General features: G+C 72.3%; 47 protein-coding genes, 1 tRNA gene and 3 pseudogenes (1 of these 51 cut by a window edge). 30 read left to right on the forward strand and 21 right to left on the reverse strand.

What is annotated here, in order from left to right; all coding sequences use genetic code 11:
- From Ade02nite_RS05685 to Ade02nite_RS05695, 3 genes and pseudogenes are all read right to left on the reverse strand, one after another.
- A pseudogene (locus Ade02nite_RS05685) lies at positions 1 to 1,227 on the reverse strand (hypothetical protein); the annotation flags it as partial.
- A gap of 207 nt (positions 1,228 to 1,434) precedes the next feature.
- Entirely contained in the window at positions 1,435 to 2,163 is a 729-nt protein-coding gene (locus Ade02nite_RS05690) for a hypothetical protein (RefSeq protein WP_203760450.1), read from the reverse strand.
- Positions 2,160 to 2,681 carry a SigE family RNA polymerase sigma factor gene (locus Ade02nite_RS05695; RefSeq protein ID WP_203760451.1) on the reverse strand — a complete coding sequence of 174 codons (522 nt, stop codon included), beginning with the start codon at positions 2,679 to 2,681 and terminating at the stop codon, positions 2,160 to 2,162. The genes Ade02nite_RS05690 and Ade02nite_RS05695 overlap by 4 nt, the downstream gene beginning before the upstream one ends.
- 138 nt (positions 2,682 to 2,819) lie before the next feature.
- Between Ade02nite_RS05695 and Ade02nite_RS05700 the strand changes: the two genes are divergently transcribed.
- Positions 2,820 to 3,839: an aldo/keto reductase gene (locus tag Ade02nite_RS05700; protein ID WP_239168557.1), complete on the forward strand. Its 1,020-nt coding sequence runs from the start codon at positions 2,820 to 2,822 to the stop codon at positions 3,837 to 3,839.
- Positions 3,840 to 3,904: 65 nt separating this feature from the next.
- On the opposite strand, the gene Ade02nite_RS05705 is transcribed toward Ade02nite_RS05700, so the two are convergent.
- Positions 3,905 to 5,080 (reverse strand): zinc-dependent alcohol dehydrogenase, encoded by a 1,176-nt coding sequence (locus Ade02nite_RS05705; RefSeq protein ID WP_203760452.1) that lies wholly within the window; start codon positions 5,078 to 5,080, stop codon positions 3,905 to 3,907.
- Positions 5,077 to 6,075 (reverse strand): SRPBCC family protein, encoded by a 999-nt coding sequence (locus Ade02nite_RS49075; protein ID WP_239168558.1) that lies wholly within the window; start codon positions 6,073 to 6,075, stop codon positions 5,077 to 5,079. The genes Ade02nite_RS05705 and Ade02nite_RS49075 overlap by 4 nt, the downstream gene beginning before the upstream one ends.
- Before the next feature lie 216 nt (positions 6,076 to 6,291).
- Here Ade02nite_RS49075 and Ade02nite_RS05715 point away from each other — a divergent pair, with 216 nt between their 5' ends.
- Positions 6,292 to 7,401, forward strand: coding sequence for a DUF2267 domain-containing protein (locus Ade02nite_RS05715; RefSeq protein ID WP_203760453.1), 1,110 nt, complete (start codon positions 6,292 to 6,294; stop codon positions 7,399 to 7,401).
- A gap of 29 nt (positions 7,402 to 7,430) precedes the next feature.
- On the opposite strand, the gene Ade02nite_RS05720 is transcribed toward Ade02nite_RS05715, so the two are convergent.
- A complete protein-coding gene (locus Ade02nite_RS05720) occupies positions 7,431 to 8,585 on the reverse strand; it encodes a glutathione-independent formaldehyde dehydrogenase (protein WP_203760454.1) in 1,155 nt (384 codons plus the stop codon).
- A gap of 184 nt (positions 8,586 to 8,769) precedes the next feature.
- Between Ade02nite_RS05720 and Ade02nite_RS05725 the strand changes: the two genes are divergently transcribed.
- Entirely contained in the window at positions 8,770 to 10,089 is a 1,320-nt protein-coding gene (locus Ade02nite_RS05725; protein ID WP_203760455.1) for a TIGR04013 family B12-binding domain/radical SAM domain-containing protein, read from the forward strand.
- Here Ade02nite_RS05725 and Ade02nite_RS05730 read toward each other — a convergent pair.
- Positions 10,086 to 10,319, reverse strand: coding sequence for a hypothetical protein (locus Ade02nite_RS05730; protein ID WP_203760456.1), 234 nt, complete (start codon positions 10,317 to 10,319; stop codon positions 10,086 to 10,088). The genes Ade02nite_RS05725 and Ade02nite_RS05730 overlap by 4 nt on opposite strands.
- A gap of 68 nt (positions 10,320 to 10,387) precedes the next feature.
- On the opposite strand from Ade02nite_RS05730, the pseudogene fdh reads away from it, so the two are divergent.
- The 3 genes and pseudogenes from fdh to nrfD all read left to right on the forward strand — a co-directional run.
- Positions 10,388 to 13,588: pseudogene (fdh, locus tag Ade02nite_RS05740) on the forward strand (formate dehydrogenase); the annotation flags it as partial.
- A 10-nt stretch (positions 13,589 to 13,598) separates the two neighbouring features.
- The gene (locus tag Ade02nite_RS05745; protein ID WP_203760459.1) at positions 13,599 to 14,513 is read left to right on the forward strand and encodes a 4Fe-4S dicluster domain-containing protein; all 915 of its coding nucleotides are present in this window, start codon (positions 13,599 to 13,601) and stop codon (positions 14,511 to 14,513) included.
- Positions 14,510 to 15,466, forward strand: coding sequence for an NrfD/PsrC family molybdoenzyme membrane anchor subunit (gene nrfD, locus Ade02nite_RS05750; protein WP_203760460.1), 957 nt, complete (start codon positions 14,510 to 14,512; stop codon positions 15,464 to 15,466). The genes Ade02nite_RS05745 and nrfD overlap by 4 nt, the downstream gene beginning before the upstream one ends.
- Here nrfD and Ade02nite_RS05755 read toward each other — a convergent pair.
- Together Ade02nite_RS05755 and selD are read right to left on the reverse strand one after the other, a co-directional pair.
- Entirely contained in the window at positions 15,450 to 15,842 is a 393-nt protein-coding gene (locus tag Ade02nite_RS05755; protein WP_203760461.1) for a MerR family transcriptional regulator, read from the reverse strand. The two genes, nrfD and Ade02nite_RS05755, sit on opposite strands and share 17 nt — an antisense overlap.
- A gap of 34 nt (positions 15,843 to 15,876) precedes the next feature.
- Positions 15,877 to 16,872 carry a selenide, water dikinase SelD gene (gene selD / locus Ade02nite_RS05760; RefSeq protein WP_203760462.1) on the reverse strand — a complete coding sequence of 332 codons (996 nt, stop codon included), beginning with the start codon at positions 16,870 to 16,872 and terminating at the stop codon, positions 15,877 to 15,879.
- A gap of 58 nt (positions 16,873 to 16,930) precedes the next feature.
- Here selD and Ade02nite_RS05765 point away from each other — a divergent pair.
- Both Ade02nite_RS05765 and Ade02nite_RS05770 read left to right on the forward strand, forming a co-directional pair.
- Positions 16,931 to 17,023: transfer RNA gene (locus Ade02nite_RS05765), tRNA-Sec, on the forward strand.
- A 133-nt stretch (positions 17,024 to 17,156) separates the two neighbouring features.
- Positions 17,157 to 18,743: a methyl-accepting chemotaxis protein gene (locus Ade02nite_RS05770; protein ID WP_203760463.1), complete on the forward strand. Its 1,587-nt coding sequence runs from the start codon at positions 17,157 to 17,159 to the stop codon at positions 18,741 to 18,743.
- Positions 18,744 to 18,816: 73 nt separating this feature from the next.
- On the opposite strand, the gene Ade02nite_RS05775 is transcribed toward Ade02nite_RS05770, so the two are convergent.
- From Ade02nite_RS05775 to Ade02nite_RS05795, 5 genes are read right to left on the reverse strand one after another with little or no spacing between them, the layout of a single operon-like run.
- Positions 18,817 to 19,266 carry a hypothetical protein gene (locus tag Ade02nite_RS05775; protein ID WP_203760464.1) on the reverse strand — a complete coding sequence of 150 codons (450 nt, stop codon included), beginning with the start codon at positions 19,264 to 19,266 and terminating at the stop codon, positions 18,817 to 18,819.
- 18 nt (positions 19,267 to 19,284) lie between these two features.
- Positions 19,285 to 19,953 carry a phosphoribosyltransferase gene (locus Ade02nite_RS05780; protein ID WP_239168559.1) on the reverse strand — a complete coding sequence of 223 codons (669 nt, stop codon included), beginning with the start codon at positions 19,951 to 19,953 and terminating at the stop codon, positions 19,285 to 19,287.
- On the reverse strand, positions 19,950 to 20,600 hold the full coding sequence (locus Ade02nite_RS05785) for a dienelactone hydrolase family protein (protein WP_203760465.1): 651 nt from the start codon (positions 20,598 to 20,600) through the stop codon (positions 19,950 to 19,952). The genes Ade02nite_RS05780 and Ade02nite_RS05785 overlap by 4 nt, the downstream gene beginning before the upstream one ends.
- Positions 20,601 to 20,649: 49 nt before the next feature.
- Entirely contained in the window at positions 20,650 to 21,714 is a 1,065-nt protein-coding gene (locus Ade02nite_RS05790; protein WP_203760466.1) for a class I SAM-dependent methyltransferase, read from the reverse strand.
- On the reverse strand, positions 21,711 to 24,713 hold the full coding sequence (locus Ade02nite_RS05795; RefSeq protein WP_203760467.1) for an AfsR/SARP family transcriptional regulator: 3,003 nt from the start codon (positions 24,711 to 24,713) through the stop codon (positions 21,711 to 21,713). The genes Ade02nite_RS05790 and Ade02nite_RS05795 overlap by 4 nt, the downstream gene beginning before the upstream one ends.
- 251 nt (positions 24,714 to 24,964) lie before the next feature.
- Between Ade02nite_RS05795 and selA the strand changes: the two genes are divergently transcribed.
- Positions 24,965 to 26,323 (forward strand): L-seryl-tRNA(Sec) selenium transferase, encoded by a 1,359-nt coding sequence (gene selA, locus Ade02nite_RS05800; RefSeq protein ID WP_203760468.1) that lies wholly within the window; start codon positions 24,965 to 24,967, stop codon positions 26,321 to 26,323.
- A gap of 2 nt (positions 26,324 to 26,325) precedes the next feature.
- A complete protein-coding gene (selB, locus tag Ade02nite_RS05805; protein ID WP_203760469.1) occupies positions 26,326 to 28,428 on the forward strand; it encodes a selenocysteine-specific translation elongation factor in 2,103 nt (700 codons plus the stop codon).
- Positions 28,429 to 28,888: 460 nt separating this feature from the next.
- Here the strand turns inward: selB and Ade02nite_RS05810 are convergent, their stop codons facing one another.
- The gene (locus tag Ade02nite_RS05810; protein ID WP_203760470.1) at positions 28,889 to 29,299 is read right to left on the reverse strand and encodes a RidA family protein; all 411 of its coding nucleotides are present in this window, start codon (positions 29,297 to 29,299) and stop codon (positions 28,889 to 28,891) included.
- A gap of 81 nt (positions 29,300 to 29,380) precedes the next feature.
- On the opposite strand from Ade02nite_RS05810, the gene Ade02nite_RS05815 reads away from it, so the two are divergent.
- Entirely contained in the window at positions 29,381 to 30,274 is an 894-nt protein-coding gene (locus Ade02nite_RS05815; RefSeq protein ID WP_203760471.1) for a LysR family transcriptional regulator, read from the forward strand.
- 1 nt (position 30,275) lies between these two features.
- On the opposite strand, the gene Ade02nite_RS05820 is transcribed toward Ade02nite_RS05815, so the two are convergent.
- Positions 30,276 to 31,847, reverse strand: coding sequence for a D-alanyl-D-alanine carboxypeptidase family protein (locus Ade02nite_RS05820; RefSeq protein WP_239168560.1), 1,572 nt, complete (start codon positions 31,845 to 31,847; stop codon positions 30,276 to 30,278).
- 61 nt (positions 31,848 to 31,908) lie between these two features.
- Here Ade02nite_RS05820 and Ade02nite_RS05825 point away from each other — a divergent pair, with 61 nt between their 5' ends.
- The 5 genes and pseudogenes from Ade02nite_RS05825 (at position 31,909) to Ade02nite_RS51065 (ending at position 35,895) form a co-directional block, all read left to right on the forward strand.
- Positions 31,909 to 32,289: a hypothetical protein gene (locus tag Ade02nite_RS05825; RefSeq protein WP_203760472.1), complete on the forward strand. Its 381-nt coding sequence runs from the start codon at positions 31,909 to 31,911 to the stop codon at positions 32,287 to 32,289.
- A 285-nt stretch (positions 32,290 to 32,574) separates the two neighbouring features.
- Positions 32,575 to 32,919: a hypothetical protein gene (locus Ade02nite_RS05830; RefSeq protein WP_203760473.1), complete on the forward strand. Its 345-nt coding sequence runs from the start codon at positions 32,575 to 32,577 to the stop codon at positions 32,917 to 32,919.
- Positions 32,920 to 33,337: 418 nt separating this feature from the next.
- On the forward strand, positions 33,338 to 34,639 hold the full coding sequence (locus Ade02nite_RS05835; RefSeq protein WP_239168561.1) for a ferredoxin reductase family protein: 1,302 nt from the start codon (positions 33,338 to 33,340) through the stop codon (positions 34,637 to 34,639).
- A gap of 19 nt (positions 34,640 to 34,658) precedes the next feature.
- Positions 34,659 to 35,063, forward strand: a complete 405-nt coding sequence (locus tag Ade02nite_RS05840) for an SRPBCC family protein (protein WP_203760475.1) — start codon at positions 34,659 to 34,661, stop codon at positions 35,061 to 35,063.
- A 329-nt stretch (positions 35,064 to 35,392) separates the two neighbouring features.
- A pseudogene (locus tag Ade02nite_RS51065) lies at positions 35,393 to 35,895 on the forward strand (DUF6082 family protein).
- Here Ade02nite_RS51065 and Ade02nite_RS05850 read toward each other — a convergent pair.
- Both Ade02nite_RS05850 and Ade02nite_RS05855 read right to left on the reverse strand, forming a co-directional pair.
- Positions 35,852 to 36,001 (reverse strand): hypothetical protein, encoded by a 150-nt coding sequence (locus Ade02nite_RS05850; RefSeq protein ID WP_203760477.1) that lies wholly within the window; start codon positions 35,999 to 36,001, stop codon positions 35,852 to 35,854. The pseudogene Ade02nite_RS51065 and the gene Ade02nite_RS05850 sit on opposite strands and share 44 nt — an antisense overlap.
- A gap of 76 nt (positions 36,002 to 36,077) precedes the next feature.
- The gene (locus tag Ade02nite_RS05855) at positions 36,078 to 38,147 is read right to left on the reverse strand and encodes a glycoside hydrolase family 15 protein (RefSeq protein ID WP_239168562.1); all 2,070 of its coding nucleotides are present in this window, start codon (positions 38,145 to 38,147) and stop codon (positions 36,078 to 36,080) included.
- 125 nt (positions 38,148 to 38,272) lie between these two features.
- Between Ade02nite_RS05855 and Ade02nite_RS05860 the strand changes: the two genes are divergently transcribed.
- Entirely contained in the window at positions 38,273 to 39,322 is a 1,050-nt protein-coding gene (locus tag Ade02nite_RS05860; RefSeq protein ID WP_203760479.1) for an aldo/keto reductase, read from the forward strand.
- A gap of 389 nt (positions 39,323 to 39,711) precedes the next feature.
- On the opposite strand, the gene ald is transcribed toward Ade02nite_RS05860, so the two are convergent.
- Complete coding sequence (gene ald, locus Ade02nite_RS05865; RefSeq protein WP_203760480.1) at positions 39,712 to 40,827, reverse strand: alanine dehydrogenase; 1,116 nt, start codon at positions 40,825 to 40,827, stop codon at positions 39,712 to 39,714.
- Between the two features lie 132 nt (positions 40,828 to 40,959).
- Between ald and Ade02nite_RS05870 the strand changes: the two genes are divergently transcribed.
- The 11 genes from Ade02nite_RS05870 to Ade02nite_RS05920 all read left to right on the forward strand — a co-directional run bounded on the left by Ade02nite_RS05870 (position 40,960) and on the right by Ade02nite_RS05920 (position 51,984).
- On the forward strand, positions 40,960 to 41,430 hold the full coding sequence (locus Ade02nite_RS05870; protein WP_203760481.1) for an Lrp/AsnC family transcriptional regulator: 471 nt from the start codon (positions 40,960 to 40,962) through the stop codon (positions 41,428 to 41,430).
- A gap of 249 nt (positions 41,431 to 41,679) precedes the next feature.
- Positions 41,680 to 42,894, forward strand: coding sequence for a GAF domain-containing sensor histidine kinase (locus Ade02nite_RS05875; RefSeq protein ID WP_203760482.1), 1,215 nt, complete (start codon positions 41,680 to 41,682; stop codon positions 42,892 to 42,894).
- Positions 42,895 to 42,942: 48 nt separating this feature from the next.
- On the forward strand, positions 42,943 to 43,605 hold the full coding sequence (locus Ade02nite_RS05880) for a GntR family transcriptional regulator (RefSeq protein ID WP_203760483.1): 663 nt from the start codon (positions 42,943 to 42,945) through the stop codon (positions 43,603 to 43,605).
- An 85-nt stretch (positions 43,606 to 43,690) separates the two neighbouring features.
- Complete coding sequence (locus Ade02nite_RS05885) at positions 43,691 to 44,917, forward strand: ABC transporter substrate-binding protein (protein WP_203760484.1); 1,227 nt, start codon at positions 43,691 to 43,693, stop codon at positions 44,915 to 44,917.
- 11 nt (positions 44,918 to 44,928) lie between these two features.
- Positions 44,929 to 46,158 (forward strand): branched-chain amino acid ABC transporter permease, encoded by a 1,230-nt coding sequence (locus Ade02nite_RS05890; RefSeq protein ID WP_203760485.1) that lies wholly within the window; start codon positions 44,929 to 44,931, stop codon positions 46,156 to 46,158.
- A gap of 9 nt (positions 46,159 to 46,167) precedes the next feature.
- The gene (locus Ade02nite_RS05895) at positions 46,168 to 47,139 is read left to right on the forward strand and encodes a branched-chain amino acid ABC transporter permease (protein ID WP_203760486.1); all 972 of its coding nucleotides are present in this window, start codon (positions 46,168 to 46,170) and stop codon (positions 47,137 to 47,139) included.
- Positions 47,129 to 47,932, forward strand: a complete 804-nt coding sequence (locus Ade02nite_RS05900; protein ID WP_203760487.1) for an ABC transporter ATP-binding protein — start codon at positions 47,129 to 47,131, stop codon at positions 47,930 to 47,932. Before Ade02nite_RS05895 ends, Ade02nite_RS05900 begins: the two co-directional genes overlap by 11 nt.
- Positions 47,929 to 48,651, forward strand: coding sequence for an ABC transporter ATP-binding protein (locus tag Ade02nite_RS05905; protein ID WP_203760552.1), 723 nt, complete (start codon positions 47,929 to 47,931; stop codon positions 48,649 to 48,651). Before Ade02nite_RS05900 ends, Ade02nite_RS05905 begins: the two co-directional genes overlap by 4 nt.
- Positions 48,652 to 50,274, forward strand: a complete 1,623-nt coding sequence (gene pruA / locus Ade02nite_RS05910; RefSeq protein WP_203760488.1) for an L-glutamate gamma-semialdehyde dehydrogenase — start codon at positions 48,652 to 48,654, stop codon at positions 50,272 to 50,274.
- Between the two features lie 28 nt (positions 50,275 to 50,302).
- Positions 50,303 to 50,767, forward strand: coding sequence for a MarR family winged helix-turn-helix transcriptional regulator (locus Ade02nite_RS05915; protein ID WP_239168563.1), 465 nt, complete (start codon positions 50,303 to 50,305; stop codon positions 50,765 to 50,767).
- Positions 50,764 to 51,984 carry an MFS transporter gene (locus tag Ade02nite_RS05920; RefSeq protein WP_203760489.1) on the forward strand — a complete coding sequence of 407 codons (1,221 nt, stop codon included), beginning with the start codon at positions 50,764 to 50,766 and terminating at the stop codon, positions 51,982 to 51,984. Before Ade02nite_RS05915 ends, Ade02nite_RS05920 begins: the two co-directional genes overlap by 4 nt.
- Positions 51,985 to 52,024: 40 nt before the next feature.
- On the opposite strand, the gene Ade02nite_RS05925 is transcribed toward Ade02nite_RS05920, so the two are convergent.
- Positions 52,025 to 52,390 (reverse strand): hypothetical protein, encoded by a 366-nt coding sequence (locus Ade02nite_RS05925; protein ID WP_203760490.1) that lies wholly within the window; start codon positions 52,388 to 52,390, stop codon positions 52,025 to 52,027.
- 204 nt (positions 52,391 to 52,594) lie between these two features.
- Between Ade02nite_RS05925 and Ade02nite_RS05930 the strand changes: the two genes are divergently transcribed.
- Positions 52,595 to 55,027 carry an ATP-binding protein gene (locus Ade02nite_RS05930; protein ID WP_203760491.1) on the forward strand — a complete coding sequence of 811 codons (2,433 nt, stop codon included), beginning with the start codon at positions 52,595 to 52,597 and terminating at the stop codon, positions 55,025 to 55,027.
- Between the two features lie 779 nt (positions 55,028 to 55,806).
- Here the strand turns inward: Ade02nite_RS05930 and Ade02nite_RS05935 are convergent.
- Positions 55,807 to 56,298 (reverse strand): GNAT family N-acetyltransferase, encoded by a 492-nt coding sequence (locus Ade02nite_RS05935; RefSeq protein ID WP_203760492.1) that lies wholly within the window; start codon positions 56,296 to 56,298, stop codon positions 55,807 to 55,809.
- Positions 56,299 to 56,413: 115 nt separating this feature from the next.
- On the opposite strand from Ade02nite_RS05935, the gene Ade02nite_RS05940 reads away from it, so the two are divergent.
- On the forward strand, positions 56,414 to 56,854 hold the 5' portion of the coding sequence (locus Ade02nite_RS05940) for a LacI family DNA-binding transcriptional regulator (RefSeq protein WP_203760493.1). Its footprint extends 570 nt past the window's final position; the window shows 441 of its 1,011 coding nt (coding positions 1-441); its start codon is at positions 56,414 to 56,416; its stop codon lies beyond the right edge, outside the window.

Below are 56,854 nucleotides of genomic sequence, written 5' to 3' on the forward strand. Positions count from 1 at the left end.
CGCCCGCCACACCCCGTCCGGCAGCGGCTCGGCCCGCCGGCGGCGGCGGGCGTGCTGGTGCAGGTAGTCGGCGGTCCGATAACCGCAGACGGAGGCCATGTCCGCGCTCACCGGCGTGAGGCAGGCGGCGGCACCGTGCAGGCGGGTGGTGGCGTAGTCGAGAGCGCGGTCGAGCCAGTCGCGCGGTGCGGCCGCTCGCTGGGCCGGGGTCAGATAGCTGGGCGCGGCGGCGGCCAGGAAATCGCGGGTCGCCGGGGTGCGCGCGCCGGCCCGGCGGGCGTCCAGCGCGGCCGTGATGACCGCCCGGCCGGTGCACTGCCGCGGATCGGTGGTGTCGGCGCCGGACCAGCGCCGGATCAGCTCGGGGCCGGCGGCGAGCACCTGGGTGACGCCCGCGTCGGTGCTGCTCAGGGCGAGCCGCAGCCGGTCGTCGCCGGCGGCCACGTGCTCGGCCCGTCCCCGCTCGGCGGCGCTGAACGCCTCGGGCACGTCGATGACGTGCGCCAGCGCGAGAAGGGTGCGCTCGTCGGCGTACACGTCGGGTTGTCCGGGGTTTCTCGGCGCGGCTCGGCAGTTGTACTCCTCCGGCCACAGCGTGCCGACCGCGATCGCCCCTGCCGCCAGCGCGGAACGCATCCGGTCGGCGGGCAGCGGGCAGCGCTGCCACTCGTCGAGCCACAGCACGGTCCGCGGCCCCGGCGTGCCGCCGCTGTCCGGGAGCAGCAGCCACCAGTCCGGCAGTGTCTCCCGTACGGCCTCGAACAGGGCCCGTGTCTTGCCGGTCGACGAGCCGCCACGCAGGAGCACGAAGGCACCCGGTCGCAGCGTCCTCCGCAGCTCGGCGTCGAAGTCTCTGGACACGTACGCGGGAAGCTCGCCGGCCGCGCCCGGAGTCTGGATCGACGGGTGCACGCCGAGCTGCCGGGCCCCCGCCGCGCGCGCCCGGACCGCCCCCGCCGGACGGCTCAGGTGAGCGGCCGCGGCCCGGTCCCGCGCCTCCAGCCAGGGCCGCTGGGCCGCGTGGCCGAGGCCGCAGGCGGTCAGAAAGGCGGACAACGTCTCGCGGGTCGGCGCGGACTTGCCGGTGAGCAGGTCGCCGAGGGTGCTGTGCCGCAACCCAGGGTGCGCCCGCGCGAGCGCCTTGTACGAGCGGGCGCCGCGCAGCGCGTTCAGCGCCGCCACGAGCTCGTCGCGGGTGTGCACGGTGGCGGGGTCCGGAGCGGGCACCGCACCACGGTAGGCGCGCGGCGCCGCTGCCGGAAAGGCCCGGGCCGCCGGGTTCACCGGTCCGGGCGGGTCCGGATCGGTGGCCGGACCCGCCCGCCGGCTGTGAGCCTCGTGCCGCCGATCACCGGGCCGAAGGGAACACGATGCACGAGCACCTTGAGATCGCCGGCGACGTCCTCGCCGTGGCCGCCGGACTGCTGTCGCTGTTCAGCCGCCGGTGTGCAGCTCGGTGCCGTGCTTGTCGTAGGCGGCCAGGCCGGTCAGCTCGGCCGGGGGCCGTCCCTGGGCGAAGTCGAACCAGAAGATCTGCGCCTTGTCCGACGCACCGAAACCGGTCCATGCCGTCCGGTGCGCCTCGACGACCTGTCCGGTGGCGGCGTCCCTGGCGGTGATCTTGGCGGCGTCGCCGACGTAGTAGCCGAACGTGGGTGTGGTCCGTCCCTCGATCAGACGCCCCGCCTGTACGGCGTGGAAGCCCGGCGCCATCCGCCCCGCACCGGGATCGCTGCTGACGATCTCCCGCCGGAAGTCGTCGATGGTGCCGGTCCTCGTACGGCCGAGCACGAGGGTGAAGGTGCGGTCCAGATCGTCCGGGTCGTTCGTCTCGACGTAGAGGATCCACTGCCGCCCGTCGGCCCGCTGACCCGTCTCGACGACCACACCCAGTACCCCGGGAGCCGAGGAGTTGTCCGCCGACGGCACCGGCGCCGAGGTGCCCGCCACCGGAAGCCCGGCGGCCGGGCCACCCAGGACGGCCAGCTGGCTGCCCCCGATCAGCAGAGCGGCGACGGTCAGCGCGGACGCGCCGCCGACGGCCACCCGGCGGCGCCGCCGCATCCGGCCGCCGGCGGCCATCACGTGCGCCAGGTCCAGTGGGGCGGGCTCGAAGTCCGGCGGCGAGTGCATGGCGTCCTTCAGGTCCTCCAGCTGCGTCACAGTCCCACCCCTGCTTCCGTCTCGGTGCGCGCCGGCGGCACCAGGCCGGCCGTGATGCGCAGTTTCGCCAGGGCTCGCGAGTTGAGGCTCTTCACCGTGCCCGCCGACAGGTCGAGCTCGCGGGCCACCTCCGCCTCGCTCGCGTCGAAGAAGTGCCGCAGCACGATCACCGCCCGCTCCCGCGGTGACAGCGCCTGGAGCGCGCCGATCAGCCAGCGCCGCTTCGACACCACGTCGGCGACGTCCTGCGGCGCCTGCCGCTCCGGCATGATCTCCGTCGGGTACTCCCGCATCGGGCGCCGCCACTGGTCGGTCAGCAGGTTGGTCAGCACCGTGCGGGCGTACGCGTAGGGGTCCTTGCGGCGGACCCGCCCCCAGGCGGCGTACACCCGGACCAGCGCGGCCTGAGCGGCCTCCTCGGCCTGGTGCTGATCGCCGGTCAGCAGGTACGCGGCACGCTGCAGGCGCGCCGAGCTCGCCTGGGCGAACGCGACGAAATCCTCGTCACCGCGCGCCATACGAAGCCTCTTTCCGTTTCATGAGCACCAAGACGAGCGAACCGTCGATTCGGTTGCACCCACCTGTGCCTGGCCGATGCCGGGCTTAACCGGCGCCGGCCGGGGGATAACTGGTGGTCTCACCGTAAGGAGCAGCTGATGGAATACCGCACCCTTGGTGGCACCGGCACGGTCGTGTCCACCCTGTGCCTGGGCACGATGACGTTCGGCAACGAAAGCAGCGAGGAGGTGTCGCACGCCCAGCTCGACCGCTTCGTCGAGGCCGGCGGCACCTTCATCGACACCGCCGACGTGTATTCGCGCGGCGTGTCCGAGGAGGTCATCGGCCGCTGGCTCGCCGCCCGGCCCGGCGCACGCGACCGGCTTGTCATCGCCACCAAGGGCCGCTTTCCCATGGGTGACGACCCGAACTCGGCCGGGCTGTCCCGCGTGCACCTGTCCCGCGCGCTCGACGCGAGCCTGCGCCGCCTCGGCGTCGAGACCATCGACCTCTACCAGGCGCACGCCTGGGACCCGCTGACCCCGATCGAGGAGACCCTGGCGTTCTTCGACGACGCCGTGCGCGCCGGCAAGATCAGGTACGTGGGGGTCAGCAACTTCCTCGGCTGGCAGCTGCAGAAGGCGGCGATGATCACCCAGTTCCGCGGGCTGGCCCCGATCGTCACCCTGCAGCCGCAGTACAACCTGCTGGCACGGGAGATCGAGTTCGAGCTCGTCGACGTGTGCCGCAACGAGAACATCGGCATCCTGCCCTGGTCGCCGCTGGGCGGCGGCTGGCTCACCGGCAAGTACCGGCGCGACGACACGCCCACCGGCGCCACCCGCCTCGGCGAGGACCCGGGCCGCGGCATGGAGGCGTACGGCCCGCGCAACTCCGACACCCGCACCTGGCACATCCTCGACGCGGTCCGGCAGGTGGCCGAGGCGCGCGGCGTGTCGATGTCGCAGGTGTCGCTCTCCTGGCTCGCCGACCGGCCGGCCGTCACCTCGGTGATCCTCGGCGCTCGCACCGTCGAGCAGCTCGAGGACAACCTCGGCGCCGCGGGCCTGCACCTGTCGGAGAAGGAGACCGACCTGCTCACCGAGGCCAGCGTCCCCGTGGTCGGCGAGTACCCGTACGGCCGGCAGGGCGTCGCCCAGCGCGACCGCAAGATCTGAGAACACGCCGGCCGCGCCGGACATCAGGAGATATCCGGCGCGGCCGTCGCGACCGCGGTTGTCGCTCAGGGTTTGAGAACGATCTTCTCGCAGTTGTCCTGCTTGTTCTTGAAGATGTCGTAGCCGTGCGGGGCCTCGTCGAGGGGCATCCGATGCGTGATGATGCGGGTGGGGTCGATGTCGCCGCGTTCGATGCGTTCGAGGAGCGGTCTCATGTAGCGCTGCACGTGGCACTGGCCGGTGCGCAGGGTCAGTGACCGGTTCATCCAGGCGCCGGCGGGGAACTTGTCGAGGAAGCCGCCGTACACGCCGATGACCGAGACCACACCGCCGCTGCGGCACGACATGATGGCCTGGCGCAGCGCGTGGGGCCGTTCGGTCTCCGACCGGACGGCCTGCTTGACCCGGTCGTACGCGGCGATGTGCCCGCTGCCGTGGGTGGCCTCCATGCCGACCGCGTCGATGCACTTGTCCGGGCCGCGCCCACCGGTGAGCTCCAGCAGCTGCGAGCGCACGTCGACGTCGTCGAAGTTGACCGCGATGTGGCCGGCCTGCTCGGCCATCCGCAGCCGGTACGGTTCCTTGTCGATGGCGATGACCTTCGCGGCGCCGAGCACCCGGGCGCTGTCCATCGCGAACTGGCCGACCGGGCCGGCACCCCACACCGCCACCACGTCGCTGCGCTGGATGTCGCACATCTCGGCGCCCATGTAGCCGGTGGGCAGGATGTCGGACAGGAACAGCACCTGCTCGTCGGTCAGGTCGGACTCGATCTTCAGCGGGCCGACGTCCGCGAACGGCACCCGCGCGTACTGGGCCTGGCCGCCCGCGAAGCCGCCGGTGAGGTGGGAGTAGCCGAAGATCCCGGCGGTCGGGTGGCCGAACATCTTCTCCGCGATGCCGGCGTTGGGGTTGGAGTTCTCGCAGCAGGAGTACAGCTCGGCGGCGCAGGCGGCGCACGCGCCGCACGCGATCGGGAACGGCACGACCACCCGGTCACCCACCCGCAGCCTGTCCGCGGGGACGCCGGATCCGACTTCGATCACCTCGCCCATGAACTCGTGGCCCATCACGTCGCCGTCCTGCATCGTGGGCACATACCCGTCGACCAGGTGCAGGTCCGAGCCGCAGATCGCGGTGGAGGTGATCTGTACGATGGCATCGCGCTTGTTGAGGATCTTGGGATCCGGTACGTCGCGGACCTCGACCTTGTTGCGGCCCGCCCAGGTGTTGGCCCTCACCGGCCGGCTCCCTTCGCGAGCTCGGCGTCCGACAGCGGTTGCGCCGGACGCTGCGGGAACTCCTTGCGGGCCCGTTTGCCCCACGGGGCGCCGTCGGAGCGGACCACCTCGCCGGTCTCCAGCACCTGCTTGAGCCGGCGCAGGTCGTCGTCGAGCTGCTGATGAGGTTCCTCGCCGAAGTACTTCGCGACGGCCTTGCCGACCGCGCCGCCCGGAATGTCGTACACCAGCACCACGTGCACCTCGGTGCTGACGCCGTCCGGGGCGGCCACGAACCGGACGGTACCGGCGTTCGGCACGTCGGCGTTGCCGGTCGAACGCCACGCGATCTTCTCGCCGGGTTCCTCGTCGGTGATCTCCGCGTCCCACTTGACGTCCTTGCCGAACGGTGCGTCGGCGGTCCAGTGGCTGGTCCGATCGCCGGTGGTGCGGACCTGGTCGAGATGCGCCATGAACGTCGGCAGGTTCTCCAGATCACGCCAGAACGCGTACACCTCCGACGCGGGTTTACGAATGGTCGTCGTGGCCGTCAGCTCCATGGATGCTCCTTTGCGTGCGCCCCGCACCGTCGGCACGGCGCCGGTTCCGTCGGCCCGGGTGGCCTGTACGGCGGTCAGCAGATCCAGCACGGTGATCCCGGCGACGGCGCCGGTCACGGCGAGCAGCCGTCGCCGGCGGCGCCCGCCTCGGTGGGCGAGCGCCATCCCCAACGCGGTCAGGTCCATCGCGTCACCCACCACACGGGTCCACGCCCAAACACTCTTGCGCCGGCTCGTCAGGAGCCCGGCCGCGTGGACCAGCTCCCGCGCCCCGACCAGCGGCACCACCGCCCGCGAGGTCGCGGAGTCGTCCACGCCGCTCATCCGGCGCACCGTGTCCGGTGCCGCCAGCTGGGCCACGCCCAGGCCGAGACTCATCCAGCCGAGCCCGCGGCCCCGCCGCCGCACCTCCTCCTGCCTGTCGTTCGCCGCTTCTCGGGTTGCTACCTGCGTCACGGGTTACCTCCGTGTGGATCGGCCCCCGCCAACGTTGCGGTGCACTGCGACCAGGGCGCGTCTGATCGGCTCGGGCTACCCGACGACAAAGCCCCTAAACGGCCATGCGCCCCCGCAAAAAGTCGCACCAATGTCCGGTGGACCGAGGCATGTACGCGGCCAGATCGGGAAGACCGGCGGTCCGGGAACGCGCCCGGCTATCGGCGAGGAGCTGCGATGACCGCCAGCGATCAGCACCGTCCGGAGATCGTCGTCGGACTGGTCGCCACTCCGCCGGATCACCCGGCCCTGGTCGCCACGAGGCTCACCGCCGAGCTCGCCGACCGGCTCGCCGACCAGGTGGACGCCGACGTGCGATGGACCGTCCGGGATGGCTGGGGTGAGGTGGCGCCGCGCCGCGACGGCGGTGCGGAGGCGCTGCTCGACGACCTTGCCCAACGGCGAACCGATGAGCGGTGGGATGTCGCGATCTGCCTGACCGATCTGCCACTGCACACCGACCGGGTGCCCCTGATCGCTCAGACCTCCACCCAGCGCCGAGCCGCGATGGTGTCCTTGCCCGCACTGGGCCTGCGTCAGCTGCCAACCGTGCGTGCGGTCGTTCCGGATCTCGTGGGCCAGTTGCTCGCCGGCGCACCCGGCGGGCGGCGCCCGGCACCCCGGCGGACACCGGCCGACCTGACGAGCCGGGTCGCCGCCATCCACCGGGCGATCGGGGCGGCGGACGCCGGGGACGTGCGGTACGTAGCCTCGCGGGTGACCGGCCGGGTGCGGCTGCTGACCGGAATGGTCAGGGCCAACCGGCCGGGGCGCGCGCTGCTAGGCCTGTCCAAACTTCTCGTCGGCGCGTTCGGCACGGCCGCGTTCGCGCTCACCACCAGCACCATCTGGCAGATGGGCGATGCGCTCGGCGGGCTCCGCCTCACGGTCATCATGCTGTTGGGGCTGACCGGGCTGGTGGCCTGGCTGATCATCTCGCACGGCTTGTGGGAGAAACCGGACCGGCACACACCGGCCGAGCTGGCTCGGATGTTCAACCTCGGCACGATCCTCACCCTCGCCCTGGCCACCGCGGTGTCCTACGTCGTGCTGTTCCTCGGAACGCTGTTCGCCGCAGCGCTGTTGATCGATGCATCCGTACTGGAACAGACCCTGCAACGGCCGGCGCACACCACCGACTATCTGACGCTTGCCTGGATCATCAGCTCCCTGGCCACCGTCGGCGGAGCGATCGGCTCCGGGCTGGAGGACGAGGAGACCGTCCGGACCGCCGCCTACGGACGCCATCCCGAGCCCAGCGGCCGGCACGCCGACGAAGAACGGTAATCCGGCGTCCGTTCAGCTCCGCGGCCCTGTCAGGCACCCGCCATCGCCGGATGCAGGACGACCTTGGTCCAGCCGTCGTCGCGCTTGTCGAAGTGCTCGTAGGCCTCCGGTGCCCGGTCGAGGGGCAGTTCGTGGCTGACGATGAACGACGGCTCGGCCTTGCCGCCGGCGATCAGGTCGCGCAGCTGCCGGTTGTACTTCTTGACCGGAGCCTGGCCGGTGCCGATGTGCTGGCCCTTGAACCAGAACATGCCGAAGTCGAAGGCCAGTTTGCCCTGCTTCGCCAACTCGTCGCCGGCACCGGGGTCCTGAGGCACGAAAACGCCGACGGTGCCGATCGTCCCGGTGAAGCGCACCGAGGCGACCAGCCGGTTCATCGTCAGGTTGGCCTGCTCCTGGCCGTCGGGCTCGTGCGCCTGATAGCCGACGCACTCGCAGCCGTTGTCCGCGCCCAGTCCCATCGTCTGCTCGAGAACGGCCTGCACCGGGTCGACCTTCGAGTCGTCGATGGCGATCGCGCCGATCGACTCGGCCAGGCGCAGCCGGTCGGGGTGCCGGTCGACAACCATCACCTTGCTCGCGCCCCGGATGGTCGCCGACAGGGCGGCCATCAGACCGACCGGGCCCGCGCCGTAGATGACCGTCTGGTCGCCGGGCTTGACACCGGCCATCTCGGTGGCGTGGTAGCCGGTCGGGAAGATGTCGGCGAGCATCACATAGTCGGTCTGGCGCTGTTCGGCGTCCTCACCCAGTCGCAGGCAGTTGAAGTCGCCCCAGGGCACGCGCAACAGTTCGGCCTGCCCGCCGCCGTACGGGCCCATGTCGGCGAAGCCGTACGCGGCGCCGGCCATCTTGAGCTCGGGCTGGGCGGTCAGGCAGTAGTTCGTCAGCTGACGCTCGCAGTTCTTGCAATGCCCGCAGGAGATGTTGAACGGCAGGACCACCCAGTCGCCCACCCGCACCTTGTCGACGCCGTCGCCGACCTCGACCACCTGACCCAGGTTCTCGTGCCCGAACCAGCGACCGGGCTCGAAGTCGGTCCGGCCCTCGTACATGTGCAGGTCCGAGCCGCAGATATTCGCCGACGTGATCCGTACCAGGACGTCGGTCGGCCGCTCGATCCGCGCGTCCGGCACCTCCTTGACGCTGACCTGGCGCGGTCCCTCGTACACCACTGCCTTCATGACTGCCTCCTCGTAGCGCTGCCTCCCTCCGCCCCGGGCTCGGGCCGGGGTCTTCATTACATACAGGCGGCGGATCGCCCCGGGCGGGTATCGGGATCTCTGCCGGCCGCGAGGGCGATTCGGCCACCGACGCCACGACGGCCCGCCGCGGGGGCCTCGCCGGAGGAACTGGCAAAATCGCGGCATGAACGGTCCTGAGCTGGTCCTCGTGCTGCGCTATCGCAAGGCGGTGACGTACGGCTTCCACGTGCTGCTGGGCGCGCTGGGCGAGCACGAGACCGCGACCCGGTACGAGGTCCGGTTCGGCGAGACCGTGGCGGCCACCGCCGAGCACATCCGCGACGCGGCGGCCACCGGCGCGAAGGTTCTGGTGCTCTGGTCCTTCTACTCGCCGGACGCCGCCGCGCTCGCCGAGGAGCTCGCGCACATCAAAAAGCTCGCCGACGGCCCGAACGTCACCCACCTGGCCGGCGGGGTGCACGCCACCGCCGAGCCCGTGCAGACCCTCGACGCCGGCTGGGACATGGCCGCCATCGGCGAGGGGGAGTCGACCCTGCTCAGCCTCGTCGACGCCAAGGGGGACCCGGCGGGCATCACCGGCCTGGCCTACCGCGATGCCACCGGCAAGCTGATCAGGACCGGCAAGGCGCGGCAGTTGCCCCTGGAAGAGTTCCCGGGGTTCGCGCTGAAGTGGGGCAGGTTCAACGCTCTGGAGATCACCCGCGGCTGCGTGTACGCGTGCCGGTTCTGCCAGACGCCGTTCATGTTCTCGGCCCGGTTCCGGCATCGCAGCGTCGAGAACGTGCGGTGGCACGTCGACCGGATGCGCGACCGGGGGCTGCGCGACGTCCGCTTCATCACGCCGACGGCGATGAGCTACGGCAGCCAGACCGAGGACCCGAACCTGGCGGCGGTGGAGGAGCTGCTGGCCTCCTGCAAGGAGGGCATCGGGCCGGACGGGCGGGTGTTCTTCGGGTCGTTCCCGAGCGAGATCCGGCCCGAGCACGTGAGCCGGGAGGCGTTGCGCCTGGTCAAGAAGTACTGCGCCAACACCAACATCATCGTGGGGGCGCAGTCGGGCTCCGACCGGGTGCTCGGCACGGCCAAGCGCGGTCACGGCGTCGAGGAGGTCCGCCGGGCGGTGCGGCTCGGCGTCGAGGAGGGCTTCCAGATCAACGTGGACATGATCTTCGGGATGCCGGGCGAGGACCAGGGCGACGTGGACGCGTCGCTGGGCCTCGCCCGCGAGCTTGCCGACCTGGGGGCGCGGATCCACGCGCACACCTTCATGCCGCTGCCGGGCACCCCGTGGCGGGACGCGCCGGCGGGCGACGTCGACCCCGAGACGATCCGCGAGGTGGACCGGCTGTCGCAGCGCGGGGCCCTCTACGGCCACTGGCAGAAGCAGCGCGACCACGCCGTCCGGCTCGCGGCGGCCGCCGAGGCATACCCGAGGCCGGGGCGCAGCCGGACGCTGCTGCCCACCGTGCCCCGGGAGCCCTAGAAGGGGCGGTCGGCCGGGCGGTCCCAGCCGTCGCAGGCGTCCTCCTCGTCGACCTGGTCGCGCAGGACGTCGAGCAGGTCGGGGCCCTCGTGGCCGGTGTCGACGGAGCGGCCGGTGAGGCCCAGCTGGGTGGCGCAGTCGCGGCCGAAGCCCTTCACCATGCGGTCGGCGCGCGTGAGGTGGCCGCAGCGCGGGCAGCGCCGCATCACGGGAGCGTCCGGAGTGACCATCGTCCCTATTATCGGCGAGCCGGAGGCAAGTCGTGCGGATCTTCGGGTGCGGGGTTAGGGTCTGAGGCGTGGGCGTGCGCACCTGGATCGAGGGTTGGCCGGTCTACCGGCAGCTGACCGGGACCGACCCGCTGGGCCGTGGCGCCGCCGCGAAATCCGACGGGTCGCGTGCCCTGGAGAGCCGCACCGAGACCGCCGACCGGGTGGCCAAGTCGGTCTGCCCCTACTGCGCGGTCGGCTGCGGCCAGCGCATCTTCGTCAAGGACGAGAAGGTCGTCCAGATCGAGGGCGACCCGGACAGTCCGATCTCGCGCGGGCGGCTCTGCCCCAAGGGGTCGGCCAGCAAGAGCCTGGTCACCAGCGACCGCCGTCAGCAGCACGTGCTCTACCGCCGGCCCTACGGCACCGAGTGGGAGCGGCTCGACCTCGACACGGCGATGGACATGATCGCCGACCGGGTGCTCGCCGCGCGCGACGCGACCTGGGAGGAGAGCGACGCCGACGGCCGGCCGCTCAACCGCACGCTGGGCATCTCGAGCCTGGGCGGCGCGACGCTGGACAACGAAGAGAACTACATCATCAAGAAGCTCTTCACCGCGCTCGGCGCCATCCAGATCGAAAATCAAGCCCGTATTTGACACTCCGCCACCGTTCCCGGTCTGGGAACCTCCTTCGGCCGTGGCGGGGCCACCGGATTCCTCCAGGATCTGGCGAACGCCGACTGCATCATCATCCAGGGCTCCAACATGGCGGAAGCGCACCCCGTGGGCTTCCAATGGGTGATCGAGGCCAAGAAGCGCGGCGCGAAGATCATCCACATCGATCCTCGCTTCACGCGCACCAGCGCGCTGGCGCACACCTTCGTGCCGGTGCGGGCGGGCGCGGACATCGCGTTCCTGGGTGGGGTGATCAACTACATCCTCAGCAACGAGAAGGACTTCCGGGAGTACGTGCTCGCGTACACCAACGCCTCCATGCTCGTCAGTGAGGACTTCCAGGACACCGAGGAGCTCGACGGGCTCTTCTCCGGCTTCGACCCCGAGACCCGGGCGTACGACCAGAGCAGCTGGCAGTACGCGGGCCAGCAGGACCACGGCCAGGAGGAGGGCGAGTCGCACGTCGACCGGGAGACCGCCTCGGGCCTGGAGCAGGAGTCGCACGGCCCGCCCATCCCGGCCGACGTGCCACGCGACCCGACGCTGCAGGACCCGCGCTGCGTCTACCAGGTGCTCAAGCGGCACTACGCGCGCTACACGCCGGAGGTCGTCGAGCAGCTCTGCGGCGTACCGCGGGAGAAGTTCCTGGAGGTCTGTGAGGCCTGGACGGCGAACTCCAACCGGGAACGCACGACCGCGCTGGTCTACTCCGTGGGGTGGACGCAGCACAGCGTCGGCGTGCAGTACATCCGGACCGGGGCGATCATCCAGCTGCTGCTGGGCAACATGGGCCGCCCGGGCGGCGGGGTCATGGCGCTGCGCGGGCACGCGAGCATCCAGGGCTCCACGGACATCCCGACGCTGTTCAACCTGCTGCCCGGTTACCTGCCGATGCCACACTTCCAGCAGCACGAGACCTTCGACCAGTGGATCGACGCGATCCGCCACCCGGAGCAGAAGGGCTTCTGGGCCGACGCGAAGGCGTACGCGGTCAGCCTCCTGAAGTCCTATTGGGGCGACGCGGCGACCGAGGAGAACGACTACGGGTACGGCTGGCTGCCCCGCCTGACCGGCGACCACGGCACGTACCAGCAGGTCCTCGACATGATCGACGGGAAGGTCAAGGGCTACTTCCTGCTCGGGCAGAACCCGGCGGTCGGCTCGGCGCACGGGCGCGCCCAGCGGCTCGGCATGGCCAACCTCGACTGGCTGGTGGTCCGCGACCTGTTCATGATCGAGAGCGCCACGTTCTGGAAGAACGGGCCCGAGGTGGCGACCGGCGAGATCGTGCCGGAGCAGTGCAAGACCGAGGTCTTCTTCATGCCGGCGGCCTCGCACGCCGAGAAGGAGGGCACCTTCACCCAGACCCAGCGCATGCTGCAATGGCGCGAGAAGGCGGTCGACCCGCCGGGCGACGCGCGCAGCGAGCTGTGGTTCTTCTACCACCTCGGCCGCAGGATCCGGGAGCGCCTGCGCGACTCGGACCGGGCCCGCGACGCCGCCGTCAAGAACCTGACGTGGGATTACGGATCGTCCGACGAGCCGGACGCGGAGCTGGTGCTCAAGGAGATCAACGGGTACGACCTGCGCACCGGCGACCTGCTCGGCTCGTACACGCAGATGAAGCCGGACGGCTCCACCTCGGGCGGCTGCTGGATCTACACCGGCGTCTACGCCGACGGCGTCAACCAGGCGGCGCGGCGCAAGCCGGGCAGCGAGCAGAGCTACGTCGCGCCCGAGTGGGGCTGGGTGTGGCCGGCCAACCGGCGCACCCTCTACAACCGTGCCTCCGCCGACCCCGACGGCAAGCCGTGGTCCGAGCGGAAGAAGTACGTCTGGTGGGACGCCGGCAAGGGCGAGTGGACCGGCGACGACGTGCCCGACTTCGAGAAGACGAAGCCCCCGTCGTACCGCCCGCCCGAGGGATCCACCGGCGTGGCCGCGATCTCCGGCGACGACGCGTTCATCATGCAGGGCGATGGCAAGGGCTGGCTGTACGCACCGAGCGGGCTGATCGACGGCCCGATGCCGACCCACTACGAGCCGGCCGAGTCGGGCGTGCGCAACCCGCTCTACGGGCAGCAGGCCAACCCCACCCGCAAGGTGTACGACCGCACGGACAACCTCACCAACCCGAGCGCCCCGGACAGCCGCGCGGCCGTGTTCCCGTACGTCTTCAGCACCAGCCGGCTCACCGAGCACCACACCGCCGGAGGCATGAGCCGCCAGCTGCCGTACCTCTCGGAGCTGCAGCCCGAGATGTTCGTGGAGGTCTCGCCGCAGCTGGCCGCCGAGCGGGGTCTCACCCACCTCGGCTGGGCGCACATCGTGACCGCGCGGGCGGCGATCGAGGCCCGCGTGATGATCACCGATAGGCTCAGGCCGCTGCGCATCGAGGGGCGGACCGTGCACCAGATCTGGATGCCCTACCACTGGGGCGGCGAGGGCGTGGTCACCGGCGACTCGGCCAACGACCTGATCGGCATCACGCTCGACCCGAACGTGCTCATCCAGGAGAGCAAGGTCGGCACGTGCGACATCCGGGCCGGGCGCCGGCCGTCGGGTCCGGGGCTGCTGGCGTACGTGCGGGGCTACCGTCTCCGCGCGGGGCTGGAGGACGAGAGTGGGAAGTAACAGCCTGTACGGGCCGATCGACCCGGCCACCGACGCGGGATACGTCGACCCTCCGCCGCGCATGGGCTTCTTCACCGACACGTCCGTCTGCATCGGATGCAAGGCGTGCGAGGTGGCCTGCAAGGAGTGGAACCTCGTCCCGGACGACGGCTTCAACCTGCTGGGTCATTCCTACGACAACACGGGCGGCCTGAGCGCGAACTCGTGGCGGCACGTGGCCTTCGTCGAGCAGCCCTTCGCGGGTGACGCGCTCGCCGAGGCGGCGGGCACGGGCACCCAGTTCCTCGGCATGCCGCTGTCCGACCTGCCCGGCAAGGCCACGCCCGGCCCGCGCGGCGACTTCCGCTGGCTGATGATGTCCAACGTGTGCAAGCACTGCACGCACGCCGGCTGCCTGGACGTCTGCCCGACCGGGGCGCTCTTCCGCACCGAGTTCGGCACGGTCGTCGTGCAGCAGGACATCTGCAACGGCTGCGGTTACTGCGTCTCCGGATGCCCGTACGGCGTGATCGACCGGCGCGAGGGCGACGGGCGCGCCTGGAAGTGCACGCTCTGCTACGACCGGATCGGCGACGGGCTCACCCCGGCCTGCGCGAAGGCGTGCCCGACCGAGTCGATCCAGTTCGGCGAGCTCGACGAGTTGCGCGAGCGGGCGGCGCGGCGGGTCGAGGACCTGCACGAGCAGGGCGTCGCCGAGGCCCGCCTCTACGGCCACGAGGAGGACAACGGGGTCGGCGGCGACGGCGCGTTCTTCCTGCTGCTGGACGAGCCCGAGGTGTACGGCCTGCCGCCCGACCCGGTGGTGGCGACGCGCGACCTGCCGAGGATGTGGAAGCGGGCGGGCCTGGCCGCGCTGGCCATGGCCGCGTCCGCGGTGGTCGCGTTCGCGGGGCGGCGCGGATGAGCCCGCGCGGCGGCGGCGACCGGTCGATGGTGCCCGAGGCGGAGTTCCGCTCCTACTACGGGCGGCCCATCGTGCGCCCGCCGGTCTGGACCCACGACATCGCGTCCTACCTGTTCACCGGCGGGCTCGCGGCCGGCTCGGCGCTGCTCGCCGCGGGCGGCCAGGCGACCGGCGACGCGACCCTGCGGCGCGTGGGCCGGACGGTCACCCTGGGCGCGCTGGGCGCCAGCACATACTTTTTGATCATCGACCTGGGCCGGCCGGAACGATTCCACCACATGCTGCGGGTGGCGAAGCCGACCTCGCCGATGTCGATGGGCACGTGGATCCTCGCGTCGTTCGGCGGCGTGGCGGCGGTGGCCGGTGCCGCCGAGTTCGCGCCGCTGCTGCCGTCCCGGCTGCTGCGCCGGGTGCTGCCGCCGGCCGGCGACGCCGCGGGCTACGGTGCCGCCGTGCTCGCTCCGGCGCTGGCCACGTACACGGCCGTGCTCTTCGCCGACACGGCGGTGCCCAGCTGGAACGCGGTCCACCCGGAGCTGCCGTTCATGTTCGCCGGCAGCGCTCTGGCCAGCGGCGCCGGGGTCGGCCTCATCGCCGCACCCGGCAAGCCGGCGCGGCGCATGGCGGTGCTCGGCGCCGCGATGGAGCTGGCCGCCGGACATCGGGTGGAGCACGGGCACGGGCTGCTCAGCGAGCCCTACCGTCAGGGCCGGCCGGGCAAGCTGCTCCAGGCCGCCCGGCTGCTCACGGCGGCCGGGGCGGCGGGTGCGGTGCTGGGCCGCCGCTCGCGGGCCGTCTCGGCGCTGTCCGGGCTCGCGCTGCTGGCGGGCTCGGCGCTCACCCGGTTCGGCGTCTTCGAGGCGGGCGTGGTCTCGGCCAAGGACCCGAAATACACCGTCGTCCCGCAGCGCGAACGCCTCGCCGCCAAGACCGAGGTCACCGGGCAGCCGTGACCTCGCGCTGCTGCCGCTCCAGCTCGCCGTAGATCTCGATCTTCACGTCGAGGACCGCGAGGTCGGCCTGGAGCTCGGCGATGCGGGCCAGCACGCGCTCGCGGTGCTCGATGAACAGCCGCAGCCGGTCGCCGACCGTCTCGTCACCGGCGCGCACCATCTCCGCGTACCGCCGCATGTCGCGCACCGGCATGCCGGTGGTGCGCAGCCGGATCAGCAGCTGGAGCCAGCCCAGATCGGCATCGCTGTAGCGGCGGCGGCCGGCGCTGTCCCGCTCGACCGGCGCGACCAGGCCCTCCTGCTCGTACCACCGCAGCGTGTGCACGGTGAGCCCGACGCGGTCGGCGACCTCGCCGACAGTGAGTCCGTACGCCATGGGTCAGAGCCTCCCCCTTCGAGTGCACTCCAAGTCAAGCGATTATCTGCAGCGTGATCCCGTCCCGGGCCGGGATCAGCTCGCCGATGACCGGGCAGCCCGGGATCTCGCCGGCCACGAGCAGCCCGCCGGAGGTCTGCGCGTCGGCCAGCAGCAGCAGCTCGTCCTCCGCGGTGGCGCCGGCGTCGAGGTGCGGCCGCACCCAGTCGAGGTTGCGGCGCGTCCCGCCGCTGACGAAGCCCTCGGCGAGCGCCCGCCGAGCCCCGTCCAGGTACGGCACGGCCTTCGCGTCGACGCGCGCCGTGACCCCGCTGGCCCGGGCAAGCTTGTGCAGGTGCCCGAGCAGCCCGAAGCCGGTCACGTCGGTGGCGCAGACGACGCCCCGCTCCAGCGCCAGCTGGGACGCCTTGTCGTTCAACGTGGTCATGGCCGCGACCGCCTCGGGGAAGACCTCGCCGGTCGCCTTGTGCCGGCTGTTGAGCACCCCGACACCGAGCGGCTTGGTGAGGGTGAGCGGCACACCGGGCCTGCCGGCGTCGTTGCGCATCAGCCGCCCGGGGTCGGCCAGACCGGTCACCGCCATGCCGTACTTGGGCTCCGGATCGTCGACGCTGTGCCCGCCCGCCACGTGACAACCGGCCTCGGCCGCCACGTCGAGCCCGCCGCGCAGCACCTCGGCCGCGAGCTCCATGGGCAGCACCTCGCGCGGCCACGCGAGCAGGTTGACCCCGACCACGGGCGTGCCGCCCATCGCATAGACGTCGGAGAGCGCGTTGGCCACGGCGATGCGCCCCCAGTCGTACGCGTCGTCGACCACCGGCGTGAAGAAGTCGGCGGTCGCCACGATCGCGGTGCCGGCCTGGATCCGCACGACCGCCGCGTCGTCGCCGTCGTCGAGCCCCACCAGCAGCTCACCCGGGCCCCGCGGCGTCGTCACACCGACCAGCCCCGCCACCACGGACTCCAATTCTCCCGGCGGGATCTTGCAGGCACATCCGCCACCGTGGGCGTACTGCGTCAGACGAGTCACCGCCCCACTCTGGCATGCCCCGCGCGCCGCCGCCCACCCGCGGCGCTAGGGTGTCGGCGGAGGCGTTCAGGCGGCTGGTGCCCCTCCCAGTCTTCAAAACTGGTGTGACCCGGCATCCGGGTCAGGCGGGTTCGATTCCCGTCCGCCTCCGTTTCCCTTGCCGCACGCAGTCTGATTATTTGCGTGCGACTCAGCCGGGCGTCCTTTTTGCCGACGGGACAGGTGTAGCGGTCCGAACGAGCCGTTTTTCCGTCGTGGCCAAGAGGTGAGTCAGCGTGCCGCTGATGTCGTGGTTCCAGAACTTGAAGGTGGCCGCCAAGCTGGTTGTCAGCTTCGGCGTGGTGTGCGCCCTGATGATCGTGATCGGCGTGATCGGCGTCATGCGCCTGGGTGAGACGAACGATCGCACGGAGGCGATGTACAACAACAACCTGCTGGCCATCGCCTACGCCGGCGAGGTCAAGGCCGACCTGATCTTCATCCGCTTCAATCTCACGAACATCCTCATCTCGGACACGGCCGCCGCCAAGCAGAAGGCGCAGACCCAGCTCGAGGGCTATGCCGAGGACATCGAGAAGCAGTGGGCGGCGTACCAGGGCACCGGCATCGTGGGCCGCGAGTCGCAGGTGCAGTCCTTCACCGAGAACCTCGCCACCTACCGGGACGCCATCGAGGACCAGCTGCTGGCGCTCGCCCAGGCGGGCAACACGGCCCAGTTCGTGAAGGTGCGGGCCGCCGTCGCCGACGACGCGATCACCGCGATGGTGACGGCGCTCGAGGAGATCAACGAGATCGAGCGCAACGCCGCGGCCCAGTCGCTGGCGGAGTCCAAGGACGCCGCCAGCAAGGCCGAAGTCCTGATCATCTGCCTGATCGTCTTCGCGGTACTGCTCTCGGCGCTGATCGTGTGGGTGGTCAGCCGGGCCATCGCCGGTCCCGCGCAGCGCACGGTCGCCGTGCTGAGCGAGCTGGCCAAGGGCGTCCTGGACCAGCGCCTCGAGGTGCGCAGCCGCGACGAGATGGGCCAGATGGGGGAGTCGCTCAACACCGCGCTCGAACGGCTGACCACCTCCATGCGGGAGATCGGCGTCAACGTCGAGACGCTCGCGTCGTCGTCGGAGGAGCTGTCGGCGGTGGCCACCTCGGTCAACGAGTCCGCGCAGATGTCGGCGGCGCAGGCGCAGGGCGCGTCGTCCGCGTCCGAGCAGATCAGCGTCAACATCTCCACCATCGCGGCCGGCTCCGAGGAGATCGGGGCGTCCATCGCGGAGATCGCGCGCTCGACGTCCAGCGCCGCGGAGGTGGCCGCGGGCGCGGTCTCCACGACCGCGGAGGCCCGCGACATCCTCAACAAGCTGGGCGCCTCCTCGGCGGAGATCGACGACGTGGTCAAGCTGATCACCAGCATCGCGGAGCAGACGAACCTGCTGGCGCTCAACGCCACCATCGAGGCGGCCCGCGCCGGCGAGATGGGCAAGGGCTTCGCGGTGGTCGCGTCGGAGGTCAAGGACCTGGCTCAGGAGACGGCCCGCGCCACGGAGGACATCGGGACCAGGGTGTCGGCGATCCAGGCCGACTCGCAGGCGGCGGTGGTGGCGATCAACGCGATCAGCGAGGTCATCCAGCAGATCAACGACACGCAGACGGCGATCGCGGCGGCGGTCGAGGAGCAGACGGCGACGACCGCGGAGATGAGCCGCAACGTCAGCGAGGTCGCGGCGGGGTCGGCGGAGATCAGCGCCAACGTGAGCGGGGTGGCCCAGGCGGCGGCGGAGACCACGAACGCGGCCGCCAACACCGAGCAGACGTCGGCCGACCTGGCCCGGGTCGCGAGCGCGCTGCAGGCCAACCTCGGCCGGTTCCGGTACTGACGCCGGTCAGCGGTCGAGGGCCCGCCGGACGGCGCTGGCTCAGCGGTCGAGGGCCCCGCCGGACGGCGCCGGCTCAGCGGTCGAGGGCTCGCAGGACGGCGTCGGTCGTGGCGCCGTAGGCCAGGTGGGGGAGGGCGTCGCTGAGCCAGTCGGCCGCGGACCAGTCGCGGGGGTCGGTGACCCGCATGGCGGCCATCGACAGGTTCGTGGCGGCCATGGCCGTGGCGCCGATCAGCACGCTGCCGGCGAGCGGGCCGGGGCGCAGGCCGGCGCGGCGCAGCAGGCCGAAGGCGGCGCCGATGGCGGCACCGGTGACGATGCCGGAGAGGCTGGCGAGACCCGTCACCCGGTGGGCGCGGGTCTCCTCGTCGCCGGGCACCGAGACGGGCAGGGACTCGATCGACTGCTCGGGTGTGGTGCTGCCCGGGCGGCCGCGCACGGCCATGTCGAGGTAGGTGACGGCATTGAGGGCCGCGGTGCCGGCTGCCCCGGCCGCGGCCCCGGCGAGAAGACCCGTACGCATGGGACGTCAGGTGCCCGTTCAGGTGTGGGCGAAACCGCGCAGGGCCCGGTGCACGTCGGCGTCGGTCAACTGGGTGAAGTCGTCGTACCACTGACCAACCGCGCGGAACTGGGGCGGGGCGCTCAGGCAGATGACGGTGTCGGCGTCGCCGGACAGGGCGTCGCGGGCCGGCGGCGAGCAGACCGGAACGGCCAGCACCAGGCGGGCCGGGTGGTGGCCGCGCAGCCAGCGCAGGGCCGCGCGGGCGGTCACACCGGTGGCGAGGCCGTCGTCGACCACCACGACCACCCGCGCGGTGGGGTCGGGGACCCGGCGGTCGCCGCGGTACTCGTGGGTGCGGCGGGCCAGCTCGGCGCGCTCCTCGGCGACCGCCGGCGCCAGGTCGGCCGGGGTCAGCCCGAGCGCGTGCAGGGCCGGCTCGTCGAAGACCGGTGGGCCGTCCTCGGCGATCGCGCCGATGCCGTACTCGGGGCGGCCGGGCGCGCCGATCTTCCGGGCGATCACCACGTCGAGCTCGGCGCCGATGCGGGCCGCCACGCGTACGGCGATCGGAACGCCACCGCGAGGCAGGGCCAGGACCAGCGGCGCCGGGCCGGGATGGCGGGGGACCTGGGCGGCCACCGCGTCGGCCAGATGGCGCCCGGCCTCGTCGCGGTCGGCGAAGAACAGGGGCGTGCCGTCGCTCATCGAAGATGCGTGCTGAACCACGTTGCGGCCTCCTCGGCTACGGTGTCGAGGGCTCCGGGCTCCTCGAACAGGTGCGTGGCACCGGGCACGACGCGCAGCTCCGCCCGCGTGGTCATCGCGTTGCGGGCCTGCTCGTTGAGGTCGAGCACCGGCTCGTCGCGGCCGCCGACGAGCAGCAGGGTCGGCTGGGTCACCTGGATCAGGGCGGGGCCGGCGAGGTCGGGGCGGCCGCCGCGCGAGACGATCGCGCGTACCGGGCGAGGCCGTGCCGCGGCGCAGACGAGCGCGGCCGCGGCGCCGGTGCTGGCCCCGAAGAGACCGATCGTCCGGTCGCGCGTCTCCGGCGCGGCGACCAGCCAGTCCACCAGGCCGATCAGCCGGTCGGCGAGGAAGCCGATGTCGAAGCGCAACTCCCGGGTCAGCTCGTCGCGCACCTCCTCCTCGTGCGTGAGCAGGTCGACGAGGAGCGTGCCGAGGCCGAGCCGGTTCAGATGGTCGGCGACGGCGCGGTTGCGGGGGCTGCGCCGCGAGCTGCCGCTGCCGTGGGCGAAGAGCACCACGCCGTACGCCCGGTCCGGCAGGGTCAGATCGCCGGCCAGCTCGGTGCCGGCCGCGTCGAACGTGCGTTCGTGCGTCACGGTGGCCATGCCCCGGGCATACCCGGGGCATGGCGTCCTATACGTCCGACTTAGTCCGTCACGGCCGGTCGTCTTTCACCGCGGCGAGCACCAGGTTGAACCCGGTGTCCGCGGCGACCACGGGATTGTCGAAGCCGGCGGCGGCCAGCAGCTCCAGGCGCGCCGTCGGCCCGCCCTGGGTGCCCAGGCCGTAGGCGCCGGGCTGGCTCAGCGAGCCGGGCGTGCACAGCGCCGTCGACGCCGCGTAGTTGGCCCGCGCGACCGGATTGCCGACCACGGTGGTGAAGTCGTCGACCGACCAGGGCTCCACCGCGACCAGGATGCCGCCCGGCGCCAGCGCGTCGTAGGCCGCCCGCAGCGCCGCCGGCGGGTCACCCAGGTCGTGCAGCGAGTCGAAGAACGCGACCACGTCGAACGGGCCGTGCCGCCCGATCTGGTCCGCCTCGGCGACGTGGAAGGTCACGCCGTCCGTCAGCGCCGCCCGCGCGTTCACGATCGACGCCTCGTGGTTGTCGAAACCGGTCACGGTCGAGGCCGGCCAGGTGGTGGCGACCAGCCGGGTCGCGACGCCGTGCCCGCAGCCGACGTCGGCCACCCGGGCGCCGTTCTCCAGCTTCTCCACCAGGCCCGGCACGGCCGGGAACCACTGCTGCGCCAGGTGGTTGACATAGGCCGTACGGAAGAAGCGCTCGATGCCGTGATGCAGGCAGCCGGGCATGTCCGCGTAGGGCACGCCGCCGTCGCCGCGGAAGGCCTCCTCGAGCCGCGGCAGGGTGAGGAAGTAGCCGGCGATGATCTCGCCCCCGCCGACGACGTACGCCGGGGAGTCGACGACCGAGAGCGCCAGCGCGTGCTCGATCGGCAGTTCGAAGGTCTCGCCGTCGCTGGTCACGTATCCGGACACGGCCTGGGCGCGCAGCCATTCGGTGACCAGCCTCGGATGCAGCCCGGTGGTGGCCGCCAGCTTGGCCGGCGTGACCGGACCGGCCCCGGTCATGGCCCGGTAGAGGCCGAGCCGGTCACCGATCACGGTGAGCGCGGTGCTGCCGGCCCCGGCGAAGTCGGTGAGCAGTTGTCCCGCGAACGCTTCGACGCGGGCCTCGTCGATCTGGGTGTCAGTCATGCCCTCGACGATGCGGGGCGCTCCTTGCCGGGCCCTTGCTGGTGCCTTGCCAGGGCGGCAAGCGCATAGTCGGCCGCGGTGGCGCTGTCCATCGGCGGGTGGTCCCCGTCGGCGCGCAGCTTGGCGAGCCGCTCGCGGTCCGGTCCCATCACGGCCGGGGCGTACGGGTCGACGTCCGCCGCGGCGACGAGGGCCGCGGCCGTGCCCGCCTCGCCGAGGTCGGCGAGCAGCTCGGCGGTGAGCCGCAAAATCGTCCACACCTGGGCGGTCATCCCGGCGGAGCGCACGGCGGCGATGGTGCGGGCGCAGGCGTCGACGGCCTCGGCCCGCCGCCCCAGCCGGATGAGCACGGCGGCACGCGCAACCCGCGCGATGTTGGCCTGATAGACCAGCTGGGCCCGTTCGCTGCGGAGCAGGGACTGGTCGTACGAGGTGAGCGCGGCCCGCGGATCGCTCGCCGCCAGCAGCTCGCCGACCGTGAACGGCTCGAACCCGTCGAGCGGATCGCGCGGCAGCCCACGCCCCTCGGTCTCCAGCCAGCGCAGGCCGGCGGCGGAGTTGCCGTGGTACGCGTCCATCAGCGCGGCGCAGCAGATGGCGGTGACCCGCTCCCACGGCGCGGCGCCGGGCTCGTCCCGCAGGGCGAGGGCGTCGGAGCGCACGTCGTCGATCCGCCCCGCGAACATCGAGTTGGCGATGCGGGCGAGCAGCGCGGACACCCGCATCGGATGCCCCGGCGGCAGCACGGCGATGGCGGCGCCGAGCAGCCGTTCCCCCTCGGCGAGATTGCTGTCGAGCCACACCCCGATGCCGGCGGCGTAGGCGCGCAAGGCGTCCGTCTCACTCTCGACCGTGGCGGGCGCGTCGCGCACGAGCTGCGCGGTGAGGCCGGGATCGGGCGCGCTGGTCCAGGCGGAGGCGGCCCAGGCCCGCAGCCGGGCGCCCTCGTCACGCTCGCCGAGCCAGGTGATGGCCTCCTGAAGGTTGCCGAGCTCGCGCCGCAGCGCCGGCGTGGTGTGCGGGTTGCGGGTGCGCTGCCGCTCCACGATCGCGGTCATGAAGTCGAGCATCCACCGCGCGTGCGCCTCGCGCGCCTCCGCCTCGGCGCTGACGTGGGCGTCGCCTTTCCCGTGCCTCGTGGGGGCTGCCTGTTTCTCGCCCTCCGCGTTGATGTGGGCGCCGCCTTCCCCGCGCCTCTTGGAGGGCGCTTCTTCCCCGCGCCTCTTGGAGGGCGCTTCTTCCCCGCCCGATTTATCCCCCATATCGCTTGAATGTGTTTTGTCGGTTGTGGTGTTTTGGGGGCGGTGGGCGGAAGCGGCTTGCTCGCTCTCCAGGTGGGACAGGCCGACGTGGCGGACGGTGTCGAGCAGGCGGTAGCGGGGTGGGTCGGCGTCGACGTCGCAGACGACGAGGGAGGCGTCGACGAGCTCGGCGAGCAGGGGCTCGGCGTCCGCGGCGAAGTAGGGGAGGGCGTCCAGGCCGAAACCGCCCCGGCACACCGCGAGCCGGTCGAGCAGCCGCTGCGCGGCCGGGTCGAGCAGGCGGTAGGACCACTCGACGGTCGCGGACACGGCGGTGGCCCGGTCGCCGCCGCGGGCCGGCTCGAGGACCTGCAAGCCCTCGCCGAGCCGGTCGCGCAGGTGGGCCAGGCCGAACACCGCCTCGCGCCGGGCGGCCAGCTCGACGGCGAGCGGCAGCCCGTCGACCAGGCGGCACACCTCGGCCGCGAGCTCCCGGCTGCGCCCGTCGGCCGGGAAACCGGACCGCAGCAGCGCCGCCCGGTCGCAGAAGAGCGCGACCCGGTCCTGTTCGGGCAGCGGGCCGAGGCGCAGCACGCGTTCGCCGGCCACGCCGAGCCGCTGCCGGGAGGTGGCGAGGACCCGCACCCGAGGGCAGCGCACCAGAATCTGGTCGACCAGGTCGCGGACGGCGTCGAGCAGATGTTCGCAGTTGTCCAGCACGAGCACGGCCGGCGTGCCGCCGAGCCGCTCGGCGATGGCGGCGACGGCACCGCGGGGTGTCGCCCGCAGCCCGAGCGCGCCGGCGACCGCGGCGGCGACATCGGCCGGCACCGAGCGCTCGGCCAGCTCCACCACCAGCTCGTCGCCGGTGAGGGCCTCGGTCGTCAGCCGGGTCTTGCCGACACCGCCCGGCCCGACGACGGTGGTGAGCCGGTTGGCGGAGAGGGACGCGCGGAGCTCGGCCATCTCGTCGCGCCGGCCGAAGAAGCGGTCGGGCGTGGCCGGGCGCGGGCGGCGCACGGCTGGGCGCAGTGCCGGGTCCTCGGCGAGAATGCGCTGCTGGAGCTCGTCGAGGGCCGGGGAAGGGTCGACGCCGTGCTCGTCGACCACGCGCTCCCGGAAGGACCGGGCCACGGCCAGCGCCTCGGCGGTGCGGCCGGTCTGGTGCAGCGCGCGCATCCACAGCAGGTGGGCGCGCTCGCGCATGGGCTCGGCGGTCGCGTACGCCTCGATCTCGGGCAGGGTCTCGGCGGCCCGGCCCGCGGCGACCCGCCGTGCCAGGCACTCCTCGCGCAGGTGACGCCGCCACTCGGCGAGCCGGGCGACCTCGGGGGCGAAGGCGAGCCGGTCGGCCACGTCGGACAACGGGTCGCCGCGCCACAACCCGAGGGCCTCGGCGAGCGTCCCGGCGGCCTGCTCGTCACCCTGCCCACCGGCGGCGGCGACGAGCCGCTCCACCCGGCTCGTGTCGATCGCGTCCGGCGGCAGGGCGAGCCGGTAGCCGCCGGGCTCGCGCCGGATGGCGTCGCTGCCCGTGTGCCGCCGGAGCCGGGAGACATAGCTGTGCAGGTTGCCGACGGCGTTGTCCGGCGGTTCGTCACCCCAGAGCGCCTCGATCAGCTCCCCGGTCGGCACGACCCGCCCCGCCGCGAGCGCCAGCCGCGCCAGCACAATGCGCTGAGGCGCCCCCGTGAGCGCGGCCGGCCGCCCGTCGAGACGCAGCTCGACCGGCCCGAGCAGCCCCACCTCGACGGTCACGCGCTCATTCTGGCGCCGCCCGAAACCACCCCGCAACGACGTATGCCGACGCTGTTCCGACACAGCGACCCCGCTCACGCCCCCTCGTGCCACGCCGCTTCCCGCCCCGCGTGCCACGTCGCGTCTCGCCCCGCGTGCCACATCGCGTCTCGCCCCGCGTGCCACGTCGCGTCTCGCCCCGCTGGCATGATCAAAGACGGTGGCGCCGGCGGGCGGTAGGTTGGCCGGAGGCGATCCGCGAGGGAGAGACGGTGGCTGAGGATCCGCACGCGACTTCGAAGGATCCACGCCACGCGCCCGACCCGCGGCGGCGCGTGCCCCGCACCGATGTGGTCCTGGCCGATGCCCGCCTCGTGGCCGCCGCCGAGACCGTGGGCCGGGCCGCCGTGAAGGCCGCGGTGGTCACGGCCCTCCAGCGGGTGCGCGACGGCGAGATCGCCCCCGCCGAGGCCGTCGACGCGGCGCTCGGTGTGCTGCCGCGCGGGCCGCGCCCGGTCCTCAACGCCACCGGCGTGGTGCTGCACACGAACCTCGGCCGCGCCGCGCTCTCGCCCGCCGCCCGTGACGCCGTGGTCGCCGCCGCCGGCCACACCGATGTGGAGCTCGACCTCGAGACGGGCCGCCGTGCCCGCCGCGGCCGGGCAGCCCTCGCCGCGCTGGCCGCCGCGGTGCCCGCCGCCGGCGACGTACACGTGGTCAACAACGGCGCCGCCGCCCTGGTGCTGGCCGCCACGGCCCTCGCCGCCGGCCGCGAGATCATCGTGAGCCGCGGCGAGATGGTGGAGATCGGCGACGGCTTCCGCCTGCCCGACCTGCTCGAGTCGACGGGCGCCCGCCTCCGCGAGGTCGGCACCACCAACCGCACCACGCTGCGCGACTACGAGCGCGCCATCGGCCCGCAGACGGGCTTCATCCTCAAGGTGCACCCGTCCAACTTCGTCATCCGCGGCTTCACCAGCGACACCCCCATCGCCGCGCTGGCCGCCCTGGACCCGCCCGTGGTCGCCGACATCGGCTCCGGCCTGCTGCGCCCCGACCCGCTCCTCCCCGGCGAGCCCGACGCCGCCACCACCCTGACCGCCGGCGCCGACCTCGTCATAGCCAGCGGCGACAAGCTCCTGGGCGGACCGCAGGCAGGACTGCTCCTCGGCGAGGCCCCCCTGATCGAACGCCTCCGCCGCCACCCCCTGGCCCGCGCGCTGCGCGTCGACAAGCTCACCCTGGCCGCCCTGCACGCCACGCTGACCGGCCCGCCCACGCCCACCTGGCAGGCACTACGCACCGATCCGTCCTCTTTGCACGCCCGCACCGAGACCGTCCGCGCCCGCCTGGAGGCCGAAGGCGTCCCGGTCACCCTCACCGAGTCGCCGGCGGTGGTCGGCGGCGGCGGCGCCCCCGAGGTCACGCTCCCGTCGTGGTCACTCTCCCTTCCCGAGCCGTACGCCGCAGCGCTGCGCACAGGCGCCACCCCCGTGGTGGGCCGAGTCGAACGCGGCCACCTCCTCCTCGACCTCCGCTGCATCCCGGCCGACGCCGACGACCAGCTCATCACCGCCGTCCTGGCCGCCGCCAAGGCCCTCGACGGCACGGCGCCCGGCGCGGGGAAGTAGCCGTGCACGTCATCGCCACTGCGGGGCACGTGGACCACGGGAAGTCCACGCTGGTGCGGGCGCTCACCGGGATGGAGCCGGACCGGTGGGCCGAGGAGCGGCGCCGCGGCATGACGATCGACCTCGGCTTCGCCTGGACAGGGCTGCCGTCCGGCGAGACGGTCGCCTTCGTGGACGTGCCCGGCCACGAGCGTTTCGTGCCCAACATGCTCGCCGGCGTCGGCCCGGTCCCCGCGGCGATGATCGTGGTCGGCGCCGACGAGGGCTGGATGCCGCAGTCCGCCGAGCACCTGGCCGCCCTGCACGCGCTGGACGTACGGCACGGCCTGCTCGTGGTGACCCGCAGCGACCTCGCCGACCCCGAGGCGGCCGCCGAACTCGCCCAGGCCGAGATCGCCACCACGTCGCTCGGCGAGGTCGAGACCGTAGCCGTCAGCGGCGTCACCGGCGCCGGCCTCGACGACCTGCGCGCCGCCCTCGACCGCCTGATCGCCCAGCTGCCCGCCGCCGACCGGGACGCCCCCGTGCGGCTCTGGATCGACCGCGTCTTCACGGTCAAGGGCGCCGGAACCGTCGTCACCGGAACCCTGGGCGCCGGCCGCCTCCGCACCGGCGACGAGCTGACGCTCGGCGACGCCACGGTCCGCGTCCGCGGCCTGCAAACCATGGGCAAGCAGGCCGACGAGGTGGCCGCCGTGTCGCGCGTGGCCGTCAACCTGCGCGGCACCCCCCGAACCGACCTCCGCCGCGGCGACGCCCTGCTCACCCCCGGCCGCTTCCGCTTCACCGACCTCATCGACGTGCGCCTGCACGGCGACCCCGTGTCGGCCCTCCCCGCCGAGGCCACCCTGCACGTGGGCTCCGCCGCCGTCCCCGTGCGCCTCCGCCCCCTCGGCACCGACACCGCCCGGCTGCGGCTCTCCCACCCCCTCCCGTTGCGCATAGGCGACCGCGCCCTCCTCCGCGACCCGGGCCGCCACCACGTAGCCGGCGGCGTCACCGTCCTCGACGTCAACCCGCCCGGCCTCAAACGCCGAGGCGCCGCCGCAGCCCGCGCCGTCCAGCTGACCGACATGGACGGCCACCCGTCCCTGACGTCGGAGCTGACCCGCCGCCTCCTCATCCGAGCCACCGACCTGGCCGCCATGGGCGTTCCCCTCCCGCCCCCACCCGCCACATCCGCTGGCGCCGTCAACCCGGCCGCCCACGATGCGGCCGCGCCCGACCGGGCCGCCCTGGCCGCGGCCGCGCCCGACCGGGCCGCCGCCGATGTGGCCGCCCTCGACCCGGCCGCCCTTGAACGGGCCGCTCTCGACCCGGCAGCTCCCGATACGGGCGCTCCCGATACGGGCGCTCCCGATACGGGCGCTCCCGATACGGGCGCTCCCGATACGGCCGCTCCCGATACGGCCGCTCCCGATACGGCCGCTCCCGATACGGCGCCCGCCGACGCAGGTGCCGGCGAGCCCAGCACCGCAGCTTCCGGCGGCCAGACTGCGGCGGGCGGTAACCCCGCGGCCCTCGCCCCCGTGGCCGGCGACTGGTATGCCGACCCCACCCACTGGGCGCGGCTCGGTGAGCGGCTCACCGAGGAGGTGGCCGCTTATGCCCGCGACCATCCCCTCGAGCCCGGCATGCCGATCGAGGCCCTGCGGCACCGGCTCGGCCTCCCCGACAGGGCGCTGGTTTCCGCCCTCGTCCGCCCCCCGACCGTGATCCGAAACGGTCGTGTCACCACCGGCGCCGCCCATGCGCCCGATGACCTGGTGACGTTGATCGCCAAGGCCTTCGACGGCCTTGGCCCGTTCGCCGCGCCCGAGGCCTATGACCTCGCCGCGCTCGGCCTTGGTCCGCGCCAACTCGCGGCCGCCGAACGCACCGGCCTCGTCCTGCGCCTCACCCCGCAGGTGGTGTTGCACGCCGACGCCCTCGCCGAGGCGACGCGCCTTCTCGCCGGGTTGCCGCAGCCGTTCACCCTGAGCGAGGCCCGCCAGGCCCTGGGCACGACCCGCCGGGTCGCCGTGCCCCTTCTCGAACTGCTCGACCGCAGAGGCCACACCCGCCGCCTGCCCGACGACCGCCGCACGGTGGCCACAACGGCGTGAAAGCGGGCCGGGACCGCTGCCATCCGTGAGGCTGGGGCTGCTGCCATGGCAGGAGGTCGGGTCCGTTGCCATGGCGCGGCCAGGATTGCCGCTACGGCAGGACGCCGGCTGCCGCAGATGCCCCAGGGGTTCGGCCGTCCGGCGTTGTCCCCTCCCTCCGAAATAGCGTCCCGGATATGCCGCCGGCTGTTCGGCGCTCCTCACGGCGGCCCAGCGTCCGCACGTGGACGTGGGGGCCGGTTGGGCGGTGTGGGTGCACGCTGGCGAGGTGGTGCGGGGGCCAGCGCTCGTGGCGGTGACGGATCGGCTGCGGTGGGCCGGCGCGCTGGACACGTGGTGAATGGGTCGGGCGCTTGTGGTGGATGGTGGGCCGGCGCGCTGGACAGGTAGTGGGTAAGGCGGGCGCTTGTGGTTGCGAGGGTCGCGGGTGAGCGTTCCTCGCGAGAGCCTGTGGCGGTGGTCAGGGCCTGGCCAGGGCTGTCACCTCGACCTCCAACACGGCGCCGGGGAGGAACAGGCGGGAGACCTCGACTGTGGTGCTGGCCGGTGGGTTTTCCGGGAAGAGGCGGCGGCGGACGGCGCCGTAGGCGGGGAGGTCGTCGAGGCTCGTCATGAAGGTGCGGATGTGCATGACGTCGGCGAAGGTGGCGTTGTGGGCGGCCAGCAGGGCGCCGATCAGGGCGAAGATGTGCTCGGCCTGGGGACCGGCCTCGCCGGGAGAGACGACAGTGCCGTTGTCGTCGACGGCTACCTGGCCGGAGAGGGTGAGCAGGGCGGCGCCGCCGGGGAGGTCGGCCCGGGCCACGTGGGCGAATCTGTCGCCGAACGGGGCGGCGACGGTGGGCGGGTTGTCGAGGGTCAGGTTTGCCATGGCGAGGACGCTACGGGCGGACGAGGCATGCGACCAGCGAATGTCTGGCATGGGTGGCATGCGTGTCTAGCATGGGTCGGCGTGGAGACTCAGTTGCTCGAAGTGTTCCGGACGGTGGCCCACGCAGGGTCGATCACGGCGGCGGCCAAGCAGCTGCAGTTCACGCAGTCGGCGGTGTCGCGGCAGATCGGTGTGCTGGAGGCGGAGCTCGGGGCGCAGGTCTTCGACCGGCTGCCGCGCGGGGTGGCGCTGACCGAGGAGGGACGTGTGCTCCTGCCGCACGCGGAGGCCGTCCTGAACAGGCTCTCGACGGCGAGAAAGGCCGTGGCGGAATTGCGGGAGCTCGGCGCGGGCCGGCTGCGCGTGGGCGCGTTTCCGACGGCGGTGGCGGCGCTGGTGCCGCGGGCGATGGCGACGTTTCGGAAGGCGTACCCCCAAGTCGCGCTCGGTCTCGTCGAGGGATTGACCCCCGCCTTGCTGGAAAGGCTCGCCGAAGGCGAAGCCGACGTGGCGGTGGTGAGCTCGTCGCCGGCGGGGCCGATCGACACGGACAGGTTCACGCTGCGGCACATTCTCGACGAGCGGCTGATGGTGGCGGTGGCGCTCGACCATCCGCTGGCGAATCGGCGGAGGGTACGGCTGGCGGAATTGGCGGACGACCCGTTCATCGCGGGGTCGGCGACGGCGGAGGACACCCTGTTGCGGGCGAGCCTGCCGCACGGTTTCCAGCCGCGTATCGAGATTGTCGCGGCTGAATGGACCGGCAAACTCGGATGCGTCGCGGCGGGGCTCGGGGTGGCGCTGGTGCCGGCGCTCGCGTTGCGCGGGACGCCGGCGGACATCGCGCTTCTGGAATTGCATCCCGACGAAGAACCGACGCGCCGGGTCTATGCGGCAACGGTGGCGGGGCGCTCGGTGCCGCCGGCGGTTTCCCGCTTCTTTCGGCACCTCGCGCACGCCGTACCGGCCGTGTGAACTAAGAAGTTCGGGTCAGGCGCCACCACAGGGAGGGCGATTCGGTCGCGCTGTCGGTGCGCAATTCCACGCGTACGCCGGAAGCCTGCACCGTGCCGACCGGCTGCGCGGACGTGACCTCGGCGTCCGGAGCCGCGGTGGTGACCTTGAGGGGGACGGTGAGCCCCGGCCAGCCGACGACCTTCAGGGCCTTGGCGGGGCGGACGGTCGTGGTGGCGCCCCACGCGGTCTCGACCTGGCCGACCGGGTCGGTGGCGAGCAGCGTGTACTCCTTGACGACCTTGGCGACGGCCCTGAGCAGGGCCTTCACCTCCTGATTGACCTGGGCCAGCTGCTCGGGGGTGTTCGCGCCGGGCTGGTTGAACACGGCACCGACCAGGGTCAGCTTGCGGCCACCGACGGTGAGGTGGGACGCGAACACGAGGTTACCGCCGGCCTCGTCGGTGGAGCCGGTCTTGATGCCGAAGACGCCGTTCACGCCGAGCATGTCGTTGTAGTTCCGGATCGTGCCGACCACCGGGATCTCCGCCTCGGTCATCGCGACGATCTCGGCGAAGACCGGGCTCTTGAGGGCCGCCCGGGCGAGGATGACCTGGTCGGAGGCGGTGCTGACGGTGGTGGGCAGATAGCCGCTCGCGTCGGTGTAGTGGCTGTCCTTCATGCCCAGCTGTTCGGCGGCGGCGTTCATCTTGGTCAGGAACGCCTCCTCCGAGCCGGCGTCCCAGACGGCGAGCTGGTGGGCGATGTTGTTCGCTGAGGGCAACATCAGGGCCTCGAGGGCATCGCGCTCGGTGAGCTGCTCGCCGACCTCGACGCGGACGAGGGACTGGTTGCTCGCGATCCGCGACTCGTAGTCGGCCACGTCGGCCGCGGTCACTGTCAGTGTCGGGCCCTCCTCGTCACCGGTCAGCGGGTGGTCGCGCAGGATCACATAAGCGGTCATGACCTTGGCGACGCTGCCGATCGGCGCGGCCTCGGTGCTGCCCGATCCGCCGATCCGCCCGAGCCCCTCGATCATGAGCTCGGCGCTGCCGACCTCGGGCCAGGGCAGCTTCGGCGCGGCGCCGGGGATCTTCATGGTGGCGGCGATGCTGGTGGTCAGGGTGGCCGCGGGCAGCGATCGGGTGAGCTGGAGCGTGGCGCCGGCGCCGAGCAGGACAACCAGCAAGATCACCGCAAGGAGTACGGGAAGAAGGCGGCGCTTCGGCTTCGCGGCGGGGTGCTGGCCACCGCCGTAGACGGTGGAACCGGGCCGCGCGGGCGGCACCGGCGCGCCGGGCGAGGTGACGGGGGTCGCCGGCGAGGCGGCGGGGGTCGTGGGCGAGGTGGCGGCGACCGTCGGCCGGGCCGGTGGCGTGACGGTGGCGGACCCGGAGGCGGGCGGAGTAAGGGCAGGAGCGGCACCCAGGGTGACCGGAGGCACCGCGGAGATGGGCTGAGTAACCTCGGCCGGTGGCCTCGTGAGGGGCATCGCGGTCTGGGCGGCGGGCTGGCTGGGCGCCGTGGGCCGGGCGAGAGGCATGGCCGTCTGGGCGTCCGGCTGGGTGGGCGCCGTGGGCCGGGCGAGAGGCATGGCCCTCTGGGCGTCCGGAGGGGTGGCGGGCTGGGTGGGTGCCGTGGGTCGGGCGAGAGGCATGGCCGTCTGGGCGTTCGGCTGGGCGGGCGCCGTGGGTCTTGGGAGGGGAATCGCCGTCTGTGCAGCGGGCATCACGGGCCGTGCGAGAGGCATCGTGGCCTGCGCCGGAGGTGGGTTCTCGATCGCGGGCCGCGCCGAGGGCATCGTGGTCTGCGCCGGGATTGTGGCGTTTTGCGCCGACGAAGTCGTGACAGTTGGCCGCGAGGCCGGGGCCGGGGCTGAGGCGGAAGCCGGGGCAGAGGCGGGCGTTGTGGGCTGCTGCGTGGCAGAGGCGGGCGTTGTGGGCTGCTGCGTGGCAGAGGCGGGCGGTGTGGCCTGCTGCGAGGACGAGGCCGAATGCTGGGTCGCCGATGGACGGGGGAGCGGCATCGCGACCTGAGCCGGGGGTTCGGGTGCCGTCCGCGGTGCGGCGATCAGCGGCTGCGTTACATCGCTCTGCGGTGAGGGCGCGGCATTCTTCGTTGCGGGCGTGGGTTCTGCCTTTGCCGGCACGGCCTGGAAGGGAAGGGTGACATCGCTGTCAGGCGAGGCGGTGGGTTGCGCAGTGGTCGCCGGATGCTGTGCGGCTTTTGTCCCATTGGGGCTGGGTGACGGCTTGCTCGCTGCGGGCGCTGAGGTGAACGCCTCGGTCGGCTCGTCCTCGGGGGGCGCTGACTCGCCCCGCGTGGCGGGAGAGCTGGGCGCCGCGGTGGGCTCGTCCTGCGGTGTGGGCGCAGGCTTCTGCGCGGGCGGAGAGGTGAACGCCTTGGTGGGCTCGTCCTGCTGCTGCGTGGAAGGAGAAGCGAACGCCTCGGTCGGTTCATCGTGCACCGAGGACGCCGGTTCGCCCTGCGCCGGCGTTTTGGTGGTCGCCTTGGGCGGGGCCGAGACGGTGATGGCCTGGGTGGCGTCGGACTCCGCCACCTGGGACGCGGCCGTGCCGGTGGCCGGCGCGGATGAGGCCGGCGTCGCGGGTGCGGGTGCGGGGCCGGTCGCGGGTGCGGGGGTGCTCGCGGATGGCGCCGTGTGAGCGGGCGCAGATGGCGGCGTCGCGGGAACGGGCGCGGATGAGGGCGACGCGGTGGGCGCGGGAGCAGATGGCGGCGCTGCGGGACCGGGCGGAGGCGGCGGCGACGCGGCAGCCTGCGCGGACGGGGGCTGCGCGGACGATGGCTGCGCGGCAGGCGCGGGCGGCGACGCTGGAGGGCTGACCCCCGGAGCGGTCGGCTCGGCGTGGCCCTCGTTCTCGTCCGCGGACGGGCGGGTCTCGTCGGTCGGCTTCGGCGGGTGGGTCATCTCTCTCCTTCCGGTCCCGGGTGCCCGGGCGTCCGGCAAGTATTGCCGGAGCGCGCCACTCTTCGTCGCAGTGATTGCGCGGACGTGTGTTTCACCGCTACCTGTGAGGGATGGCAGCCGTCACCCGCTCGCGGACGCGACGTGTGGGGACTGTGCTGACGGCGTACGGCATGATTTGGACGTTTTTGATCCTTAATCTGCTGATCGTCGAGTTGATGTTCCTCAATCCGAAGACGCCGGCGCACAACACGCTGACGTCGGCCGGGCGGTTTCTCGGGCTGCATCTCGGTTTTGTGCTGGCGCTCCAACTGCTGCTGATCGCGCGCCTGCCTTTTCTCGACCGGCGGATCGGCATGGACCGGCTGACCACATGGCATCGGTGGACCGGATTCACCATTTTCTGGCTCGTCGTCCTGCACCCGACCTTTGTGCTGCTCGGCTATGCGGAGCTCGACGACATCTCGTTCCTCGCCGAGATTGCGAACCTCGCCAAGCAGATGCCGGTCCTGCTCGGCATGATCGCCGCCGGCCTGGTGGGTGTCGTCGCGATTTCCTCCGTACGCCTCGCCCGGCGCGCTCTTTCCTACGAGGCCTGGCACGCCGTCCACCTGGTCGTCTACGCCATCGTTGTCCTGGCGGTCATTCATCAGGTGTACGAGGGCAGCGCCTACAAGAGCAACGAATTCACCCAACTCTATTGGTGGGGCCTGTGGGCGTTCGCGATCGGCGCGCTGCTGACCGGTCGGGTGGTCGTTCCCCTCGTACGGAACGCGCGTCACCGCCTCAAGGTCGCCGCCGTGATCTCCGAGTCGCCGGACGTCGTCTCCGTGCACCTCACCGGCCGCAACCTGGGGGAGTTGCGCGCCCGCCCGGGCCAGTTCTTCCTGTGGCGGTTCCTCGGTCACAACGCGTGGTGGCAGGTGAACCCGTTCTCGCTCTCCGCGGCGCCGGACGGTCGCTCGCTGCGCCTGACAGCGAAGGGCATCGGCTCCACGAGCGCGGGTCTGCGGCAGCTGCCGATCGGCACGCGGGTGTTCGCCGAGGGCCCGTACGGGGCGTTCACCTCGGCCCGGCGCGTGCGCGAGGACGCGGTGCTCATCGCGGGCGGCATCGGTGTCACCCCGATCCGCGCCCTGCTCGAGGACGAGACCCTCACCGGCGACATCGTCGTCCTCTACCGCGTGCGCACGCCCGGCGAGGCCGTGCTCCTCGGCGAGCTGCAGAACCTCGCCCGCCTGCGGCAGGCGCGCCTCCACCTGCTCACCGGGCGCACGGGCGAGGGAAACCAGCCGTTCAGCGCCGGCAACCTGCTCGGCCTGGTCCCGGACATCGCCCAGCGTGACGTCTTCGTGTGCGGCCCGGCCGCCATGACGAACGCGGTGTTGCGCAGCCTGCGACAGCTGGGAGTCCCCGCCCGGCAGCGTCACGCCGAGACGTTCCGCCTGGCGAGCTGACGGTGACATGATCGGCCTCATGGCCACGGACACAGCACACGTCGCGGAGCGCATCAACCGCCCGGCCGACGAGGTCTACGCATACGCCTCGAACCCCGCCCACCTCCCGCAGTGGGCCCCCGGCCTGGGCAAGGCCGTCGAACAGATCGACGGCGACTGGTACGTCATCACCGACGGTGGCAACATCAAGGTCACCTTCGCCCCGCCGAACGACTACGGCGTCCTCGACCACTGGGCCACGTTCCCGGACGGGCAGACCTTCCTCAACCCGCTGCGCGTCGTCCCCTACGGCGACGGCTCCGAGATCGTCTTCTCGGTACGCCGAGCCCTCGGCACCTCCGACGCCGACTTCGCCCGCGACACCTGCCTCGTCGCCGCCGACCTGGCCCGCCTCAAGGCCATCATGGAATCCCGGCCCCTTTGACCTGCAATTTGCAGGCTTTATCGTGCAACCTGCATCGATGTTCATTCGCCGTCGAAAGCTTGACGGACTGTCGCCCACTCGTCACACAATTCTTCTGGGACCGGCTGAGTTCTCGAGGAAAAGTGGGTCCGGCGATGAGGAGCGATGAGCCCGTCGGCAGCCGGTCGGCCGGTGCCCGAAAAACGCCGGTTCTCTGGATCGTGTTCGCGGTCCCCATGCTGACCGGGGTGGTGCTGTTCACCGGAATCGGGATGGTCTGGCTGCTCGGCCGGCGAGGTGACGACACGACATGGGACCGATGGAGTGACGTCGGCGAGGCGTTCGGTGTGATGAACTCCGTGGTATCGGCGATCGCTGTGGCAACGGTCGTGATCACCTGGTCGCTTCAGCGCCGCGAGTTCCGCGAGCAATACGAGGAATTGGCAGTGCAGCGCCGGATCCTCGAGGGAACGGAGTCGGCGTTGCGCCGCAGTGCCGAGGTGGGCATCCGAGGGCTGCACGTCGGGTTGATCGGTATGGCACTCGACAACGAGCACCTCGCTGATGTGTGGCCGAGGGCGTCGACACCCGCGAAGATATGATCAGCAATCTGCGGTATCTCTTTGCGAGCCCGAAGATCCGTGCCTTCTGGGGTGACACGCGGGACGGCAGGCACACCATCTATGTGGACAACACTGCGGAAGCTACCTTCGCGTCCGCGGCCGACGAGATCTGGCGCGAATATGAAGCTGTTCTGTCCTGGGGCCATGTGCGCGACAAGACGAGTCTCGAGGACGAAGCTTCACCTGCTACGGCAGGTCGTTCGCGGCCGCCAGCAGAGTCTCGCGAGTGATGACGACGATGCTCTCGTACGGGGCGACGCCGGCGTCGGGCGGTAGTTGATCGCGCAGCTCGTCGGTGCGATTCGTGCCTACGACAGCGAAGTTGCCGTCGGCCATCTCGAAGATATCGGGGCACGTGATGTTCGTGGCGCTACCACGGGCCTATCGCGTTCGCGTTCGTTGTCGCGCCGGCCTATTTTTCATCCGGACGAGACAAATAGCGGTCCGCGACCGCGGCGGTGATGTCCATGACGCGGCCGGCGGCCAGGTTTTGGGCCAGGCGGATGTACTGGGCGTGAGACCAGACCAGCGGGGTCGCCGAATAGGTGGGGGTGCCGGGGATGCGGCCCGGCGGGGGCTTCTGGTCCCAGACCTGCTCGGGGAGCATGCCGCCGGGGCCGGTGGCTCGGGCCATGTCGGCCAGGCGGGTGCGGGCGGCTCGCGGGTTGCCGGCGGCGATCTCGTAGTCGCCTCGTTCGCCGCTCAGCAGGGGCCAGGCCCGGCCGCGGGTGAGCAGGGAGTCGTCGGGCAGGTTGTACTCCCACTGGGAGCCGTCGAGCTTCTCGCCGAAGCCGTCGAAGGAGGCTCGGTGCCAGAAGAAGCCGTTCGGCGTACGGACGCCCAGCTGTTGATCGACCACGCGCAGCGAGTTGCGGATGTCGGCGTCCGAGGCGGGCAGGACGCCGAGGCGCACCAGCTCCAGGAACGACGGGTCGACGACGCGCCGCTGGTCCACGTTGGACGGGCCGCTGTCGCCGATGTTGTACGTGGTGCCGGCGTTCGGGTTGCCGTCCTTCGTCAGGCGCAGGAAGTACGGCTTCGCGGAGTACGGGCCGGTCGACGTGACGGTCCACGCCTTCACCCGGGCGCGCCACGCGTCGGCCGTCACCAGGTAGCGCGCCGCCGAGGCCTCGTCGCCGTTCGCGCGGGCCAGCGACGCGGCGCAGACCAAACCCGCGATCTCGGTGGCGATGGTGTTGGGGGAGTAGCCGGACTGGTTCTCCCAGCGCTCCTGCGGGGTCGCCGGCGCCTGCTCGTACGACAGCAGGAAGTCCGCCGCCCGCTTCACGTGACTCCACGTGTCCGCGTCGGTGCGGCCCAGGCGGTACGCGAGCACGATCGGCAGCGCCACCTCGTCGAGTTGCAGGCCGCCCCACACGGGGGTGCCGTCGACCTGCGAGTTCTGCGGGAACGAGCCGTCCGGCTTCTGCTGCACGCCGAACAGGAAGTCCAGGGCGCGGTTCGCCCCCGCGCGGTCACCGGCGGCGATCAGCGCCAGCGCGATCTGGTAGAGATCCCGGGACCAGACCAGATGGTACGGGCCGGAAGGGTCATCGGTGCCGAACGCCCACGGCGCGGCGGGCGCTGCCACGTACGCGCCAGGATTGATCTTGTCCTCGCTGGCCGCGAGGATCATCGCGGACGTGCGGTACAACCTCTGCTCCGCGCCGCTGAGCCCGCGCGGCGTCGCGCTGAGACCCTGCAAGTACTTCTTCCATCCGTACGCGTAAGAGCGCGCGACAGACGCGAAACCGCGACCGAGCGACTGCGTGGCGGACGCGAGCGCACCCTGCGCCGAATCGCCGAAAGCGATCGCCAGCGTGGTGTGCCGGTGCGCGACGGCGCCGGTCTGCACCAGATTGCCCGGCTCGGCCGACGCGTACCGCCAGTCCATCCGCCCGTCCCGCAGGTCGGTGCGGCCGTCGCTGACCCCGGCGAACCCGTTCGACGTCGCCGAGAACGGCGGCCACGCGGCGAACGCGCTGGACACCCCGCCGTCCGTGGCGACCAGCGAACGCCCGGAGGTCGAGCCGGCATCGCCGCCGCGGGAGTTGCCGAGCGCCGGGTCGTAGACGGCGTACAGCCGGCCCTGCCCGGAGAACGCGAGATCGACCAGCACCGTCGAGCGCTGCGGATCGACCGTGTACGCGGCCACGAGCCGCCAGCCGCGCCCGCTCAGCGTCTGCCGGAAGCTCAGGCTGTCCGGGTCGCTCTGCTCGGTGGTGACCCTCGACGGCGCGACGACCCGGCGGCCGTCCGACACCACGAACGACAGCGCCCGCGCGCTCGGCCCGCCGATCGTCGGGTAGAAGATCTCACCGAGGCCGCCCTCCCGTTGCACGGTGGCCCAGACGCGGCTCTCCTGCGTACGGGAGGTGAGCAGTCCTGATTTGTCCGCGGGCAGGTATTGCTCGTCGACGCCCGGAGCACCCGGAGCCATCGGCGCGAGCCCCAGGGCGGCGGTGAGCACGACAGGCAGCATCAGCGGCGTCATATCGATGGGTATACCCCTGGTGACCGAACCATGCACGCCGAGCGTTCCGGTGGACAGCGGGCCCGGCGAGGAGAAGGCTGGTCCAGGCACCATCGAACGGAAAGAGGTATGACATGCAATACCGGCAGCTCGGCCGTACCGGCCTGCGGGTTTCCAGCTTCACCCTGGGCACGATGGGCTTCGGCGGCACCGGCTGGGCCACCCCGGTCGGCCAGATCGACGTCTCCGGCGCGCGTGAGCAGATCGCCATCGCGCGGGACGCGGGTGTCAACCTCATCGACACCGCCGACGTCTACTCGGCGGGCCTCTCCGAAAAGATCCTCGGCGAGGCGCTCGGCAACGACCGCGACCAGGTGCTCATCGCCACCAAGGCGCGCATGCCGATGGGCGACGGCCCCAACGACGCGGGCCTGTCCCGCCACCACATCGTGCGGGCGGCCGAGGCCAGCCTGCGCCGGCTCGGCACCGACTACATCGATCTCTACCAGGTGCACGAGTGGGACGGGCAGACGCCGCTCGAAGAGACCCTCACCGCCCTGGACGACCTGGTACGCAGCGGCAAGGTCCGCTACATCGGCTGCTCCAACTACGCGGCGTGGCAGATGATGAAGGCGCTCGGCATCTCCGACGCCCGGCACCTGGAGCGGTTCGCCAGCACCCAGGTCTACTACTCGCTGCAAAATCGCGACATCGAGGCGGAGATCGTGCCGGCGGCGCTCGACCAGGGCGTGGGCATCCTGGTGTGGAGCCCGCTCGCGGGTGGCCTGCTCTCCGGCAAGTACCGCCGCGGCGTGCAGGCGCCGGCCGGCAGCCGCCACCTCAGCGAGTGGTCCGAGCCGCCGGTCAACGACGAGGACAAACTGTACGACACGATCGAGCTCGCCGTGAAGATCGGCGAGTCGCACGGCGTCTCGGCGGCGCAGGTCTCGCTGGCCTACATCGCCCAGAAGCCGGGCATCACGTCGCTGATCGTCGGCTCCCGCACCCCCGAGCAGCTCCGCGACAACCTGGCGGCGGCGTCGCTCGAGCTGACCGCGGACGAGGTCAAGGCGCTGGACGACGTGAGCGGGGAGCCGCTGCGCTACCCGTTCTGGCACCAGCGCAACACGTCCTCGGACCGGCTGTCGGCGGCTGACCTGTCGCAGATCGCGCGGCACCTCTGAGGTAGCACGAGGAGGCCCGCAGCTGCGCGTTGTTGTGGCTGCGGGCTGACCACATGCGCGAGTGCTTGCGGCTGCGCATTGCCGTGGCCGATGCGCGTTTGGCTCGGCCGGCCGGCTGACTGGTCGCCGCGACTGCAACGTCCACGGCTGCGGAAGGACAGCGGTTGTCACGGAATGTGATACTCGGACGTCGTCGGCGGAGACGGCCAAGTCCTGGCGTTGGAAAGCGGCTCGCGTCCAAACGAACGACCGCTGGGCCTCGGCAAGTTCCTTTGTGAGGCGAGCGCGATCTGACGGCGATTGGTGATCGAGGGCTTGACCAACGCATGGCGTCGGGTGGAAAACGATCGCCGCCCGGTGAAGTCGGGCGGCGATCGTCGGGTGTGCGGTCAGGCGAGGACGGCGGCGATCTCGACCGACGGGAGGCCCAGGGCGGCGCCCACCTCGGCGTTGGTGAGCTGGCCGGCGTGGGTGCTCAGGCCCAGGGCGAGCGCCGGGTCGGCGTTCAGGGCGGCCCGCCAGCCCAGGTCGGCGAGCTTGAGCGCGTACGGGAGGGTGGCGTTCGTCAGGGCGTAGGTCGACGTGTTCGGGACGGCGCCGGGCATGTTGGCGACGCAGTAGAAGACCGACTCGTGGACCTTGTAGACCGGGTCCTCGTGGGTGGTGGGGTGCGAGTCCTCGAAGCAGCCGCCCTGGTCGATGGCGATGTCGACCAGCACGGAGCCGGGCTTCATGCGCTTGACCAGCTCGTTCGAGACGAGCTTCGGGGCCTTCGCGCCGGGCACCAGGACGGCGCCGATGACCATGTCGGCCTCGACGAGGGACTGCTCGATGGCGTACGACGAGGAGACCAGCGTCTTGACCCGGCCGCCGAACTGGGCGTCGATCTGGCGCAGGCGGGCGATGTTGAGGTCGAGCACGGTGACGTCGGCGCCCATGCCGAGCGCGATCGTGGCCGCGTTCACGCCGGAGACGCCGCCGCCGATCACGGTGACCTTGGCGGGGCTGACGCCCGGCACGCCGCCGGGGAGCACGCCGCGGCCGCCGCTGTTGCGCATCAGGCTGTACGCGCCGACCTGCGGGGCGAGGCGGCCGGCGACCTCGGACATCGGGGCCAGCAGCGGCAGCGATCCGTCGGCGAGCTGCACCGTCTCGTACGCGATGGCGGTGGTGCCGCCGACCAGCAGGGCCTTGGTGCCCTCGGCGTCGGCGGCCAGGTGCAGGTAGGTGAACAGCACCTGGTCCTTGCGCAGGCGGTGGTACTCGGAGGCGATCGGCTCCTTGACCTTGAGCAGCAGGTCGGCCCGCGCCCAGACAGTGTCCGCGTCGGCAACGATCTCGGCGCCCGCGGCGGCGTAGTCCTCGTCGGTGATGGCGGATCCCGCGCCGGCGCCGGCCTGGACGAGCACGTCGTGCCCGCGGCGGACGAACTCGGCGACCCCGGCGGGCGTGATCGCCACGCGGTACTCGTGGTTCTTGACCTCGGTCGGCACACCGATCCGCATTTTTGCCCGTCCCTTCCTAGCACCGTTGCTCTTGGCGTTAGGGTGAATGATGTGCTGTACGGACGCAATGACGGCGAATAAGATTCTGCGTGAAGCCGCGCGGCGGAGGAAGATGCGGATCGAGGGCCCCTGATGACCGACCAACCGAAGGATCTTCGAGTCCTGGATCACATCGACCGGGAACTGCTGGCCCTGCTCGAAGCGGACGGCCGCATGCCCAACAACGCCCTCGCCGAACGGGTCGGCATCGCCCCGTCCACGTGCCTGACCCGCATCCGGCGCCTGCGCGAGATCGGCGCGATCCGCGGCTTCCACGCCGACGTCGACCCGGCCTGGATCGGCCGTCCGATCCAAGCCATGATCGCTGTACGGATCCGCTCGGAGTCCCGCGACGCGATCGGCAAGTTCGCGTCGTCGCTCGCCGACATCCCGGCGGTGCGCGACGTCTACTTCGTGTCCGGATCGTACGACTTCCTCCTGCACGTGGCGGCCGAGGACGTCGAGGATCTCCGCGCCGTCATCACCGAGCGCCTGAGCGGCACGCGGCTGATCGCGGGCACCGAGACTTACCTGATCTTCGAGCATCGCCGCGGCCAGGGGTGAGCGGTCGCCGATTCGGTGGATAGAACGTTCGTTCTGCCGAAGGGGCGGGTGTCGTGGCGCTCGGGTTGGGTGGATAGAACGTTCGTTCTGCCGAAGGGGCGACGGCGCTGCGAGAGCCGCCCGGAGCGCGCCGACAACCCCGGGCTGCTACCGCGCGGAACGGGTCTGCACCTGGGGCAATGCTCAGCAAGTCCGGGCCGCGGCCGAGCCTAACTGACAGTGGGTCGGGCGAGCTGAGGACGGGCGGAAATGGTGGACACCCTGGTCGCGAGGCAGGAGCCGATGCGGGAGCGCGCGCACGAGCGCGTGCTGGAGCAGGAGCGGCTGGCCGCCCTCCGCGGCTACCAGGTCCTGGACACGCCGCCCGAGAGCGACTTCGACGACCTCGTCGAGCTTGCCGCGCAGCTCTGCCGGACGCCTACCGCGGCCATCAGCCTGGTCGACGAGCATCGGCAGTGGCTCAAGTCGCGGGTGGGAGTCGGCGCCTGTGACACCACTCGGGACGAGTCCTTCTGTGCGTACGCCATGTTCAGCGACGGGGTCATGCAGGTGCCCGACGCCCGGCTCGACGCGCGTTTCCGGGACAACCCGTCGGTGACCGGTGAGCCGGGCATCGTCTTCTACGCCGGCGCCCCTCTCGTCACCGCGAGCGGGCAGGCCCTCGGCGCCCTGTGCGTCATCGACCACGAGCCGCGCCTGCTGACCCCCGAGGAGTGTGCCGGGCTGCGGACGCTGGCCCGGCATGTGATGGCTCAGCTGGAGCTACGGCTGCACGCGCTGCGGCTCGATGCCCGGCTGCGCGACGCCGACCGGGTCAAGGACGAGTTCCTGTCGCGGGTGACCCACGAGCTGCGGACGCCGCTGACCTCGATCAACGGATACCTGGAGTTGCTGGGCGACCGGGAGGGGGCCGACGCCGAGTTCGTGGCGCGGATCCGGCGCAACTCGCGGCGGCTCACCGCGCTCGTCGACGACATGCTGCTTGCCGCGCAGGACAGGCTTGTGGTGCGGCGGCGGGAGCTGGACCTCGCCGAGCTGGCGCGGACCGCCGTGCGGCGCAACGTGGGGCTGGCGCTCACCCGGTGCCTGGACCTTCACGCCGATGCGCCGCTGCCCGTGCCGGTCCAGGGGGATGCCGAGCGGCTCGGGCAGGTGCTGGAGCGGCTGCTGCTCAACGCGGTCAAGTTCACGCCGCGCGGCAGCATCACGGTGCGTGCCTACGCACGGGAGCGGGACGCCGTGCTCGAAGTGCGGGACACCGGCATCGGGATGAGCGCGGAGGAGAGTGCCCGGGCGCTCGCCCCGTTCCGGCGGTCGGCCGCGGCCGAACGGCACGAGGTGCAGGGCGCCGGCCTGGGGCTGTGCATCGTCAAGGCGATCGTGGACGCGCACGGCGGCACGGTCCGGATCGAGAGTGAGCCGGGCCGCGGTACGGCGATCGTCGTGACGTTGCCGATGACGTAGGCGCTACTGTCGGTGCAATCTCGGCTTGCGTGAACCGAAGGAACGCCTGTGTCTCTCCCGAAGCTCGAGCCCGCCCCGGCCGGCGGGCAGTTCGCCGCGGACTCCGCGTACCAGCAGTTGCGGGACGCGATCCTCGACGGTGACATCGGGCCGGGGCGGCGGCTCGTCGAGGAGGAGCTGGCCGGCACGCTTCAGGTGAGCCGCACCCCGGTGCGCGAGGCGCTGCTGCGGCTGGCGCAGGAGGGCCTGGTCGCCCGCACCCGGGGCTGGGTGGTGCGCGACCACTCGCCGGAGGAGGCGCTGCAGATCGTGCAGGCGCGCTCGGCCGTGGAGAGCGCCGCCGCCCGGCTCGCCGCCGGCCTGGTCACCGAGGCCGACCTGGCGCGGCTCGGCGAGCTGGCCGACGAGATCGACCGGCCGGGTGCCACGCTGCGTGAGCTCAACCGGCTCAACCGGCAGTTCCACGGGCTGATCACCGCCGCGTGCGGCAACCCGCTGCTCGTGCAGTTCGCCCAGCGCACCAACATCAGCCACTGGACGTTCAGCGGCACCTGGCTGATGTCGCCGCAGGACGCCGCGGCCGTCAACGCCGAGCACCGCCAGATGATCGAAGCCCTGACGCGGCGGGACGGCGAGGCCATGGAAGCCCTGGTCAGGGCCCACATCGGCCGGACGATCCGGATCCTCGAACAGGCCGCGATCTCTCACTGATCGAGAAATTCGACAGCCGTTATCCCGCTGTAACCGGTTCTGTATACGGTCTCGCATACGAACTCGCCTACAGAGGGAGGGCAGCGTGAGCGCTGTCGATCGCCGTTCCATAACCGCCGTCCTCGCCGCGACCGTGCTGGCGGTCGCCGGCTGCTCCAGCGGCAGCGACGAGCCCGGCAACACACCCGCGGCAACCGGAGGACAGGGCCCGCTGAAGATCGGGTCGGTGCTGCCGACCACCGCCTACGCCGGCGCCGGTGAGCCGCTCGTGGCCGCCGTCAACCTGGCCTTCTCGGACATCAACGAGGCCGGCGGCGTGCTCGGCGGCAAGGCCGAGCTCAAGCAGGTCGACTCCACCGACAACAACGACACCGCCGGCCAGGCCGTGGACAGCCTGGTCACCTGGGGCGCGGACGTGGTCGTCGGCGCGTACGGCTCCGGCATGACCGGCGCGATCGTGCAGAAGGTCGTCGACTCGGGCGCCGTGCAGATCTCCGGCTCGAACACGTCGTCCAAGCTCACCGGCATCAACAAGCAGTACTTCCGCACCGCGCCGACCGACGCGCTCGAGGCCGCCAAGCTCGCCGACCTGATCGTGCAGGACGGGCACGGCACGGTCGGCATGATCGCCCAGAACGACGCGTGGGGCCAGGCGTTCCAGAAGGAGCTGACCGAGGCGCTCGACGCGGCCGGCGTCGAGGTGGTCGCGGCGCAGCAGTTCAACACCACCGACACCGACTTCAAGGCGCAGATCGACGCGGTCTCCGCGGCCAAGCCCGAGGCCGTCGTGCTGCTGGCGTACGCGTCCTACGCCGGCACGATGATCGAGTCGCTGGTCGGCACGCGCGGCTACACCGACAAGAACCTCTACCTGTCCAGCTCGACGCTGGGCGAGTACACGATCAAGCCGGAGCTGCTGAAGGGCCTGCGCGGCTTCCTCAGCGCGCCGAGCCCGGCCGTCTCCGCCGACTTCGAGGCGCGCCTCAAGAAGATCGACAGCAAGCTGACCGCGTTCGCGTACGCGCCGGCGACGTACGACGCCGTGATCGTCAGCGCCCTGGCCGCGATCGCCGCGAAGAGCACCGACGGCAAGGCGATCGCCGCGAAGCTCCCCGAGGTTTCCGGCAGCTCCGGCAACGGCACCAAGTGCACGGCCTTCAAGGAGTGCGCCGACCTGCTCGGCCAGGGCAAGGTCATCGACTACGACGGCCTGAGCGGCGGCCTCAAGTTCGACGGCTCCAACGATGTCACCGAGACCGAGTACCAGCTCAACGTCTACGGGGCCGACGGAAAGTACGCGCCGCGGCAGTGAGACGTCTACTCATGGCACTCGCGCTCCTGCTGGCGGTCCTCGCGCCGGCGGGAGCGGCTCATGCGGCGCCCGGCGACGACCAGTGGGGCTTCCGCGGCCTGGTGCGCGACGGCGAGCGCAAGCCGGTCACCGGCGCCGCCGTCGCGGTGGAGTCGGACGGCGAGGTCGTCGGCACCGACGTCACCGACGCCCGGGGCCGCTGGGAGATCCTCGGCCTCGCCGGGCCCGGCACCTACACCGTCGTGGTCAAGACCGGCGGCAAGACGTACGAGGTGGAGAAGGAGCTCGTGAGGTCGGGCACCACCCTGCCCGTGCAGAACCTGGTGATGTCCACCTCGGACGCGCCCGCCGTGCAGGCGTCGCTCGGCGACAAGCTGGCACAGCGCGCGGTCTCCGGGCTCAACCTCGGCCTGCTCATCGCGATCGCCGCGATCGGGCTCTCGCTGGTCTTCGGCACGTCGCGGTTCACCAACTTCGCGCACGGCGAGAACGTCACCTTCGGCGGGATCATGGGGTACGTCTTCGCGTCGCTCGCCCACCTGCCGCTGCTGCTCGCCGCGGCCGCCGCGACGGTGGCCGGCGCCGCCTTCGGCTACCTGCAGGACCTCGGGTTCTGGCGGCCGCTGCGGCGCAAGGGCGTCTCGCTGGTGACCCTGATGATCGCGAGCATCGGCGCGGCGCTGGCGCTGCGGAGCCTCTTCCAGTTCCTGTACGGCAACGGCACGCGCTCACTGACCCGCGAGGACTGGGGCACCGTCCGGCTCGGCCCGGTCGTCATGCCCGCCACCAGCTACGTCGCGATGGGCATCAGCGTGGCGGTGCTCGTCGCCGTCGGCGTCTGGCTCAAGCGCGGGCGGATCGGCAAGGCCACCCGGGCGGTCGCGAACAACCCGGCGCTCGCCGGTGCCAGCGGCATCGACGTCGACCGGGTGACCCGCATCGTCTGGGTGCTCTCCGGCGGGCTCGCCGCGCTGTCCGGCGTGCTGCTCGGCGTCTTCAACCAGGTCTCCTACGACATGGGGTTCAACCTGCTGCTGCTCATGTTCGCCGCGGTGATCCTCGGCGGCCTGGGCACCGCGTTCGGCACGCTCGCCGGCGCGATCGTGGTCGGCCTGTGCACAGAGATCCTGGTGCTGTGGATCCCCGCGGACATGAAGTACGTCGGCGGGCTCGCCGTCCTCGTCGCCGTCCTGCTGGTGCGCCCGCAGGGCCTCTTCGGCCGCCAGGCCCGGATCGGCTAGGGGGCCGCCATGGACTGGATCCTCAACTCGCTGCGCGAGATCATCACGCCGACCACCGCCGCGTACGCGCTGGCCGCGATCGGTCTCAACATCCACTTCGGGTTCACCGGCCTGGTGAACTTCGGCCAGGCCGGCTTCGTCGCGATCGGCGGGTACGGCTTCGCGATCAGCGTGACGCAGCTCGGCCTGTCGTGGCCGCTCGCCATCGCCGTGACGCTGCTGCTGGCGGTCGGCTACGCGCTGCTGCTCGGCATCCCGACGCTGCGGCTGCGCGCCGACTACCTGGCGATCGTCACCATCGCGTGCGCCGAGATCATCCGCTTCACGCTGAACTCCAGCGCGTTCGCCTCGGTGACCGGCGGCGCGAACGGGCTCTACAACGACTACTCGGGATGGATCACGGGCGCGAACCCGTACCCGCAAGGTCTGGTGCACCTGGGCCCGTGGACGTTCACCTCGACGGACCTGTGGATCGCCACGGTCGACTGGGCGGTGGTCGCGGTCGTCGCGGTGGGCGTGTTCCTGCTGATCCGCAGCCCGTGGGGGCTGGTGCTCAAGGGCATCCGCGAGGACGAGCACGCGATGCTCAGCCTCGGCAAGAACGTCAACCTCCACAAGCTCCAGGCGCTGGTGATGGGCGGGGCGATCGGCGCGCTCGCCGGCATCCTCTACGTGCAGCCGACGTCGGTGCAGCCGTTCGACTTCGCGTCGCGGATGACCTTCAACATGTACACGATGCTGATCCTCGGCGGGGCGGCCACGGTCTTCGGCCCGATCCTCGGCTCGATGATCTTCTGGGTGGTCATGCGCTTCACCGACGAGCTGGTGAACGCGGGCGTCGACGCCGGGCTGCTCGACAACGCCACGCAGGGCAGCCAGCTGCGGTTCGTGCTGGTGGGCGCCGCGCTGGTGCTGCTCGTGGTCTTCCGGCCGCAGGGCATCCTCGGAAACCGGACGGAGCTGAGCTTCGATGCCAAGTGACGCGATCCTCATCGCCGACGGCGTGCACCGGCACTTCGCCGGGGTCACCGCCGTCGACGTCGAGCACGTCGAGATCCCGCGCGGTAGGATCACCGCGCTGATCGGGCCGAACGGCGCGGGGAAGACGACGTTCTTCAACCTGCTGACCGGGTTCGACCGGCCGCAGCGGGGCACGTGGTCGTTCGACGGGACGCCGGTGCAGGGCCTGCCGCCGTACCGGGTGGCGCGTCTCGGCATGGTGCGCACCTTTCAGCTGACCAAGGTGCTGGGCCGGCTGACCGTCCTCGACAACATGCTGCTCGGATCGAACCGTCAGCCGGGCGAGCGGCTGCGCAACGCGCTGCTCGGCGTCGTCTGGAAGAAGCAGGACAGGACCGACCGCGAACGGGCGCGCGAGATCCTGGCGCGCTTCAAGCTCGACGGCAAGGCGGACGACTACGCCGCCGGCCTCTCGGGCGGCCAGCGCAAGCTGCTGGAGATGGCGCGGGCGCTGATGAACGAGCCCACGCTCGTGATGCTCGACGAGCCGATGGCCGGGGTGAACCCGGCGCTGACCCAGTCGCTGCTGGGGCACATCGCGGACCTGCGCGAGCGCGGGATGACGGTGCTCTTCGTCGAGCACGACATGCACATGGTCCGCAACCTCGCCGACTGGGTGGTCGTCATGGCCGCCGGCCGGATCATCGCGGAGGGCACGCCGGAGTCCGTGCTCTCCTCCGAGGCCGTGGTCGACGCCTACCTGGGCGCCCACCACGACACCGACCTTCGCTCGCTGATCGAGGAGGACGCGTGATCGAGGTGAAGGACCTCGTCGCCGGCTACCTGCCGAACGTCGACATCCTCAACGGGTGCGACCTCACCGCCGCGCCCGGCGAGCTGGTGGGGATCGTCGGCCCCAACGGCGCCGGCAAGTCGACGCTGCTCAAGGCCATGTTCGGCCAGGTACGGGTGCGGTCCGGCAGCATCGTGCTGCGGGGCGAGGACGTCACCGGGGTCAAGCCCGACAAGCTGGTCGGCCGCGGCGTGGGCTTCGTGCCGCAGACCGACAACGTCTTCACCGGCCTGACCGTCGGCGAGAACCTCGAGATGGGGATCTTCCAGCGTCCCCGCGCGTTCCGGGAACGGCGGGACGCGGTGTGCGCGCTCTTCCCCGACCTCGCCGGCCGGCTCAAGCAGAAGGCGGGCGCCCTCTCCGGCGGCGAGCGCCAGATGGTCGCCATGGCCCGGGCCCTGATGACGGACCCGTCGGTGCTGCTGCTCGACGAGCCGTCCGCCGGCCTGTCCCCGCAGCGCCAGGACGAGGTCTTCCTGCACGCGCACCGGATCCGCAAGTCCGGCGTCGCGGTCGTCATGGTCGAGCAGAACGCCCGGCGCTGCCTGCAGATCTGCGACCGCGCGTACGTCCTCGACCAGGGCCGCAACGCCCACACCGGCACCGGCCGCGAGCTGCTGCACGACCCCCGGGTGATCGAGCTCTACCTCGGCACCCTCGCAGGAGAAGGAGACCACTAGATGGACGCCGTGCTGACGGTGCCCGAAGCACACAACGAGCCGGTGCTGAGCTACGCGCCCGGGACCGCCGAGCGCGGCTCGCTGGAACGGCGCCTCGCCGAGCTGGCCGGCGAGCGGGCGGAGCTGACCATGACGATCGGCGGCCGCACCCGGATGGGCGGCGGTGCGCCGGCCGACGTCGTCCAGCCGCACCGCCACGCGCACGTGCTCGGCGTGACCCGCCATGCCACGCGCGCCGACGCGCTCGACGCGGTGGCCGCCGCGGGCGAGGCCGCTCCCGGGTGGCGCGATCTCTCGTACGAGGCCCGGGCCTCGATCTTCTTGAAGGCGGCCGATCTGGCGGCCGGGCCGTGGCGGGACACGCTCAACGCGGCGACCATGCTCGGGCAGTCGAAAACCGCCATCCAGGCCGAGATCGACGCGGCCTGCGAGCTGATCGACTTCCTGCGGTTCAACGTCCACTTCGGGCGCAAGCTCCTCGCCGAGCAGCCGGCCTCGGCGCCCGGCACGTGGAACCGGCTGGACCACCGCCCGCTGGAGGGCTTCGTCTACGCGATCACGCCGTTCAACTTCACCGCGATCGCGGCCAACCTGCCGACCGCTCCGGCGCTCATGGGCAACACGGTGATCTGGAAGCCGTCGGTCACCCAGCAGCTCGCCGCGCACCACACGATGCGGCTGCTCGAGGCGGCCGGCCTGCCGCCCGGTGTGATCAACATGGTGACCGGGGACGGGCTCGCGGTCTCGGACGTGGCGCTGGCCCACCCCGACCTCGCGGGCATCCACTTCACCGGCTCGACGCGAGTGTTCCAGCACCTGTGGGCGACAGTGGGCGCCAACCTGGGCACCTACCGCTCGTATCCCCGGCTGGTGGGGGAGACCGGCGGCAAGGACTTCATCCTCGCCCATCCGTCGGCCGATCCGGCGGCGCTGGCGACCGCGATGGTGCGGGGCGCGTTCGAGTATCAGGGGCAGAAGTGCTCGGCCGCCTCGCGGGCGTACGTGCCTCGCTCGCTCTGGGCGGCCGGCCTGCGCGACCGGGTCGCGGCGGAGACCGAGGCGCTCTCGTACGGCGACGTCACCGACCTGAAGCACTTCGGCGGCGCCGTGATCGACGCGCGGGCGTTCGCGCGGCACGCGGCGGCGCTCGACCGGATCAAGGCGGCGCCGTCGTGCACGGTGCTGGCCGGCGGCACGTACGACGACGAGGTCGGCTATTTCGTGCGGCCGACCGTCGTGGAGTGCACGGACCCCGCCGACGAGCTGTTCACCACGGAGTACTTCGGGCCGATCCTCGCGGTGTACGTCTACGACGACCTCGACGAGGTGGTGCGCCAGGCCGACGCCGCCAGCCCGTACGCCCTGACCGGGGCGATCTTCGCGCGGGACCGGGGCGCGCTGGAGGACCTCGGCCGCCGGCTGCGGTTCGCGGCGGGCAACCTCTATCTGAACGACAAGCCGACCGGCGCCGTGGTGGGCCAGCAGCCCTTCGGCGGCGGCCGGGCGTCGGGCACCAACGACAAGGCCGGGTCCTGGCACAACCTGGTGCGGTGGACCTCGCCCCGGACGATCAAGGAGACGTTCGCGCCGCCGACCTCGGTCGCCTATCCGCACATGCGGTAAATTGTATAAGTGCTGTTACATTGCTCCGGTGGACCTTCTGGACAGCAACCACTGGAGCGACCTGCACGCGCTGCTCGCGTCGCTGGACGCGGACATCGCCGAGCTCTACGCGGCGCGCGAGATGGCCGAGGTGCGCACCCGCTTCGTCGGCCCGCTCATCGCGCTGCACCGCTTCGGGCCGATGACCATCCGGGCGCTCGCCGAGAAGCGGGGCGTCAGCCACTCGGCGATGAGCCAGACCGCGGCGGCGATGACCAAGGCCGGCCTGGTCGAGAGCGTGCCCGGCACCGACGGGCGGACCAGGCCCATCCGGCTCACCGCCCGAGCCGCCGAGATCATGCCGTTTCTCGTCGCCGAGTGGCGCGCCACCGAGGCGGCCGTGCGCGAGCTCGACGCCGAGCTCCCGTACTCGCTCACGCAGGTCACCGCCGACCTGCGTGAGCTGCTCGCCCGCCGGCCGTTCGCCCGGCGCCTGCGGGACCACCTAGGATGAGGGCGGCGCTCGCGGACCTCAGCCCGCTGCGCGAGAACCGCACGTTCCGGAGGCTGTGGCTCGGCACCACGGCCTCCGGGTTCGGCGGCCAGTTCGGCAGCTTCGCGACCGTCTACTACATCTGGGACCGCACCCACAGCGCGGCGATCGTCGGCCTCGTCGGCCTCGCTCTCGGCGTACCCCTGATCGTCCTGGCCCTGGCCGGAAGCGCCTTCGCCGACCACGTCGACCGGCGCAAGCTCGCCCTGCGGTGCACGGCCGGGCAGATCGTGGTGAGCGCCGCGATGACGGTGGTGGCCTTCACCGACCTCGGCGGCGTGCCGGCGATGCTGCTGCTGATCGCGGTCTCATCGGCCCTCGGCGGCCTCAACGGCCCGGCACGCCAGACCTTCGTGCCCGCCGTGCTCTCCGGCGAGCGCCTCGCCGCGGGCCTCGCCCTCAACCACCTGTCGTTCCAGCTGGCGATGCTGCTCGGCCCGGCCGCGGCCGGCGCGCTCACCGCCGCCGCCGGGGTGGGATGGTGCTTCGCCTTCGACACGCTCACCTTCGGCTTCGCCCTGGTCGGCCTCGCCGGCCTGCCGTCCGGCGTTCCCGCCGCCGAGGGCCGGTCCGGCGTGCGGGCGGTCCGGGCCGGTCTGTCGTACGCGGTGCGCACGCCCCAGGTGCGCGGCGCCCTGCTGGCCGACCTCGCCGCCACGGTGCTCGCCATGCCGTTCGCCCTGTTCCCGGTCATCAACGAGGAGAAGTTCGGCGGCCGCCCCGAGGTGCTCGGCCTGTTCGCCACCGCCGTCGCGGTCGGCGGGGTGCTCGCCTCGGTGCTCTCCGGCCTCGCCACCCGTCACCCGCGCCCGGGCCTGATGCTGCTCGCCTGCGGCGCGGTCTGGGCCGTCGCGCTCGGCCTGGCCGGGCTCAGCGGCAGCCTGCTCGCGGTGCTCGGCTTCCTCGCGATCGCCGGCGCGGCGGACACGTGGGCCGTGGTGTCGCGCGGCACGGTCGTGCAGAGCGCCACACCGGACACGTACCGGGGACGCGTGGCCTCCCTCGAGCACATCGCGGGCGCGGCCGGACCGCACCTCGGCAACCTGCGCGCCGGCCTGGTCGCCTCGCTCACCTCCGGCGGCGTGGCCCTCGCCCTCGGTGGCGCCCTGGGCCTGCTCGGGACGGCGCTGATCGCCTACGCCACCCCGGCCCTGCGCCGCTACCGGTTGCCCGCCTGACCCGGGCCGCCCCGCCCCGGTTGGCGGGGCGGCCCCGGCGTCAGATCCAGGGGCGCACGACGTTGCCCATGATGATGTCGGCGCCGGTCCAGTTGTAGTAGATCGAGAAGTGCATGGCCGCGCCCACGTTGTTGGTGTCGCAGTAGAGCGGCCGGTTGCCGTTGCTGGCGTGGATGCGCACGCAGAAGCGCAGCCCGTCCGAGTTCTTGTCGGCGACCGCGATGTCGTAGTGGTCGCCGGAGATCCGCTGGATGTGCGCGCCGCCGCGGAGCACCCCCGAGCTGTAGAAGTCCCAGTCGCCGCTGTCCCCGATCGGGCCGGCCGCGAGGGCCGGGGTCGCGGTCAGCGCGAGCGCGCCGAGGCCCAGCCCGGTGGCCATGGCTGCCTTGCGGATGATGTGTCGCATGTGCCCTCCCTGTGTCGGCTTGCTGTGAAAAAGACGGTAGGGGCGCTTCCGGGCGGCGGCGAAGCGATCCGGCGCCGCGGTGGACAACGTTGCCGGGCCGGCCCGCCCCGCCTGCCGCAATGCCGACTCACTTGCGCCGGTCGATGGACAACAGGGGACAATCCCCAAAGGACGACCGCCGGCCGACCACGTGGGGGACCGAGGGTGCCGAGATCGCAACAGCCGCTCGACGGGAACGATCCGGTGGTGCGTTTCGCCCGGCGGCTCCGGGGCGCCCGCGAACGGGCCGGGCTGACCCTGCGGCAGCTCGCGGCGGCCGCCGGATACGCGCGCAGCACCCTGTCGCTCGCGGAGAGCGGGAGCCGGCTGCCCGGATGGGCGGTCACCGAGGCGTACGTCCGGGCCTGCGGCCAACGGGACCTCTCGCGCTGGCGCGGCTGGTGGGAGGCGGCGGACGAGGCCGGCCCCGCCCCGCAGCACTCGCCGGTGCCGTCCGGGCCACAGTTGCTGCCGGCGGACGTGCGCGGCCTGGTGGGGCGGGCCGGTGCACTCCGGGCGCTCGACACGGCGGCGCCGGTGGTGACCGTCTCGGGGCCGGCCGGGGTCGGCAAGACCGCGCTCGCCGTGCACTGGGCGCACCGCCGCGGCGAGCGCTTCCCGGACGGGCGGCTCTACGTGAACCTGCGCGGCTTCTCCGGCGGCGAGCCGATGCCACCGGACGAGGCGCTGCGCATCCTCCTCGACGCGCTCGGCGCCCCGCCCCGCCAGCAGCAGGCGAGCCTGGACGCGCTGGCCTCCAGCTATCGAGGACTGGTCGCGGGCAAGCGGCTGGTCGTCGTGCTGGACAACGCGCGCGACGCCGCCCAGGTGCGCCCGCTGCTGCCCGGCACGGACACCGTGCGCACCCTCGTGACCAGCCGCAACCAGCTCACCGGGCTGTCCGTCACCGACGGGGCGCAGCCGCTCGCCCTCACCGCGCTCAGCGACGCCGACGGCCGCGCCCTGCTGGCCGCCCGGTTGACGGGCGCCGAGCTTCCTCCCGACCCGCCGAGCGGCGGGCCTGCCGGTGGTGCGTCTTTCGGCGTCCGGCCTGCCGGTGGTGCGTCTTTCGGCGTCCGGCCTGCTGGTGATGCGTCTTTCGGCGTCCGGCCCGCCGGCGGTGCGTCTTTCGCGGGCCGGCTCACCGGTGCGGATGCTGAGGCGGTCGACACGATCGTGCGGCGGTGCGCGGGGCTGCCGCTCGCGCTGAGCATCGTGGCCGCGCGGGCGCGGCAGACCGGGCATCCGCTGGCCGGCCTCGCGAGCGAGCTGGCGGAGGGCGATCACGTGCTCGAGCCGCTCACGGCCGGGGACGCGGCGACCGACCTCCGCACGGTGTTCTCGTGGTCGTACGCGGGGCTCGGTCGGGCGGCGGCGAAGCTGTTCCGCATGCTGTCGCTGTGCGCGGGACCCGACGTGCCGGAGGCGGCCGCGGCGGCGCTGGCCGGGACGGACCTGACGCGATGCCGGCGCGAGCTGGCGGAGCTCGTGGACGCGAGCCTGCTCGAGACCCCGGCGCCCCGCCGCTATGTTCTGCACGACCTGCTCCGGGCGTACGCCAAAGGCCTGGTCTGTGAGAACGAGGACGAGGAGACCCGCCGCGCCGCGGTGAGCCGGATGCTGGACCACTGGCTCGCGACGGCGCTGGCGGCCGACCGTCTGCTGCGGCCCGAACGCGACCCGATGCCGCTGGCACGCCTCGGCCCGGAGATCAGCCCGTTCGCCGATCGGGACGAGGCGACCGCGTGGCTCGACGCGGAGCTGCGCTCGCTGCTGGCGGCCGTCGAGCAGGCGGCGGCGGAGGGGTACGACGCGCACGCGTTCCAGCTCGTCTGGGCGCTCAACTCCTATCTGCGCCGGCGAGGCCACTGGCCGGAGTGGGCCCGATCGTGGCAGCTGGCCCGCGCGGCGGCGCAACGACTCGGCCACCCGGCCGCGCAGGGCCTGGCGCTGCGCGGCCTCGCCCACATGAGCAGCGTCAACGGCCGCCCGCAGGAGGCGCTCGCGGCGCTGCGCGAGGCGGCCGAGCTCTACCGCCGGGCCGGCGACCTGACCGGCGAGGCGCAGACGTGCCTCCAGCTGTGCACGATCGACAGCGAGTACGGCGACCCGGAGGTCGCGCTGGACCACGCCCGGCGCGCCGAGAAGCTCTTCGAGGCGGCCGGGCACCGGCGCGGCGCGGCCTCGGCGATGAACTTCGCCGGCTGGATCCTCGCCCAGCTGGGCCGGCACCGCGAGGCGGCGGAGCTCTGCGCGAGATCGGTCGAGCTGCACCACACTCTGGGCGCCCAGCACGAGGAGGCGCTCGCCCTGGACAGCCTCGGCCACGCGCTCAGCCACCTCGGCGAGCACGAGGAGGCGATCGCGTGCTGCCGGCGTTCGGCAGCCCTGCACCGCGAGCTCGGCAACCGCGTCCAGGAGGCCGGCGCCCTCGACAGCCTCGGCGACGCCCACGCGGCCGCCGGCGCCGCCGACGAGGCCCACCGAGCTTGGCGGGCGGCCTACGACACCCTGCGCGAACTCGAACACCCCCAGGCCGACATGGTCAAGGCGAAGCTGTCCCACCACGACCCGCCGGCGGCTATCGGGCCGCTCTGACCCGGCTCCGGCCGCGGCGACGTGGACGCACCTGCGCCATCGCCGGCGGCGTGGTGGGCGAGCCGCGCCGGCACTGGCGGCCCTGCCTCGGCTTGGCCGGCCGCCGCCGAACCCGCGATGTGAGGCACCGCCACCCCGGCAGCGCGCCCACCACACAGCCCACCCTCCCAAAGGGGGACCCCCACCACGAGAGCCATCCTCCCGAAAAACGCGTGATCAAGCCGCGTCGGCTGTGGACAACGGCTGCTGTGGACAACGGCTGCTGTGGACAACGGGCCGTTGGCGAAGCGGCTCCGCTCGCCGGTCTTGATCCGCTGGACGGACTCTGTGCGGCGGGTCGGTTCAGGGCGCGCGGTGGCGGCGGAGGCGTGGGCAGCGGTGCCGGTTTGGTTCGGGACGTCCGCGGTGGCGGCAAGGGCATGGCGGCGGTGCCGGTTTGGTTCGGGACATCCGCGGTGGCGGCAGGGGCATGGCGGCGGTGCCGGGTTTGTTCGGGACGTCCGCGATGGCGGCGGGCGCGTGCGGGTGCCGGATGGGATTGGACCTGCGCGGTGGCGGGGTGTGTGCGGTCGTGCCGGCCTGCGGCCGTGGCGAGGTGTGCGGCGGTGCCGAGGGCGTCCGCGGTGGTGCCGAAGGCGTGCGGGCATGCGCGGTTGCGACGGGCCGGCGAAGGACGATGCGTCGCCGGGCCGGTAAGGGGTGGTGCGACGGCAGGCCGGTGAAGCGGCCCCAGCAGGTCGGTGCAGGGCGTCTGCGGTCCCGGCGCCCCTTCGCCGCGGCTACTCGAAGCTCTGGTACATCAGATGCAGCCCCACGCGCCCCAGCGTGGGGTGCTGGAAAGCGCCCGGCACAGTCCCCAGCACGGTGAAGCCGAGGCGTTCGTACAAAGCGACGGCGGCCTGGTTGGAAGCGGCCACCGCGTTGAACTGCATGCCCGCGTACCCCTCGGAGCGAGCCCACGCGAGGGCGTCGCGGCACAGGAGCGTGCCCACCCCCTGACCGCGCGCGGACGCGGCGACCATGAAGCTCGCGGTGGCGATGTGGGCGCCCGGGCCTGCCCGGTTGGGGCCCATCTTCGCGGTGCCGAGGACGCCTCCGCCCGTGTCGGCGGCCACCGTGGTGCGGCCGGGCGGGCGTTCGATCCAGACGGCCCGGGCTTGGTCGGGGGACATCGCCGGGTCGTACGGGAAGGTGTCGGCCGCCGTGATCACCTCGTGGATGATCGGCCAGACGGCGGGCCAATCGTGGTCGTCGAAGTCTCGGAGCTGCACGCGCCAGACCGTAGCGGCGCCGCGGGCCGGGCGCGACCACATTATGGCGGGCTGCGCGGGGCAGGTACTTTGTGTCGGGCGCGACCTCCGATCGCGCGGAGGAAGGTGCCACGCGATGACGACCGAGCGGAACAGGGCGACGGGACGGCCGACGCTGGAGGAGGTCGCCGCGCGCGCCGGTGTGGGCCGCGGGACGGTGTCGCGCGTGGTGAACGGCTCGGCTCAGGTGAGCCCGCGGGCGCGGCAGGCGGTCGAGGAGGCGATCCAGGAGCTGGGGTACGTGCCCAACCGGGCCGCCCGCACGCTGGTCACGCAGCGGACCGACTCGGTGGCGCTGGTCATCTTCGAGTCGGGGGAGCGGTTCTTCGCCGAGCCGTTCTTCGGGCGGATCGTGCAGGCGATCTCGTCGGTGCTGGTGGCGCGCAACCTTCAGATGGTTCTCATGATCGCGCAAGCGCCGGAGGAGCGCCGGCGGCTCGAGGGCTATCTGACGCGGCAGCACGTCGACGGGGCGCTGCTGCTGTCGCTGCACGGCGACGACCCGCTGCCGGCCGTG

Source organism: Paractinoplanes deccanensis, from assembly GCF_016862115.1.
GTDB lineage: Bacteria > Actinomycetota > Actinomycetes > Mycobacteriales > Micromonosporaceae > Actinoplanes > Actinoplanes deccanensis.

Bases quoted from the DNA above. Each gene is read 5' to 3' on its own strand.
- Ade02nite_RS05895 (WP_203760486.1), top strand. From the start codon at position 46,168: ATGGACTGGATCCTCAACTCGCTGCGCGAGATCATCACGCCGACCACC.
- Ade02nite_RS05695 (WP_203760451.1), bottom strand. From the start codon at position 2,681: ATGGCGCGCGGTGACGAGGATTTCGTCGCGTTCGCCCAGGCGAGCTCG.
- Ade02nite_RS05860 (WP_203760479.1), top strand. From the start codon at position 38,273: ATGCAATACCGGCAGCTCGGCCGTACCGGCCTGCGGGTTTCCAGCTTC.
- Ade02nite_RS05780 (WP_239168559.1), bottom strand. From the start codon at position 19,953: ATGAGCGACGGCACGCCCCTGTTCTTCGCCGACCGCGACGAGGCCGGG.
- Ade02nite_RS05900 (WP_203760487.1), top strand. From the start codon at position 47,129: ATGCCAAGTGACGCGATCCTCATCGCCGACGGCGTGCACCGGCACTTC.
- nrfD (WP_203760460.1), top strand. From the start codon at position 14,510: ATGAGCCCGCGCGGCGGCGGCGACCGGTCGATGGTGCCCGAGGCGGAG.
- Ade02nite_RS05755 (WP_203760461.1), bottom strand. From the start codon at position 15,842: ATGGCGTACGGACTCACTGTCGGCGAGGTCGCCGACCGCGTCGGGCTC.
- Ade02nite_RS05770 (WP_203760463.1), top strand. From the start codon at position 17,157: ATGTCGTGGTTCCAGAACTTGAAGGTGGCCGCCAAGCTGGTTGTCAGC.
- Ade02nite_RS05890 (WP_203760485.1), top strand. From the start codon at position 44,929: ATGGCACTCGCGCTCCTGCTGGCGGTCCTCGCGCCGGCGGGAGCGGCT.
- Ade02nite_RS05855 (WP_239168562.1), bottom strand. From the start codon at position 38,147: ATGCTGCCTGTCGTGCTCACCGCCGCCCTGGGGCTCGCGCCGATGGCT.
- Ade02nite_RS05810 (WP_203760470.1), bottom strand. From the start codon at position 29,299: ATGGCAAACCTGACCCTCGACAACCCGCCCACCGTCGCCGCCCCGTTC.
- pruA (WP_203760488.1), top strand. From the start codon at position 48,652: ATGGACGCCGTGCTGACGGTGCCCGAAGCACACAACGAGCCGGTGCTG.
- Ade02nite_RS05720 (WP_203760454.1), bottom strand. From the start codon at position 8,585: ATGAAGGCAGTGGTGTACGAGGGACCGCGCCAGGTCAGCGTCAAGGAG.
- Ade02nite_RS05870 (WP_203760481.1), top strand. From the start codon at position 40,960: ATGACCGACCAACCGAAGGATCTTCGAGTCCTGGATCACATCGACCGG.
- Ade02nite_RS05725 (WP_203760455.1), top strand. From the start codon at position 8,770: ATGAACGGTCCTGAGCTGGTCCTCGTGCTGCGCTATCGCAAGGCGGTG.
- Ade02nite_RS05875 (WP_203760482.1), top strand. From the start codon at position 41,680: ATGGTGGACACCCTGGTCGCGAGGCAGGAGCCGATGCGGGAGCGCGCG.
- Ade02nite_RS05840 (WP_203760475.1), top strand. From the start codon at position 34,659: ATGGCCACGGACACAGCACACGTCGCGGAGCGCATCAACCGCCCGGCC.
- Ade02nite_RS05775 (WP_203760464.1), bottom strand. From the start codon at position 19,266: ATGCGTACGGGTCTTCTCGCCGGGGCCGCGGCCGGGGCAGCCGGCACC.
- Ade02nite_RS05925 (WP_203760490.1), bottom strand. From the start codon at position 52,390: ATGCGACACATCATCCGCAAGGCAGCCATGGCCACCGGGCTGGGCCTC.
- Ade02nite_RS05730 (WP_203760456.1), bottom strand. From the start codon at position 10,319: ATGGTCACTCCGGACGCTCCCGTGATGCGGCGCTGCCCGCGCTGCGGC.
- ald (WP_203760480.1), bottom strand. From the start codon at position 40,827: ATGCGGATCGGTGTGCCGACCGAGGTCAAGAACCACGAGTACCGCGTG.
- Ade02nite_RS05785 (WP_203760465.1), bottom strand. From the start codon at position 20,600: ATGGCCACCGTGACGCACGAACGCACGTTCGACGCGGCCGGCACCGAG.
- Ade02nite_RS05920 (WP_203760489.1), top strand. From the start codon at position 50,764: ATGAGGGCGGCGCTCGCGGACCTCAGCCCGCTGCGCGAGAACCGCACG.
- Ade02nite_RS05825 (WP_203760472.1), top strand. From the start codon at position 31,909: ATGGCCGTCTGGGCGTTCGGCTGGGCGGGCGCCGTGGGTCTTGGGAGG.
- Ade02nite_RS05850 (WP_203760477.1), bottom strand. From the start codon at position 36,001: ATGGCCGACGGCAACTTCGCTGTCGTAGGCACGAATCGCACCGACGAG.
- Ade02nite_RS05790 (WP_203760466.1), bottom strand. From the start codon at position 21,714: ATGACTGACACCCAGATCGACGAGGCCCGCGTCGAAGCGTTCGCGGGA.
- Ade02nite_RS05715 (WP_203760453.1), top strand. From the start codon at position 6,292: ATGACCGCCAGCGATCAGCACCGTCCGGAGATCGTCGTCGGACTGGTC.
- Ade02nite_RS05700 (WP_239168557.1), top strand. From the start codon at position 2,820: ATGGAATACCGCACCCTTGGTGGCACCGGCACGGTCGTGTCCACCCTG.
- Ade02nite_RS05820 (WP_239168560.1), bottom strand. From the start codon at position 31,847: ATGCCTCTCGCCCGGCCCACGGCGCCCACCCAGCCGGACGCCCAGACG.